We start from the raw sequence: 56,531 nt of genomic DNA on the forward strand, positions 1-56,531 counted from the left end.
CGACAAGCAGGCATTTTTTGTGGAAGTAGGTGCCGTCAATAAAGAGCTGGTCGTAGACGCGGTACGGGTCCGGTTTGCACGGGACGATGATGAACCAAAAGTAGGTGAACCAGCGGATGAGTGTGCGCCTGGAGACGTTGTGCGCAGCAGCGACAGCGTCGAGGGGACGCTGGTTGGTGATCCAGTCAATGAAGATGGCAAACCGATATGCGCTGGTCTTGGCTGTGTTGGGATTGGTGAAGGTGTGCCCGCAGTCTGTGCAGCGCCATCGCTGTTTTCCGCTGGATGTGGTGCCCATTTTTGTGGCGGTGTGTTCGCATGCCGGGCATAGGGGCCTGTTGTGTTTTCTCTTTCTGTGTTGAGTTGGCATGCAGCTGGTTTAACAGTCTGCTGTCATAGCACATCCAACGCCTGAAGTGGTGGACCTTCCGGTCTACGGCAGGGAATCCCGATTCAACGAGCACTGTCCCGCCGTAGGCCCAGGCAGGACCTGGAATCCATATCCAAAAAAGCACACATTTTGTCGCTTAACCCGACGGATTGCCCGAAGTCCTCTGCACGAATTGACTTCCGGCCTGATGCCGCTGTACCAACCTGTCCTGATAGACGGGCGCCTCGTTTGCCAGAAGATGGGCAAGGTTCCCTCTCCCCCTTGCTTTTTGGGAGTCCTCGGCCAGCTACGGGATCGTGCCTGGCCGGTCCTCGGTCGAGTTGTTGTCCGGAGTTGGTGTGCAGCAGTCGGGTTCCCCGCTTTGCCCGGGGCCCTCGCCTGTGGGCGGCGTTCCCTGTCTGATGCGCAGTCTCCTGCGCCGGTTGAGGGCGGCCAATGCCGATGCGAGCACCACGGCTGCGGCGAGGGCTGCGATCAGGGTGCTGTTGTCGCTGATCCAGGCGCTGGCGGCGGCTGACCATACGGCGAGGCTGTTGGCCTGCGCGGTTCCGCCGGTGGCGGCGGGATACCAATACCAGCTGAGGTAGGCGCCGGTTATGGTGAGGATGAAGGCGGCGATGCGGTTGCTGTGCTTGGCCAGGCCGGTGATTCTTCGCCCGAGGGCGGCCCCGGCGATGGCCGTGCCTGCCGAAACGAGCATCAGGACAGTGGCCGAGCCTGCGGCGTAGGCGGCGAAGACCGCGAGCAGCCCGGCGTAGCTGGCGACGGCCTGGGCTTGGGCGATCACGGCCAGGAGCACCCCGAGGGTGCAGCCGAGGGATGCTGCGGCGTATCCGACCCCGAAGGCCACCATGCGCCCGGTTTTGTGACCTGCCCCTGCAGCTTCTTGTGTGCGGGGTTTCGTGGCCCAGGCCGGCAGACGGAGCCGTGGTGTGAGTCCGGTGAGCATGGCCAGGCCCAGCAGGAGAAGGATCACCCCGGTGGCCATTCCCAGCCAGGGCGCTGCGCTGATCAGGGTCCTGGCGCCCGCGCTGACGATCAGCCCGAAGGCTGCCAGGGTCCCGGCGAAGCCGAAGCTGAGCGCGAGCCCGGCCCGGAGCCCGTGGGCCAGACGCAGCGCGAGCGGGCGCGTCCGGGCGTCCCCGATGGTCTGGGCTATCCAGGCGGGCAGGAGGGCGAAACCGCAGGGATTGACCGGGGCAATCATTCCAGCGGCGAAGGCCAGGGCAAGCAGGGCTGTCATTGGGCGCCGGCCTTGGTGAGTTCTTCTTGGATCTTTTCCGCAGACGGGTCGGTGGCCCGGAAGGTAACGTCACCCTTCGCGTCGACCACCACCAGGGTGCTTATGGAGGTGACCTTGTACCGGGTGGTCAGTGTGGCCCCGGTGTCGATGACGGCAGGGAGCTCAGGGGCCTTGATGTAATCGCGGAATCCGTTGATGGTCTCCTTCGGTTCTCGGGGGTCCACGTCCACCAGGAGGTAGTCGGCCGAGCTTCCCAGGGCCGTGGAGGCCTTGTTCAGGGAATCGGCCCCTTCCACACACTCACCGCATCCGACAGAGAAGAAGAACAGTGCTGCGGGCTTACCGTCCGGGATGGTCCGGGTAGTGCCGTCAATGTCGGAGACCGTAACAGCAACGGCACCGGCCGCGTCGGGCGACGAACCGCCTGGCGCGGCCGACGGGCCGCTCGGTGAGCTGGCGCAGGCGGTTGTCAGTGCCATGACCGCTGTCAGAAACAGGGCGGAGGCGAGGTGCCTGGGCCGGGGAACGGACAGAGAACGGCGGGATCTCGGGTATGTCATGGTGTCTAGTGGTTCCTTCCAGAAATGGGTATGGGGACTCAGGCGGTGCCGTGGTCGGTGCGGTGGTGCTCGGGGGGTGCGGGAGGGCAGCAGTCGTCGGTCCTGCGGCGTTTTCGCTGCCTGGTGACGGCGATGATCCCGGCCAGGAGCACCGTGGCGGCCGCGAGTAACACGAGGGGATTTGAGAAGAATCCGGCGATCGCGCCGAGGGCTCCGGCGGCGATGAGGATGGGTCCTGCGCAGCACAGGATCATGGCCGCTGCTATGCCGATTCCTGCGGCCAGTGTGTGGTATCGCCCGGGGCGACCGGTCTGCCGGACGGGTTGATGGCCGGTGTCTGGCTGTTCTGGGTGCTGGGTCATGTCATGTCCTTTTAAAGCTCAGCAGCAGGAGTCCTGCGCCGCGGGGGCCCGCGTGGCGGCCGCGGCGAGGAGGGCGGCGGCCATGGCGGCACCGGCCCGGTGTGCCGCCTCGATGTCCAGGACTTCGCCGTCGGGATGGGAATCCAACCACGGCTGGGCGTCCTCGCGGGAGGCGAAGTAGTGGACCTGGTTGCAGAACGATGACCGCACCGGCCCCGTGCCCGGGTGGCTGATGATGGACACGACGGCGGTGGCCGGCTGCAAGGAGGTCACCGTGCCGTCCGCGCCCGTCATCACCCGGATGAGGGTCCCGCTACCCGGGGAGGTCGACTCAATGGTTGCGGCCTTCCCGATCAGGGCCGGGAAGAAGAGAGTGTCCAGGGCGCACCAGGTGTAGAGCTGTTCCCCGGCCAGGGTGAAGCGATGCGGGGTGGGCCGCATCGTCAGGGCCAGGCCGATGATGCGGCCCTCGTCGTCGTACTCGGTGTCCGGGACGGCGGCCAGTCCCTGCCGGACCGTGTCTTCGCTCCGGCCACTGGCGGTGGCCAGTTCGGCGACCGTGACGGGCTCGCCCTCGGCCAGGAGCCGCAGCAGCGGCACGAACAATTCCGGGTCTATTCCGGAGCGCGCGGGGGACAACAGATAGGTGAGGGCCTGGTCGGTGGCGGTCATGGCATTCCTTTGCTTCGGTAGTGGGGGCTGCAGCTCAGGCGCAACAGGAGAGCTTGGAGACGTCGGTGTTGAAGGCCTTGGCGGCGATCCTGATGCCCTCGGCCATCGTCAGGTAGGGGCACCAGGCGGCGGCGACCTGCGCGGTGGTCATGCCCGCTTCGAGGATGTAGACGCCGGCGGCGGCGATTTCCCCGGCGTCCTTGGCCACCGCGGAGAGGCCCAGGATCCGTCCGGTGTCGCGGTCCGCGACAACCTTGATGAAGCCGCGGGTGTCGCGGTTGACCACGGCTCGCGGCACGTACTCCAGGGGGAGGACCCGGCACTCGCAGCTGATCCCGGCGGCGACAGCTTCCTTTTCCGTCATCCCGACCGCCCCGATGGCGGGACTGGTGAAGGTGACCCGGGGCAGGTGCCGGTAGTCGACCTCGGCCAGGGCATCGGTGAACGCATTGTCCACGGCCAGGGCGCCGTGGGCCGCTGCGACGTAAACGAACTCCCGATGGCCGGTCGCGTCCCCGGCGGCCCAAACCCGCGGGTTGGACGTGGCCAGGCGGGAATCGACCACGATCTCGCCGGATGCGCCGGTCTTCACCCCGACGGCGTCAAGGTCCAGTCCCTCGGTCACCGGGCGGCGGCCCAGTGCCACGAGGATGTGGGAAGCGCGGAACACCTCCTCGCCCCCGGCCACGTTTGCCGTCACCGAGACCCCGTCCGGGCCGGAGGCCACGGAGTCGGCCATGGCCCGCCGGACCACCCGGATCCCCTCGTCGGCGAACACCCCCGCTAACGCCTTGGATGCCTCCGGTTCCTCCTGCGAGGCCAACCGGGAACGGACCAGCATGGTCACCCGGGAGCCCAGCCGGGAGAAAAGCTGTGCCATCTCCAGGGCAACATAGCCTCCGCCCAGGATCAGCATTGATTCGGGCACCTCGTCCAGTTCCATCGCCGTCGTCGAGGTCAGGTACCCGGCCTCGGCCAGTCCGGGAACGGGGGGCACGTAGGGTGCGGAGCCAGTGGCCACGAGGTAGTGCACGGCCTCGATCGTTCTCACTGCACCATCCGGGGAGATCACCCGGAGCAGCGGTGCGTCCTGGGTTCCGGTGAACGACGCGTCCCCCGAGATCATCGTCCACCCGTAGTCCGCGGCCAGATCGACGTACTTCTCCGTGCGCATGCTTTCAACCAGCGCGGCCTTGCCCTGAATCAGGGCCGGCATGTCCACCGGGCCCGCCGAGGCCGCCACCCCAGGGAAGCGGGCCGAATCCAACGCCACATGGCGGGCCTCCGCGGCAGCCAGGAGCGCCTTCGACGGGACGCAGCCCGTGTTCACGCATGTCCCGCCCACGGTGCCGCGCTCCACCATCACGACGTGCTTGCCCAGCTCGGTGGCCCGGATCGCGGCCGCAAACGCTCCGCCGCCGGAACCAATAATCGCCAGATCGAACTTTTCGTTTGTCATTCCAGATGTCTCTTCCCTGTGGTTCAAAAGTTCCTATGGAACCATTGTGAACCTTCCAGTACAATGGAAGGTCAAGTCAAGTGTGGTGGCCATTGGAAGGGAATCGGCGAACATGAGGATCGGACAGCTTGCGGAAGCAACCGGAACCACGACCAAGACCCTGCGGTTCTACGAGGAGTCGGGGCTGCTCCCTCCGGCCGAGCGATTGGCCTCCGGCTATCGGGACTACGCCGAGGATGCCGTGGGTCGGGTCGGGTTCATCCACCGGGGCCAGGCCGCCGGGCTGACCCTCGCCCAGATCCGCCAGATCCTCGACATCCGCGACGGCGGCCAGGCGCCCTGCGAGCACGTGCGCGACCTGCTTGACGTGCGCCTCGCTGAGATCGAGCAGCAGATCGCGCAGCTCTCCGTGCTGCGCGACACTATCGCGGACCTCAGACAGGACGCCGCACACCCGGACCCTGAAACGTGCAGCACCGATCAAGTGTGTAGGTACTTGTAATCCAATTGGGCACACCTCCTGGACCGCCAAAAGGCTCTCGCAAAAAGATACCGCCAGATTTACAAAATTGAGGAAGAGCTCATCAGCAAAATCGACAAATTGACTGACGTAGTAGTCATCCCTAACGCGTAAGACCTGCACGCTGCTTGTACAAATGATAGTTTCGTGATGACGCTGGGGTGGGTTCCTGCTCCGCAGGCGTCCGAAGGCCCTGGGTCGAGCAATCCCCCCTGCTCCCCGGGGTCTTCCGCTATCTGAGAACCTTGCTTCACCCGGGTTCTCTCATTCTTCACTGCCGGATGAAGACTGAATCAATCTACAAGGTGATGTAGGCAATGGGCGGCAATACTAACTTAGGCACAGCCAAGACTGCCAAGAAGGACGAGTTCTACACGCAGTGGAATGACATTGAAAACGAGATGCAAGCCTATCTCGAATACGACCCCGACGTATTCAGAGGTAAGACAGTTCTGCTGCCGTGTGACGACCCGGGGCAAGTAACTTCACCAAGTACTTTGCACTGAACTCTGAGAAGTTCGGCTTGAAGAAGCTGGTCTCTACGTCTTATGTGCCAGCATCAAACCCAGCCGTGACTGAGAAGGGGCAGATGCTGCTGGACTTCGCACTTGGTGAGGACCAGGACGAGAAGTTCAACGAAGACGACACTTGGCTCCGGGGACGCATTTACGTCATGGAACAGGGCAAGGACCTTAACGATGACGGGCGCCTTAACAAAGAAGACCTCCAGTGGGATTATCTTGAAGGCGACGGCGATTTCCGTTCTGAAGAGGTCACGAAACTCCGCGATGAAGCCGACATCGTTATCACCAACCCACCGTTCTCCCTATTCCGCGAGTTCCTTGCGTGGCTGATTGATGGCGACGTCCAGTTCTCCGTTATCGGGAACATGAACGCAGTTACCTATAAAGAGGTATTCCCGCTTTTCAAAGACAACAAGGTTTGGTACGGCCCCTCAATCTCAAGTGGTGATCGCGAATTTCGTGTACCCGAAAGTTACCCGCTTACCGCTGCAGGTCAGCGTGTGGATGAACAGGGGAATAAATTCGTCCGTGTAAAGGGTGTTAGATGGTTTACCAACATTGAGCATGGACGCCGACATGAACAGCTCGTGCTCATGTCGATGGAGGACAACCTGATCTACGGTTCAAAGACGGTCCGAAACGTGAGGTATCCAAAGTACGACAATTACGACGCGATAGAAGTACCGGAGACCAAAGCAATCCCCAACGATTACAACGACATGATGGGTGTTCCCATCTCGTTCCTCGATAAGTACAGCCCAGACCAGTTTGAAATCCTTGGGATCACGCAGGCATGGGACGATCATTCGGGGTTGAAGCTCAAGAACTATCCAACCCAGATTCAGGTCAGCAAGAACGGCGTTAGATCTCGGGTGGGCAAGCTTAATGACGGTGCCGCCATACCGCATGACACAGAGCCTCAAGACGTGACGTACTACGAGGTCGACGGACAATTCTTTACTAAACCGTATTGCAGAGTTCTTATCCGCCACCGCAACCCCAATGTCAAGGAGTCTTAAGCCATGGAAGCAAAACTCAACCCCCGCAAGATCCGTGACATCGTTGACGGATTCCACTACAACGAACTCGAAGGCAAAGGTCTGTACGGTTTGGCTGGCGCCCTCACCATCCAGCCTGAGTACCAGCGCAACTACATCTACAACGACGGTAAGAAAGATGTTGCCGTCATTGACTCGCTGCTCAAGGGCTATCCGCTGGGGCTGATTTACTTCAACCAGCCCAAGCAGGACGAAGACAAGTTCGAGATCCTTGACGGCCAGCAGCGTATTACCTCTATCGGCCGTTTCTTCAAGGACTTGTTCGTCGTCAAAGATACCGACGGCAACGAACAGTACTTCTCGTCGCTGAGTGAGCACCAGCAAGAGCAGATCCTTGAGACTGAGCTGCTTATCTACGACTGCAATGGCACTGAGTCTGAGATCAAGGAGTGGTTCAAGACCATCAACATCGTTGGTGTGTCGCTGACAGCCCAAGAGCTGCGTAACGCCGTGTACTCTGGCCCATTCGTTGATGCTGCTAAGAAGGTCTTTTCCAACTCCGGCTCTGCGGTCATGTCGAAATGGTCGAACTTCGTAAAAGGCGACCCTGCTCGCCAGGAGGTGCTTGAGGTAGCCCTTGACTGGATCGCTCAGCGTGAAGGCACCACCATCGACAGCTACATGGCAAAGCACCGTGAAGACGATAACTGCAACGAACTACAGACTTACTTCACTGCAGTTATCGACTGGGCAGCAAGTGTGTTCAAAATGACAGACACGTCCATGCGAGGCATCGAATGGAACACTCTGTATGAGCAGTACGGCGGCCAGGGCTACAACGCGACTGAGATGACGGCTGCTGCAAAGGAGCTGCTGTCTGACCCGCAAATTCAGTCCAAGAAGGGTATCTACGAGTACCTGCTTGGCGGCAAGACAGACACCAAACTACTTAACGTACGTGTCTTCACTGAAGCGGTGAAGAAGCGCGTCTACAAGCGCCAGACTGATGCTGCAAAACAGAAGGGTGTCTCCAACTGCTCGTATTGCGCTATCGGTCACGATGAGAAGAAAGCAAAGATCTGGGCGCTTAAAGAAATGGACGCTGATCACGTCACTGCGTGGTCCAAGGGTGGATCGACCGAGGAGAGCAACTGTGAGCTGCTCTGCAAGTCGCACAACCGTGCCAAGGGCAACGCTTAAAGTCGGTGATTAACCATGCTCATCGGCTACGCCCGTGTCTCAACGTCCAAGCAGGGGCAGTCACTTGATACCCAGCGCGAGGCGCTCATCGACGCTGGCTGCGACCCGGACCACATCTACTCAGACACCATCTCCGGCACCAACTGGCAGCGACCTGGCCTCGACGATGCTCTCGCATACATGCGCCCCGACGACACGCTCGTTGTTACGCGCCTCGACAGGCTCGGCCGCAGCCTCGCAGATACCGTGAACACCATCGCCGACCTGGCTGCACGCAAAATCAACGTCAAGGTGTTGGAGCCAGCGCTGGACACGTCGAAGCCCACCGACAGAGTGGTTATCAACGTCATGGCCAGCTTGGCTGAGTGGGAGCGTGACCTGCTTGTTCAGCGCACCCGTGAAGGCGTGGCTCACGCCCGTGCGCAGGGCAGGGTAGCCGGGCCGAAGCCCAAGCTCAGCGACGAACAGGCACAAGTCGCAAAAGAACTCATCGATGGTGGTAAGTCCGTGAGTGCAGTGGCGAGGACGTTCAACGTGTCCAGGCCAACGATTTACCGCGCTATTGAGCGTATCGAAGCAGACGCTTAAGCACAGGCTGCGCCGCTAGTGCTTGTGTCCTGCAAGCAAGCACCAGGTGAGCACTAGCGACGCACTGAGCACGCTGGGGTGCTGCCGGGCGGTGGTAACACCGCCCGGCAGAGCCGGGACCAAATACGGGACTGACCTTACACATCCCGTATTTGGCAAGGAGTGTTTCATGTCCAACTATTCGCAGACACTTACCTCTCACGGCGAGATTCTCGCAAACATCCCCGGCATCCTGGGCTTCTACCCGCAGGACTCGCTGGTGTTCGCGTTTTTCAAACAAGACAGCGACACGCACAGCCTGAGCCTCGGGCCACTTGCCCGGCTTGATCTCGACGGAGCGATCCAACAGCTCACCGAGGATCGTGAGAAGTTCGCAGCATGGACTGAGACGCTGGATCTCGACGCTGTTGCGGCGTACGTCATCACCGACGACATGGTTGAAGCAGATGCAGCGGCGCACTTCCTCTGTAGCGAGGATTCCCCGCTGCGCAGTGAGGTACTGGCGGTCATTCAAACGTCAGAAATCACCGCTGGTACTGCCTGGTGTGCGATGTACTTGCACCCAAACTCATGTGAGCCACAGGCGGGCAGAATCAGCAACATCCACGCCTCAGCAGCGCTACAGCAGTTGCTTGAGCAGACCGGCGATCTCCCAGCGCTCTCGCGTGAAGAGATTGAGAACAGGCTGAACAGCACCGAGCACGACATCGACGCCGCAGAGCATGAAGACATCATCGAAGACGCGCTGGCGTATGTTCCACCCATCTTCCGAGACGTACTGCAGCGTGAGTACGAGCAGGCAGCGGCGGGGATGACGCAGCCGAGTGCGCGTGCTATCCGATCTGCGCTGAAGTGCTTCACGACACCGCGCTTGCGTGATCCATTGCTTGCTGCGCTGCTTGAGGAGCCACAAGCAGGTCTCAAGTTCGCTGAGCAGGTGATGCGCGCTGTACCGGCTCACTGGCCTGGGATGAGGGCACAGCTTACGGCCACTGTCGCCGTGCTGGCCCAGGCAACCGGCCAGACGGGTCTGGCTGGCGTTGCCGCACACAGGGCCACCGAGATCAGCAGCAAAGAGACGTTCCCGTCGCTGGTGGCGAAGTTAATCGACATTGGCGAGGGCAGTCGTCTCGCAGAAGTGGTTCACGAGGGCGGTGCTCAGGCTCGCGTGCAGTTGTTCGAAAACTAGTACTTCACACCCCGTTGCAGCAGTTGCTGTAGCGGGGTTTTTCTTTTCTACCCACGCCGTGACCAGGGAAGAAGGAAATCTCCACCGAGCAGGGGAGAGGTCTCTAGACAGCAGAGCTGTCTCAAAGAACGGATTGAGAATCAATCCACGACACGGAGGCACGCCATGTACCACTACACCCACGAAGACCTAGAGCTGCTCTACCTCATGTCTGACGGCATGGATGGCGAAGACGCCGATCCGGGTGCCGCACAAGAGCTACGCGACCTGGAAGCAGCAGGGGCACATCTGCCCTGGGCAGTGCTGTAACAGCACTTACAGCAGCAGCAAAGCCGCTGCTCAAACACACAATTGAAAGACAATCACACACTCACTCATATAAGGAGAAATCACAATGTCCAACCCGTTTAACAATGGCACCATCGTTGGCAACGCAGCACGCGAGCCGAAGATCTTTGAGCACGCAAACGGCGGTGCGACGGTGAAGCTCAACGTCTACGCACGTAATACGTTCAAGAACAAGTCCACAGGCAAGGTGGAATCAGAGATTGTCGAACTCACTGGCTACGTGGCTGACGCCAAGAACCTCGGCGTCTTCGGATGCATCGGCGCTGGTGATCGCGTTGCAGTGAGCTACTCGCTGAAGACTGACAACTACACCGATAAGGACGGCAACAAGCACTATCCGCTGGTAGCGCGCATCGACACTGTGCAGCTGATCGACTCCAAGAAGGAGTCTGAGGCACGAGCAGCACGCCGCGAGAACAGCGCAGATAACGCTGCTGCTAATGACTCTGAAGAAGTGCCGTTCTAGTTGCAACAACACCCCGCAGGGAAACCTGCGGGGTTATTTTTTCAGCACAGACCACGCATAACGCCGTCGCCGTCCAGTACGGGAGCGCTGATACTCCTGCTCCAGACGCTCTGTCTCTACACAGTGCATTACATGAGCCATTACATGCGCTGTTTTACTGCACTGTGTACTAGCCATTCCATTACGCACTACGCTGGCGCACTTCAAGTTCATTGAAATCTTCTCAGACATTAGTGGTTCTCCTTCAAGTGAAGAATGCTTTAACTGGCCCCACCTTACCGGCATTCCTCTCAAACTTGGCCTCTGTTCGCTATGAGCGTTGGGGCACAGCGCCTAAGGCGCATACGGAAGCTGGGTTAACATTTACTCATGTCTGTTTCTGAGCTGTCCACCAGTACCCAGAACTATTTGAAAGCTATCTGGGGGCTAAAGGAATGGTCATCCGAGCCCGTTACCGCCACACTTATAGCGAAACAGCTGGGACTCAAGCTCTCCTCGGTCTCCGATGCAGTGCGCAAAATGTCGAAGCAAGGGCTCGTGTCACACACGCCCTATGGCTCTGTGGAGTTAACCGAACTTGGCAGGCAGTACGCATTGGTCATGGTGCGCCGCCACCGATTGCTTGAGTCTTTTTTGGTTCAAGCATTGGATTATACGTGGGACGAGGTCCATGATGAAGCCGAAAATCTTGAACACGCGGTGTCTGACATGCTCATAGAGCGCGTGGATAAGTTCCTCAATTACCCCACTAGGGATCCACACGGCGACCCTATCCCTACGGTTGATGGACAGGTCACTATCCCCAGTGCGCACCGTCTCACCGACAGCGGCGCACAACCGCAGGTGACCGTGGAACGCATTTCTGATTCCGACCCACAACTGCTGGCCTTCCTCAAAGAGCAAGGCATCGTCATTGGGGCTGTTCTTACCACGCGCGAAGGAACGCCCTTTTCAGAATCGCTCGAAGTACAGGTAGCCGACAGTACTCAGTGGGTAGTACTTGGGCGCCCAGCTACGGACGCAGTGTTTGTAGCACACCACAGCCTGTAGTCTTTCCCTTTCTCATTAATCCTGTCCCTACCTGCCCTTTTAAAAACTACGGTGCGGCGTAGTTTGCAACTACGGTAGTACGTAGTTAATCTTTTCGATCATCACCTATCCCACTTATGGCTAAGGCCAGGATGAGCAGGATTGTCATGTCAGACTCACCAGATTTGGTGTACTTTTCTAGCGTTTCTGAAAACACAAAAAGATTCGTCGAACGCTTAGATAGACCCGCAGTGCGCATTCCACTGCGGCCCAAGAAAACCGGAATGATCCAGGTTTCACACCCGTACGTACTCATCGTTCCAACCTACGGCGGTGGCTCGCTCAAACGCGCAGTCCCCAAACAGGTCATCGACTTCCTCAATGACCCAATCAACCGTTCCTTTATCCGGGGCGTGATTACCTCAGGCAATACCAACTTCGGAAGCGCTTACTGCGTCGCCGGCCGCATCATTTCCGCTAAGTGCCACGTTCCAGAGCTGTATCACTTCGAGCTACTCGGCACGCAGAAGGACGTTGCCGCTGTAAAGCAGGGCCTTCACAAGTTTTGGGAGCAGCAAAGCAACTAACAATTACACCCCATTGATTTCCCACAAAATGAAGACCACATCCGCAACACACAGATTGGAAACCACAATGCCGCCACTTAAGGCCACCCCCACACAGCCCATTGGCCCTACGCCCCGCACCGCTTCAGCAGACGATGCCGGCGGTGTCGGTAAGCGCAAGAGCTACCATGCACTCAACGCGCAGCTGAACCTATTCGACGATTCGGGAAGAATCCAGTTCGACAAGGACATTGAGGCAACACAAGACTTTTTAGCGCACCATGTCACTCCCCGCATGCATCAGTTTGAATCCACCAAGCAGCGCTTGGAGTGGTTGGTTGATAACGAATACTACGAGCGGGAATTCCTTGAGCTTTATGATGACGATTTTCTGTGCACTATGTACGACAGAGCCCACCGAGCCAAGCATCAGTTCCGCACTTTCCTCGGCGCATTTAAGTTCTTTACTTCATACGCACTGAAAACCTTTGATGGCTCGCGATTTCTGGAAGGCTACGAAGAACGCGTCGCCACCACAGCTTTGTACCTTGCACAGGGCGATGAAGAGCTTGCGGAGAAGCTGGTGGATGACATCATGACCGGACGCTTCCAGCCCGCCACCCCTACTTTTCTCAACGCAGGAAAAGCCCAGCGTGGCGAAATGGTCTCCTGCTTCCTCCTTCGCATCGAAGACAATTTGGAAAGCATTGGCCGCAGCGTGAACTCTGCACTGCAGCTTTCAAAACGCGGCGGTGGTGTGGCCTTGTTACTGAGCAATCTGCGCGAATCCGGAGCCCCAATCAAAAGGATTGAGAACCAAGCTTCCGGCGTAGTCCCAGTTATGAAAATTCTGGAAGATAGCTTCAGCTATGCCAACCAATTGGGCGCTCGACAGGGCGCTGGAGCCGTCTACCTACATGCGCACCATCCAGATATTCTTCGTTTCCTGGATACCAAGCGGGAAAATGCCGATGAGAAAGTCCGCATTAAGACTCTTTCGCTGGGAGTTGTTATTCCAGATATAACCTTCCAGCTGGCCAAAGAGAACAAGGATATGCATCTTTTTAGCCCGTATGACATCGCTCGCGAGTACGGCGTAGCCATGTCTGACATGTCTATCACCGAGTATTACGACGAGCTGGTTTCCAATCCGCGAATTTCTCATACGACTATCAAGGCCCGCGAGTTTTTCACCACGCTGGCTGAGCTTCAGTTTGAATCTGGATACCCCTACATACTCTTTGAGGATACGGTCAACCGCGCTAATCCCCTCAAAGGACATATCAATATGTCCAATCTGTGTAGTGAGATCCTCCAGGTCAACACGCCATCCACCTACGGCGCCTCAGGTAACTACACCGCCGTTGGCCAGGACATTTCCTGCAATCTAGGGTCGCTCAACATCGCTAAAGCTTTTGAATCACCGGACTTTGGGGAAACTGTTGAAACCGCGGTGCGCGCTCTCACGAAGGTCTCAGACCTAACAAATATCGAAGCTGTTCCTTCCATCGCTCACGGTAATGCATCCATGCATGCCATCGGGTTGGGCCAAATGAATCTCCACGGTTTCCTGGCTTCCAAGCGTATTCCTTATGGCTGCGCCGAAGCACTGGACTTTACAAATATCTATTTCCTGACCGTGACCTATCATGCGCTCCGTGCATCCCATGCGCTAGCGGTTGAGAAAGGTCAACGATTCACTGGCTTTGAAGAATCCACCTATGCCACTGGCGTCTACTTCGACAAGTACATCGACCAAGACTGGGCGCCGGCCACTGACCACGTAAAACAGCTATTCCATGAGGCTGGCGTGCAGATTCCTCAACGCGAGGATTGGCTACGGCTCAAGAACCAAGTGATGCAAGACGGCATCTACAACGCCTACTTGCAGGCAGTTCCACCCACTGGATCAATTTCCTACATCAATGACTCCACCGCGTCCATACACCCGATTGCCTCCAAGATTGAAATACGCAAGGAAGGCCGCTTGGGGCGCGTGTACTACCCCGCACCGGAAATGACCAACGACAACTTGGAGTATTTCGATGACTCCTACACCGTGGGGTACAAAAAAATCATCGACACCTACGCTATGGCCACCCAACACGTGGACCAAGGGCTTTCCCTGACTTTGTTCTTCACCGCTGACACCACTACGCGGGACATCAACAAGGCACAAATCTATGCCTGGAAAGCCGGAATCAAGACCTTGTACTACATCCGTTTACGCCAACCTGCACTCCAGGGAACCGAGGTCGAAGGCTGCGTTTCCTGTGCTCTGTAGGAACACGGTCCTTCCTTCATTCACAACCATCCATCAAGAAAGAAAGAAGCTATGTCTTCAACATCAAACACTGCTGAGCTAACCAGCATCTCAGTTACGCCGCCAAGTTACCGGCATGACCCTTCAGCCCGCATCCGCGCCATCAATTGGAATCGGGTGAGCGATGAGAAGGATCTTGAAGTGTGGAACCGCCTCACCGCCAACTTTTGGTTGCCAGAAAAGGTTCCACTTTCAAACGATCTCCCGGCGTGGCAGAGGATGACACCGGAGGAACGCAACCTCACCATGCGGGTGTTCACGGGACTCACCACCCTGGACACCGTCCAGGCCACTGTGGGCGAAATCTGTCAGATCCAAGATGCCCGCACCGAGCACGAGGAGGCCGTGTATACCAACATCGCCTTCATGCAATCAGTCCATGCCCGTTCTTACTCTTCAGTGTTTTCTACTTTGAGCAGTACGAAAGAAATTGATGAGGCATACCGCTGGGCGGTGAATAATGACCTTCTCCAGGCACGCGCCAAAAAAGTGCTCACTCATTATTTTGGACCCGATCCACTCAAGCGCAAAGTGTCATCGACGCTGCTTTCCTCGCTGCTTCTCTACGCGGGTTTCTATCTTCCCCTGCATTTTTCCGTCCACGCCACCCTGACAAATACGGCAGACATGATTCGCCTCATTCTGCGTGACAAGGCAGTGCACGGTTACTACTCAGGCTACAAGTACCAGCGCGGACTGGAAACGTCTGCTCCACAACGGCAACAGGAGATGCATGATTTCACTATTTCCTTGCTCGAAGAGCTTTATGCCCTAGAGCTGGATTATTCCGGCGAGCTATATGAGCCGTTGGGGCTCATGGATGATGTAGCTGTATTCGTTCGCTATAACGCCAATAAGGCGCTCATGAATTTGGGCTACCCGGACTACTTCCCACCTGAAGAAACGGAAGTGAACCCGGAAATCCTCGCTGCCCTAGCACCTGGAGCAGATGAAAACCATGACTTCTTCTCCGGCTCCGGTTCCTCCTATGTCATTGGCACCGCTGAAGAAACGAGTGATGATGACTGGGATTTCTAAACCGTTTCCACGACCAGACCAAGGAAGCTGGCTTGAGACCATCGCGCTGTTTGAAGCCATCCGCGAAGGAAACCAACCAGCAGCCATGCGGCTTTTGGATACGTCCGCCGCACGGGAGGCCGTCCTCGGGGGACTGTTAGGACTCATCGAACTGTACTTCCGCCATGAAGAAGACAAAGTGGATAGCTTTCTTACTGCCGCCCACGCCGCCGGGCCACCGCCTGCCTTTGGCTGCAAGCCTTTTCTCCCTTGATCGCACGTACCTACGCCCAACTAAGAAGAAAGGACTTCCTATGACCACCCCACGCATTAGTGTTATCGTCGGCAGCCTGCGCCGCGGCTCATTTGCGCGCAAGATTGCACACGAAGTGCTCACAATGATCCCTGAAAACTACCAGGCAGACATCGTTGAAATCCGTGACTTGCCGCTCTATGACTTCGACTACGATGACCCCTCGGTCACGGACAAGCCCATTCCAGCTGAGTACACCACTTTCCGCGACACCATCAAGAACTCGAGCGGCGTCCTCTTTGTTACCCCGGAAAATAACCGTACTATCCCTGCCTGTCTCAAGAATGCAGTGGACATCGGTTCCAAGCCCAACTCGGATGTGGCTTGGAAGAACCTTCCCGCAGGTATCATCAGTCACTCTGTAGGCCGCATGGGCGGCTACAGTTCACAGAAGAACCTCCGGCTCGCCCTGTCCTACTTCGATATGCCGCTTCCTGGTCAGCCCGAGGTATTCCTTGGCCAATCCCCCACCCTCTTCGAAGACTCCGGCCATCTCAATGAAGGCACCGCAGGCTTTGTCAAAGACTACGTTATACGCTTCCTGCAGTTGGTCGACATGACATTAACAGCCAAGCACAGCTAGCGACGGCGACTAACCCTAGCCACCGCCCTCTACGAAGTACTTGAAGGCTTCTAAAGGGCCTTCTCAAAGACACAAACCCCGGATTCACACTCATCCTTGAGTTACCTGAATCTGAACCCAGGACGCTTCAAAAAACACCGCTCTAATTCTTCGATTTTCGCTGAAATAGAGCGGTTTTAGCGCTGTCGCTGGACACTGACCCTGGCGACATCCTGTTAGGGGCTTAAGGGACATTTTGTGTGTTTTTACGGTGTGTCGCGATAAGGGACATTTTGTGTGTGTTTAGCTGCGTCCAGCCCACCCTTTTCTCACGCCTAAGCTGGGGTTCCACTGATGATCAATGCCGGTTTCGAATTCTTTCGGTCCGTCGACCTCTTCCCGTTGACTTCTTCCGGTCGACCTACTCCGGTTTACCAACGCAGGTCAGCGCAAAATCGGCAAAATAGCCCCAAAACCATCCAAATCGCGCTGACCTGGGTTGGTCGATGCAATGAGGTCGACCGGAACCCCCGATACCTCTATGTGACCAGAATTGTGCACGTCAAGGGCTTTGCTCGTCCCCCTGGCTATATGCGACCGCCCAACGCACAGGCGGCTGGTTCTAGTTCCTTAGAGTCCTTGATCTCGCTGGGGTTCCTGTGCTGCCCGCAGACTCCATACCACACACCAGACGTCATTCGGTGTTGATTTCTCAAAACGGGCAAATGGAACTGTTTTGAAAACCATATCTGGTTGTTGGCCGAGGCCATCCCGGGAAACCAGATAGACATATACACACAAAATGTCGCTTACGCCCACACTCGATCTTCGAGCAATAGCGTTGGGAACCGAGACGCGGTCTCCAGCGTCTAAATATAGACAAGCATTCGCAGATGGAGTATTGCCATGATGAAAACAACCACGATTAATGAACACATTGTGTCAATGAGCAGGGCTTTTAACGGTGTGTCGCCACGGGCATGGAGCCTGATTAAGCACCGAACCAAAGAATTGCTCGTATCACATATCGCCGAGTGCGCGGCAACATGGGGAGGAGATGACAGCAAGGCGGATGCAAGCGGGTGGCAGGTCTTTGGCATTGACCAAGCAGTGCGGCTTTTGGGGCCGGAAACCCTTGGAGCGCAGTTTCAGCGATTGAACGCGTTGACAGAAGACCTTTCTAGGTACTTGTTGGCCAAGTATTACCAGGTTCCTGCGGGTGTCGACGACGAAGTGACGGATGAACAGATTGATGCTGTCAACGCTCTCCTGGGCACGGGCGATGTTAGGAGCGTTGTAGGCGAAGTCGTTGAGGAGGCGGTTCGTCGTATCCATCTTATTGAGGCAAAACACGCGTTCGAGCAATTTGAAGCAGGGCAGTCATGAGCGCACACGATATTGAGCGCACCGTGTATTCCGTGCTGCGCGGGACGTATTGCCTCAATGTTGGCTTCGACGCGCGCTCGCGGCGAGGACGCAACCCGTTCCAAGCTTGACCGGTCAAACCGAACCGGTGTGCCAGAACGAGTTGCGGTATCGACAACCCCGCTTAACTGTCCCAGTCCACCGCCCAGGGATCCTCTTCTTCCTGCTGCTCCATCAGCGCGTTGATCGGCTCCGTCAGATGTTGGTCGATTACCGTCCAGGCGGCTTCGTTCTGATCCTGCAGGAAGATTCGTTTCATCTCGTCGCTGCTGTCCGGAAGGCTCTGGATGTCCTTCGCCCATCCCGCTAATCGCTGCGCTCTCCGAGTCTGCGACAACAGATCGACCTGTTGGTTCAGCTGCCGCCAAAGTTCCTCGACAGCCTGCGGGCTGTGGTCTTTGCCCAACGTTTTCAGTGCTTCCTCCACGGTAGTCTTCATCACTGCGTCGTTCGTTTCTGCTGGTGCGATCCCTGGATTGTGCCAGCGCATCATTCCTACCAGCCTCGTTGCGTTCCCTCCCGTCGCTTCCAAGGCTTTAATCACGAGCTGTCCTACTTGGTACTGCAAAAACTGGAACATTATTCGGTACAGGGATTGATCCTTGTCCTGTTGAATGCCCGGTGTCGAGCGCAGTACGTCGATCGCTTTGCGCTCCAATTCTGTGTGCTCCTGGTTGAGTTGGGACACCATCTTGTACGCGGTCGGCTCGTTCGCGTTCTCCGGATCGGTTATCTTCAGGTACTCCACGAGCAGAAAGATCGAGTCGCTGTCGCGATCGACCATCGGAACGTCCCAATCCGATCCTCCCAGGATGTCTGGTACTGGTCGCTTCGGGTAACCGTGAAATTGAATCTGTGGTGTGGTCATCGTTACTCCCTTCTACTTTTTGGGTAATGCTATGCAGGCATGCCGACATGACGGCATGGAGTTATGCTGACGGGACGGCATATTGGCATTCTGTGTTTGAGTCAGCGCTGGTCAGAGGGGTATCTCAGCGTGTTTTCTATCGCAAAGATTTGCGACTTTTCTTTATATGGCCAGTGATTGCTTCGGCGGAGGTTTTCCGAAGAGGCTGTTATACCTGGAAGATCGTCCCGGGCCGCGTCCAAAGCGATCAGCTACCTCGCCAGATAGGGGAGCAGCCCACACGGTAGGGTGGCCACCATGATTCACTCCACGTCCGAGTCCCCGGCTGCGCACGCTTCAGCGCGTGCGGGTCACGATCCAATGATCCGGGTGCGTGATGCGCACCTGCACAACCTGAAACACATCGACGTCGACCTGCCGCGGGATACCCTCGTGGCGGTCACCGGTGTGTCGGGTTCGGGCAAGTCCAGCTTGGCGTTCGGCACCATCCATGGGGAGGCGCAGCGCCGCTACCTGGAGTCCGTCTCGCCGTTTGCGCGGCGTCTGATCGGTGGTGCGGTCAATCCGCGCGTCGGCTCGGTCGCGGGTTTGCCGCCGACAGTGGCGCTGCAGCAGTCCACCACCCTGGGTGGAGCGCGTTCCTCCGTGGGCACGATCTCGAATATGTCGAATAGTATTCGGCTGCTCTTTTCCCGCTCTGGCAGCTACCCGGATGGCATGCGTGAGCGGCTGGAATACGGCAGGCTCGACTCTGACGCTTTCTCGCCCAACACCACCGCGGGCATGTGCCCTGAGTGCCAGGGCACCGGTACCGTGCACCGGCCGACGGAAGCGTCGATGGTGCCGGATCCCAGCCTGTCTATCTGGGACGGCGCGATTGCCGCGTGGCCGGGGGCGTGGTTGGGGAAGAACTTCCGGGACATCCTGGGCACCCTCGGCTACCCGCTGGACGTCCCGTGGCGGGATATTCCGCAGGAGGACCGCGACTGGATCCTGTTTACGGACGAGCAGCCGGTGGTCACCGTCCACCCGGTGCGGGATGAGAACGCTGTGCATGGTTCCTATAAAGGTAAGTGGCGTTCGGTTGCCACGTACCTCACGGACACCCTGGCGGAGACGGAGTCGGATAAGAACCGTCGTCGGGTGCTTTCTTTCATGCATTCATCGACGTGCCCGACGTGCCAGGGCCGCGGGTTCCAGCCGGATACCTTGCAGGTCACCTACGCCGGTTACGCCATCGATGAGTTCAACGCCTTGGCGTTGAAGGACGTGCTGGCTGTCCTGGAGGATCGCCTGGAGCGCCTGGAGGGCATCGCGGAGCAGGAGTGGAACGAGCACGACGAGGCCGAAGAGCTGCTGCTGGATCAGGTGCTGCCCACGGTGCGCGCGGCGAATGAGCTGGGGCTGGGCCACTTAAGCCTCTCTCGTTCGGCACGGAGCTTGTCTGCCGGCGAGCACCAGCGCCTGCGGTTAGCATCCCAGTTGAACTCGAGCTTATTCGGCACGACCTATGTGCTGGATGAGCCCTCGGCGGGCTTGCACGTGGTGGAGCGCAAGGCTGTCTCTGAGTTGCTGCAGCGCTTCATCGACGCCGGTAATTCGGTGCTGCTGGTGGAGCACGACATGTCCCTAGTGGCCGGGTGCGATTGGATTGTGGACATCGGCCCCCGCGCAGGGGAGCGCGGCGGGGAGCTGGTGTTCTCCGGCCCGACTAGCCAGTTCCGCGCGAACGCCGATGAGCTGGGCTCGCCCACGGCGATCGCCCTGAATGCGGACTTCCCCGAGTTGACGGACACTCCGGCCGACACCGGTGCATCCATCAGCCTGCGCGGTGTGCACGCACGCGCCTTCGACGGCGCCGACGTGGACTTCCCGCTGGGAGCGCTCACCGCCGTCACGGGAGTATCTGGTTCGGGCAAGTCCACCCTGGTCATCGGGGTGCTGGCGGATGTGGTGTCCCGCTCGGCAAAGCAGGTGGTCGGCGCCGACGAGGCATCGGACGGGGATGCGGATGCTGAGCTCACGGCAGGATCCGATCCCTCTGAGGATTTCAGGGTGGACAACGTAGAGGGCGTCGATAAGATCCGCCGGTTGGTGCACATCACTCAGAAGCCGATTGGGCGCACGGTGCGTTCCACCGTGGCGACCTACACGGGGCTTTTCGATCACGTCCGCAGGCTCTTCGCCGCGACCCCAGAGGCCAAGCGGCGGGGGATGTCGGTGTCGGACTTTTCCTATAACACGACGAAGGGCCGCTGCCCGGAGTGCGATGGTGCGGGCAGCATCGAGGTCGAGCTGGTGTTCCTGCCGGGCACGTACACCACCTGCCCGGCCTGCCACGGCAAGCGCTACAAGCCGGAGATCCTTGAGGTGCAGTGGAACGGCCGCAGCATCGCGGACATTTTGGCGCTGACCGTGGACGAGGCACTGGAGGTCTTCGCCGAGGAGCCGAAGGTGCTGCGCTCTGTCGAGTTCCTGCACGCGCTCGGCCTGGGCTACCTGCGGCTGGGGCAGGGGTCCCCGGAGCTTTCGGGCGGGGAGGCGCAGCGCATCAAGCTGGCCTCCGAGATGCAGCGCGGCTCTAGCCGCAAGCACAGCCTGTACCTCCTGGACGAGCCGACGACGGGGCTGCACCCGGCGGATGTTGATCTGTTGCTCGCCCAGCTGCGCCACCTTGTCGACGACGGCGCCACAGTGGTCGTCGTCGAGCACGATCTGCGGGTGGTCGCGCAAGCCGACCACATTATCGACGTCGGCCCCGGCGCCGGAGACGAGGGTGGCCAGATCTTGGCCACCGGGACGCCGGCGAAAGTCGCCCAGCAGGGCGTGGACCCGGATTCACGTTCGGTGACAGCGCAGGTGCTGGCCGAACGGGCTGGGTTGCACTGAGGCTGAGCATTGAGCGTCTGCGATCTCGTATACAACGCGGTGATGCTTGACGCGCATACGCTTCTGGGTTTGCTTATCGAGTTTGCGTAGTTCCTTCGCAGCAGAAGATTTGAAGGTGATGCGATAAGGGGCGTTTGACATAGCGGAGCTTTACGCGAAGCCGAGTTCCTTTTTGAGGTCCTCAAACGAGATTTCCGCGCTCTCTTGCCGAGCGATTTCGGCGGCGCGGATGTCTTCCAGGTCCTCGAGAGCTTCCACAGCGCGAGCAAAGAAAGCAGGAGAGACGACAACTGCGCGAGCACGGCTGCTTCGGCTGGTGATAACGACAGGTGTGCGCTGCGCTTCCTCTAATAGCTGGCTCTGCGTTTTGCGGAACTCGCTGGATGTCACTGATTTTATTTCCATAACGTAAATGTACATCTTGTACATATCGGTTGGCAGCGATATTTCACTGGTCGTTCCGATTCGGGCTTGTGGGCAAAAAAGGCACTGTAGCGTGATTGATCTGCAAGGCTTTGCTCGAGTCGAGGTGTTTAAGGAGTGCGATGCAGGTCGCGCATTTTCACCCAGCCCGGCCGATTTTCGACGACCAGCGTCGCACTCCTTAAACACCTCGACCGGAACGGGTTGCAGTTTGCTCGAGTTTCCTCGTCAGTGTGTATCGCGTGGCAGCGTGTCGTAGGGCGACGTCTGAAGTCAGACATTCGCGTCGCGAACACGCCAACCTGGACCACGTTTGCCTGCTGGGCGCGCGGATTCGGTAAGGCGCGTGTTAGCATCTGGTGACGCGCGGGCGTATACCCTGCAGAATTTCTCACTTTGGATTTATGAAAATGGCAAAAGTCCCAGAGCATCAATTCGATTTAAAGGCCGCTGCAAACTATTTGGCGGACATCCTCAATAAGGATGTGTTGAGTGAAAGCAATTCTAGGGTTGAAGGTGTCGTGGACTTGCCGAAGTTTCATGGGGCTGCCGCTTGGATTGATACATTTTTATATCTCGTTTTGGAAGTAGAAACGTCGACCGGGAAAACCTTCGTGGGGTTTGAAACCCTCTTTCAGCCCGAGGGAACGTTCCGAGAATATTCGGTCGAGTATGAGAATGTCCATGATTTGTGGGCGTACGAAATTGCTGGCGATTTGTTTCTTCAAACACTCAGTTTTGAGGATCCGGATCGTATCACTTGGATGAGAGTTGATACGAAACGTTTCGTTCCCACAACGTGGAGCGATTTGCTGGGTTTTGCGTATGGGCTGAATCGAATATGGGTGCGTGATTAAAGTGGTACCAGTACCGGCATGAAACCTACAAGGAGCAGCCTCATGAGCACCGACGTGCACGCCAGCTATTTCCTTGCTGATTCCTACGGGCCGCGCCTGAAGAAGATTGACGAAGAGTCGCGCGCCCTGCTTACCGAATACCAGACTTTACAGCCGCCTCTCGTCTCGCCGGATATGGATGTCACGAATCTCCGTGGGGCCGCTTTCCCGCGGAGCTCAGTGGAGAGGATCCGCGATTCGGACCTCGGCGAAGAGGAGCGTCAGAACGCAATCACATACCTGTTGGGGTGCTGGTATATCGATCAGGTTGATGGCGTTTGGGACTTCGTTCCCATGCTCGTGGACAAGCCAGCCCTCTACCTCTCGTTTGGCCTCGGGGTCCGGACGGAGAACGGCTCGATGCTCATTGTCGCAGAGTCTGCACGAGAGATTATGGAAGGCGGGGATCTCGCTTTTACGGAGGCGCTCTATACATCCAGCGTGAAAGTCGAACATCGACTTGCGGAAGAGGGGTCACGTTCGGAGGAAACTAGCACCTAGATTTGCGGCTAAAAGGCGTTGTAGCTCGATTTATCTGCAGAGTTTTGCTCGTGTCGAGGTGCTTAAGGAGTGCGATGCAGGTCGCGCATTTTCGCGCAGCCCGTCCGTTTTTCGACGACCAGCGTCGCACTCCTTAAGTACCTCGACCGGAACGGGCTGGTGCTTGCTCGAGTTTCCTCGTCAGCGTTTTCGCGTGGCAACGAGTCGTAGGGGACGTCTGCAACCCGACGTGATCGGGAGACCCCTCAAGCGACACCACGACCGATAGGGAGCTAGACCCCGTCCAGGTGACACAGGGAACCGAAGATTGGACATAATGAAAGTCGTGGCGTTACCCCCAAAAAATTAGGAGAGAAACATGATCCTTGTGGTGCTCGGTGCTGTGGTCGCGCTGTTCAGCGCTTTATTCATCATGATAATTGGGTTCCTAATCCAATTCTTCCTAGACCCCTTTTCAGTGAAGCGAAAAGTGCTTTCTCCATACAGGTTCTTAGTGGTGATGGTTGTAATAGCACCTGTTTATCTCGTATATGACGTGCGAAATGTCGCGATGTGTAGGGTCATGTCTAACTATGAGGGCAGCGGGAACTTTAGCTATGCGTTCAGCGCGTACTTAATTACCGCAGTCATCATCAGTGTCCTTTGGCGCATCATTGGGTACTACTTCAGCGAAGAGCGGGAGTAGGGCGGCAAAAACGGCTTGGGCAGACCAGTTTCAGTACTAATTTTGATGAGCGGAGGACGCTGAGGCTTCGTGCCTCATGCTATGGGCGGATCCCGTGCTGGAATTCCTGGCCAGGTACCCCTTTACACGCATTCGAGCGGTTGAAATCTTGGCACAGACATAAGCGTATCGACGATTGCCCACGCACGTGTCGGACGCTTGCAGCACGCTACCGGAATGAGTTCTGTGGCAACTGCTTCGAACCTTGGCCTGGCCGCGCTACGCTCTGGTCAAACGGGCTGGGTTGGTCGTCTAAGTGTAAGGCGGGCGGCGGTGAAACAGCGGGGAAGAAGCCCCGTTTTTACCCCCCGTTAAGCATATAACTAGCGAAACTCTTACTTTCTCGCGGGCGAGCACCTAAGACTAGGCTTGCCTCGCCAAGGGCGGCCTTAGCTTTGTGGGCTAGTGCGCATTGGCGGGCCAGGTTACACACGAGAAAGTTCTACATATGTTCATCGCCGCTTTCCTTGTCGGTCTCCGCGAAGGATTGGAAGCATCCCTTATTGTCGGGATGTTGTTCGCTGCGATCCAACGCCGCACCAGCTCAAACATCGGAGAGGGCCACCTGAACACCGCCGCCCGCACCGTGTGGGTGGGAGTGGTCTTGGCAGCAGCAATCTGCACTGCGCTCGGCGCTCTGTTTACGTTCGGGCGTTACGGGTTGTCGTTCCGCGCTCAAGAAGCCATCGGTGGTTTCATGTCCCTGATTGCGGTAGCCATGATCACCGGAATGGTTCTCTCGTTAAGCAATCAGGGTGGCAAACTGCGCACCATGCTTGAGGACAAAACAGGCGTTGCGCTGACGAAAGGCAAGCAGGCGATGTTTTGGCTCGCGTTTGTCGCCGTCGCCCGTGAAGGCATCGAGCTCACACTCCTGCTGTGGGGGTGGATGACCACGCCCAGTGCTGTCATTGGTGCATTCGCCGGCATCGGCGTCGCCATCGTGATGGGCTGGTTGATCTACCGGGGTGCTCTTCGACTGGATTTGGGCGCGTTCTTCACGTGGTCGAGTGCGTTGCTTATCGTCGTCGCGGCGGGCATCCTCGCGTACGCCGTTCATGATTTGCAGGAGGCACAGTTCCTCCCTGGCCCGTTTTCCGGCGCGCCGATTGCTCCGACGCATCCGCGTACAGGCGAGGTGCTCACAGGTTTCGCCTCGTACCCATTCTGGATGGCGTCGTTCCCATTCGGTTGGGCGTTCAACCTGGACGAGTTTATTGATCCCGCAGGCATCGTCGCCACGTTGCTGCAAGCGTTTACCGGGTTTATGCCTCAAATGTCGTGGCTGCAGGTCATTGCTTGGGGCGCTTACCTTGCCATCATTGGCCCGATCTTTGTAGGACACGTGCGAGGGAAGAAGCGTATCGACGCCAAGAAACTGAATAACGAAACTTCTTCAGCACACACCGAGAACACACGAAAGGTCTCATAATGAAACGCTGTCCTGTCTTTGTCGCCACCCTTGCTCTCGCGCTCCCGCTCGCGGGATGCGTGGAAAACAGTGCCGGTGACACTATCGAAGTGCAGGCGAAAGAGGACGCCTGCACGGTCGCCGTAGACTCGGTGGAATCCGGCACCAGCACCTTCTCCATCACTAACTCCGGTGAGCGTGTCACTGAGTTCTACCTGCTGGCAGAGGACGGACTGCGCGTCATCGCCGAACGCGAGAACATCACCCCTGGCAGCACCGCAGACCTCACCGTCCAGCTTGAACCGGGTTCCTACTTCACCGCCTGCAAGCCAGGCTTGCGCGGACCGAACATCGGCCAGGCTGAATTCACTGTGACTGGTGAACCAATTCAGTACGACGAGTCCGATGAGGTGCGCTTCAACGAGGCTCGCGACAACTACGTCAACTTTGTGAAGAACGAAGTCGCAGAGCTGCTGCCAAAGGTCGAGGAGTTCGCCGCAGCATACGCCGCAGGCGACGATGCCAAGGCCAAGGATCTTTACGCCACCACCCGTGTCCACTACGAGCGCATCGAGCCGATCGCTGAGGCGCTCGGTGTTCTCGACGCTCGCATTGACTACCGCGAAGTGGACTACATTGCCGAGGCGGACCAGCTCAAGGAAGATGACCCGACCTTCACCGAATGGCTCGGGTTCCACCGTATGGAAAAGGACCTGTGGCCACCAGCTGCCGACACCAAGAACGCCGACGGCGCACCTGCCCGCGAAGGCTGGGAGCCGTCCTCCCCGGAGAAGCGCCGCGAGATCGCTGACACCCTCGTCGCTGACGTCGAGGCGCTGCACGACACCGTGCAGGCCGACGACTTCGCCGCGGAGAACGACATCACTGTGGACACCGTCTCCAACGGTGCGATGGGGCTGCTCGAAGAGGTAGCCACCACCAAGGTCACTGGTGAGGAAAACTGGTGGTCGCACAAGGATCTCTATGACTTCCAGGCCAACATCCAGGGCTCGCGCATCGCGTTCGACATGGTCAAGGGCATCGCCGCAGAGCGCGGTGAGGAAGGTGCCAAGTTGGTCAGCGAGATCGAGTCGCGCTTCGACGACATCCAAGCGCTTCTCGATCAGTACGGCAGCCTGGAGACCGGGTACGTCGACTACGACGAGGTCGACGCTGGCCAGCAGGCGAAGCTGACCCGTGCGCTGGATGCGCTGCGTGAGCCGCTGTCGAACCTGACTGGTACCGTGCTGGGACTCAACGTTGATACGGAGGCGGAGTCCTAACATGACTGGGTTTGACCGACGCACGTTTTTAACATTCGGCGGCCTGGGTGCTGCCGGTGCCGTCGCCGCTGCTTGTTCGCGGGATGAATCTCGTGAGGATGCGAGCGATAACGCCGACGGCACGAACAACCAGCTGATCATCGACTTCGCTGGCGAGCACCAAGCTGGGATTGTCAGCCCGATGCAAAACAGCCTCCACTTCGCGGCGTTCGACATGGACAAGAAGGCCTCCCGCGAGGACCTCATCGACCTCCTGCAGCGCTGGACGAATGCTGCACGGCGATTGACGCTCGGTGGTGAGGTGAGCGCGAAAGGCGCATTCGGTGGCGGTGAGGATTTCCCACCTGACGATTCTGGCGAAGCGTTTGATTTGGGACCTTCCGCTTTGACCATCACGATTGGCTTCGGCCGAAGCCTATTTCGTGACCAGTTTGGTTTAGCTGACAAGCTGCCAGATGAGTTCACCGCGATGCCGCCTATGACGAACGACTTCCTGAACCGTGAGCAGTCCGACGGCGACATCTGCATCCAGGCATGCGCGAACGACCCCCAGGTTGCCACCCACGCCATACGCAATCTGACGCGTCTGGCCGTGCCAGATGCAGTGCTGCGTTGGACACAGATTGGCTTTGGTAAGGCCGCCGTGACCACCCGTGAAGAACCGACTCCACGCAACCTCTTCGGGCAGAAAGACGGCACTAGGAACATCCGAGCAGAGGACACCGAAGCGTTGGATGAGCACGTGTGGATTCCGGCGGACTCTTCGCAGCCTTGGGCTGCGGGTGGGTCGTACCTGACAGCGCGGCGTATCGCCATGAACATTGAGGTGTGGGACACGCTTCAGTTGAAGGAGCAGGAGCGCGTCACGGGGCGTGACAAGGTCGAAGGTGCGCCGCTCACTGGCACTGATGAGTTCGACGAACCGGATTTTGCCGCCACCAATGAACGCGGCCGCCCTGTTATCGACCATGCCTCCCACGTGTTCAACGTGCACCCCGACCAGAACGATGGCATCCGCATCCTGCGCCGAGCGTTCAACTACGTTGATGGGTCGAACGAGCAGGGGCGCCTCGACGCAGGCCTGTTCTTCATTGCGTTTACACGCACCGTTGATCGGTTCGCCAAGGTACACCAGTCGATGTCGCGTGACGAGATGCTCCAGGAATATCTCAAGACCACCAAAACCGGTACATACCTCATCCCGCCAGGTGTAGGTGATACTGGCTTTGTTGGCGAGGGCATGTTCGCCTAGCACCACGCTGGAGCGCGGGACCGGGATCTTCTCGGCCCGCGCTTCTTTTCGACGATCGCCCGCTCGCATGTCGGACGCCTCCGTTAAGCTACCTGTATGAGTTCTGTGACAACTGCTCCGCGCCTTGATCGCGCCACCATGCGCCGCAACCTCGACGGCTTCAAACACCGTTGGAACGAACGCCTCGACGGGTGGCGCTCGCTCGACGAGGGCGCACTGGAACGCAAGTACGCGCAGTCGTATTGGGCGGAACTCCTCGCATGCTTCGGCATCACCGCCTCCCGCATGGACCTGTTCGAACAGGACGCGAAGCGAGCGTCGAGTGGGCAGCGCGGCTACATTGACCTCTTCTGGCCGGGCGTGGTTATCGGTGAGGCGAAGAAACCGGGCGTCGACCTGCAAGTAGCGATCGACCAAGCCCGCGACTACCTCCTCGGTGGCACCGTCAACGACGCCGAACAACCCCGCTACATCATCGCCACCGACTTCTACCGCATCCGACTCATGCGCCTCGGCGACCCAGAGACTCGATTCAACATCGAGTTCCCGCTCGAAGAAATCACGGACCACGTCGACGAACTCAAATTCCTGGCGGGCTACGAGGACAAGCTCACGCACGTTGAGCAGACCCAGGCTTCGATCGCGGCGTCGAAAATCATGGCGAACCTGTTTACCGCGATGGTCGGTGACGACGTCGACGAAGAAGTTGGCGACGCAGCCCCCACCTACATGCAAGACGAGGAGCTCGCGGTGCAGGAAACCTCCATGTTCCTCACGCGCCTGTTGTTCCTGCTGTTCGGTGATGATGCAGGGCTGTGGGAACAGGACCTGTTTTATCGTTTCATTCTTGAGCACACCAACAGTGAGAACCTCGGCACGCAGCTTGCCGGTCTGTTCGAGGTCCTCAACACTCCGGAGGAGCGCCGCCGACGCGTCCCTGACTCCATGGCCGCGTTCCCGTACGTCAATGGCGCGTTGTTTGAAACCATGATGCCGACGTAGTTCTTCACCCCGGAGATGCGCGACGCGATCCTGGTCGCCTGCCGTTTCCAGTGGACCAACATCTCCCCGGCAATTTTCGGCTCACTCTTCCAGCTTGTGAAGTCGAAGGAGGCGCGTCGCGACGACGGTGAGCACTACACGTCCGAGAAGAACATCTTGAAGACGCTCGGCCCGCTATTTCTCGACGAGCTCCGCGAAGAAGCCGACCGTCTCATCAACTCGAAGTCGACCAGTGTGAAGAAGCTTCGCGAGTTCCGCGACAGCCTGGCCACGCACGTATTCATGGACCCCGCATGTGGCTCCGGAAACTTTCTCATCGTCGCCTACCGCGAACTACGCAAGATCGAAACCGACGTCATCGTTGCGATCCGCGAACGCGAAGGCAACACCGCGATGTCACTGGATATCACGTGGGAACAGAAGCTTTCCATCGGACAGTTCTACGGCATCGAGCTGAACTGGTGGCCAGCCCGCATCGCCGAGACCGCAATGTTCCTCGTAGACCACCAGGCGAACCGTGAACTCGCCGACCGAGTAGGACTCGCACCGGAGCGCCTACCGATCAGCATCACCGCGCACATCACGCACGGTAACGCGCTCGCGGTGGACTGGCGCAACGTCCTACCAGAAACCACCGGGCAAACCTACGTGTTCGGCAATCCACCATTCATCGGGCAGTACACGAAGACCAAAGAACAAACTGCCGACATGAAACACGTGTGGGGCAAAGACTACGACGGCTACCTGGACTACGTCACCGGCTGGCACGCCCAAGCCAAAACACTACTCGCCGAACGTCAAGGTGAGTTCGCATACGTCACTACCAACTCGATCACCCAAGGCCAACCAGTCCCAGCACTATTCGGACCGTTGATTTGGGAAGGGTGGCGGATCAAGTTCGCACACCGCACATTCGCATGGGACTCCGAAGCTCCAGGTAAGGCGGCTGTGCACTGTGTCATTGTTGGATTCACTCGCGATCGCGGAGCGAAACAGCGGTTGTGGGACTATCCGGACACGCAAGGCGAAGGCGTAGAGCAACGAATTGACCGGGGAATCAACGCCTATCTGATCGATGGGCCAAACGTGCTCGTCTCTAAGCGAAGCAAACCCCTTTCTACAGAGATAGTGCCTGCGGTGTTTGGATCAAAACCTGTAGATAGTGGCAATCTCATCGTCGAAGTAAATGAGCTAGAAACTATCGAAGCGGACGCTATCGCGAAGAAATACTTGCGTCCTTTTAAAGGGTCACGCGAATTGGTCCGCGGAATCGACCGTTGGTGTCTCTGGATGGCAGACGACGACTTTAACCCGTCTGACGTAACGCGTTCGAAGCAGTTACGCGCTCGAGTAGAAGCAGTTAAGGCATTTCGCCAGAAGAGTAAGAAAGCGGCTACACGCCAGCTTGCCGCGGTTCCATATAGGTTCGCGGAAGTCCGTAAACCTACCGGTGAATACCTTTGCGTACCGTCAGTTGTGAGTGAAACGCGCCCTTTCTTTACAGCGCAGCAAGTCTCGGGCGACGTTGTTGCGAGCAACCTTGCGTTCATGGTTGATGATCCCACCGGTTTCGCGTTTGCGCTCATTTCGTCGTCGATGTTCATTACGTGGCAACGCACCGTCGGCGGGCGCTTAGAGTCTCGCCTGCGGTTTGCAAACACGCTGACCTGGAACACGTTCCCCGTCCCCGAGCTAAACGAGAAAACTCGCCAGCGGATCATCGACGCGGGCAAGAAAGTGCTGGCCGCCCGTGAGTTGCACCCGGAGCGTTCGCTGGCGGAACACTACAACCCGCTCGCGATGGACCCGGCGCTGCTCAAGGCGCACGACGCGTTGGATAAGGAAGTCGACAAGGCATTTGGGGCACCTCGCAAACTTGCGAACGAGCGTCAACGCCAAGAGTTGCTCTTCGCTAACTACGGGAAGATGACCAAATAAGCGACAGGACGAGGAAGGAGCAATCGAAAAATGCGAACGGTCCAACCGACCTTGTTCGAGCGGTAGTCTATTTCCTTTGTCGAACATAGTCGTGCCAAGCAAACGACTACGGTCGGTGTGCTCCTGGAATGGAGAATCGCGAATGCTGCAACGTTAAGTAACGCTCGGGCCAGGTCGGTTTTGCCGACGGATGATTTCGTATCAGGGCACCTCAGACAGCTCACTCTGACCTCGTCCCGAGAATTGCTAGGGCAAAAAATTGCTCTAAAGCTTTGGAGATGTATATACTCCGAGCCAAGAGATACCCTCTCCAAGCCTATGCGTTGCAAGCTCAAATGCGAGAGGGGCTTTTGCATAACAAATCAAATGGGGGCGCGACCTGATTTTCAATCGCAAAGAATTGGCTTAAGGGACATTTTGTGTGTGACTAACCGCGTTCAGCCGCCCTTTTCTCACGCTTACACTGGGGTTTCGAAGCGGACCTCCGACAGCAGTAGCTTTGTATTTGTTGGAAGAGGCCCTGTAGAGTGGGCACCGATAGATCCCTGGTTAAGCCTCTTTCCCATGAGGGAAATGCACAAATGACCGGGGCCTTTCATTATCTGTGGCGGCATGCTTCGATGCCGAAGGATTGGCTGGGCCACGAGCAGCGGATCGGACTGATTGGCCAGCGGTCATGCACATCGATGACAGCGCAGCTGCAGGTGTTTAGAATTCTGAAATGGTAGCGGCGTGGTGGGCTTAAGGGACATTTTGTGTGTAAACACGGCGTGTCGCGATAAGGGACATTTTGTGTGTGTTTAGCTCCGTCCAGCTCACCCTTTTCTCACTCCTAAGCTGGGGTTCCACTGATGGTCAATGCCGGTATCGAATTCTTTCGGCCCGTCGGCCTACTCCCGTCGACCTACTCCGGTTTACCAACGCAGGTCAGCGCAAAATCGGCAAAATAGCCCCAAAACCATCCAAATCGCGCTGACCTGGGTTGGTCGACGCAATGAGGTCGACCGGAACACCCGATACCTCGATGCGACCAGAATCGTGCACGTCAAGGGCTTTGCTCGTCCCCCTGGCTATTTGCGACCACCCAACGCACAGGCGGCTGGTTCTAGCCCCCCTAGAGCCCTCGGTCTCGCTGGGGTCCCTGCGCTACCCGCAGACTCCATACCACACACCAGACGTCATTTGGTGTTGGTTTCTCGAAACGGGCGAATGGAACTGTTTTGAAAACCATATCTGGTTGTTGTCCGAGGTCATCCCAGGAAACCAGATAGATTTATACACACAAAATGTCCCTTAAGCCGCGTGGTGAGTATCCGGTAGCGGATCACCCAGGCGCCATGTGGCCGTTATTCGCAAAGTTGCGAACGAGCGTCAGCGCCAGGAGCTGCTCTTCGCTAACTACGCGAAGATAGCCAGTGAACAAGCAGGGGACAACACCTAGCTGTCCCAGTCCACCGCCCAAGGGTCTTCCTCTTCCTGCTGGTCCATGAGTGCGTTGATGGGCTCTGTCAGGTGCTGGTCAATCACGGTCCAGGCGGCCTCGCGCTGGTCCTGTAGGAAGATCTGTTTCATCGCCTCGCTGCTGCGCGGGATGTCGGCGATGTCCTTCGCCCACCCGGCCAGGCGTAGTACCTTCTTCGTTTTCGCGAACAGGTCCGCCTCCTCGTTGAGCTCCAACCAGAGTTCCTCGACGGCCTGCGGGCTGTGGTCCCTCCCGAGCGTCTTTAGTGCTTCCTCCACGGTGGTTTTCATGACGGCGTCGACAACCCAGGCGCATTCTATAGATGGGTGGTGGTAGCGCATCATCCCGACCACCTTGTACGGGTTCTCGTCCGTGGCCTCCAGGGCTTTGGCCACGAGCTGCCCGGCTTGGTACTGGCGGAACTGGAACATCACCCGGTAAAACGCCTGGTCCTTCTCCTCCTGGATGCCTGGTGTCTCGCGAAGCCGGTCAAATACTCCCTTTTCCATTGCGCGGTGTTCGTCCTTAAGCTCGCGGAGCATTGTGTAGGCCGTCGGCTCGTTCGCGTTCTCCGGGTCGGTGATTTTCAGGTACTCCACGAGGAAAAAGATAGAGTCGCTATCTCGGTCGGTCATCGGGAGGTCCCAGTCGGAGCCGCCGAAAATATCGGGGACGGGGCGTTTCGGGTAGCCGTGGAACCGCGCTGTGGGCGTTGTCATGATTGGACTCCTTCGGTGTTGTTGGTGTTGCTGCAATGTACCGAACGAGTTCGACACGTCGGTGGGCAAGCTCGCTCACAGTCGCAGATACGTTCGAGTTCAGAATCGCTCCCGGACGCCACAAACAACGCATATCCTTGCTCCTACTGAAATCATCGGCCCGATACGGAGGAGGTCCGCCCGTGTTCGTAGACGTGCTCACCTGGGCAACGGTGATGGCGATTCCGGGGCCGGACATTGTGGCGATCGGCACGCAGACGTCACGCTACGGGCAGCGGGCGGGGTTTTGGACTGCGCTCGGGGCGATGCTTGGAGTGGCAACGTGGTCGATACTCGCGCTGCTCGGGATTGAGGCGATCCTGCACGTCGTGCCCGCGCTGTCGGTGGTACTGCCGCTGGCGGGGTCAGTGGCGCTGATGCTGCTCGGCGCGTTTGGTCTGTGGGGGAGCGTGAGGCGGGCGAAGGGGGCGTCGAAAAGTACTGAAGAGCAAGAAGTGGCGAGCGTGGCTGCGCGCACGGCGGGTGCCTCGGTGCGGCTGGGATACGTCACCAACATCTCGAACCCGAAGGCGCTGGTGTTCTTCACCTCCTTCTTCACCCCGTTGATGAGCCGCTACGATGGGCTGGCGGAAAAGCTCAGCATGCTGGGGCTGCTGCTGGGGGTGACGCTGCTGGTGTTTAGTGCGATGTCCGTGCTGATTCAGGTGGCGGCGCGGACGCAGCTGCGCAACATCCCGGGCCTGCAGTACCTGCCGGGGATCATTTTCCTGGGCATCGGGCTGTTCTACTTCGTGGAAACGCTGGCGAATTAGCGCAGAAAATGTGACTTATGTCGCAAAAATTTGGTGGATTTTTTCCTGCGACGCTTTTGCAATGAGGGAAAACTAACAGGGGTCCAGTCAATATAGTGCTCGCCACGGAAGGGGCGCCACGAAGAAAGGATTCACATGTCTATCGATCAGCAGATCTCTGACTATTACGGCAAATTGCAGATGAGGAACGCGGGGGAGCCGGAGTTCCACCAGGCGCTCGCGGAAGTGCTTGACTCCCTCAAGATCGTCCTCAATAAGGATCCTCACTACGCTGACTACGGACTCATCGAGCGTCTTTGCGAGCCAGAGCGCCAGCTTGTGTTCCGCGTCCCATGGGTCGATGACAACGGGCAAATCCAGGTCAACCGCGGCTTCCGCGTACAGTTCAACTCCGCGCTCGGTCCATACAAGGGCGGGCTGCGGTTCCACCCGAGCGTGAACCTGGGCATTATCAAGTTCCTGGGCTTCGAGCAGATCTTCAAGAACTCCCTGACCGGCCTGCCAATCGGCGGCGCGAAGGGTGGCTCCGACTTCGATCCGAAGGGCAAGTCCGACGCCGAGATCATGCGCTTCTGCCAGTCCTTCATGACGGAGCTGCACACCCACATCGGCGAATACCGCGACGTGCCAGCCGGTGACATCGGCGTTGGCGCCCGCGAGATCGGCTACCTCTTTGGCCAGTACCGCCGCCTGGAAAACAGCCACGAGTCCGGCGTGATCACCGGCAAGGGCCTGAAGTGGGGCGGCTCCCTCGTTCGCACCGAGGCAACCGGCTACGGCCTGGTCTACCTCGCCTCCGAGATGATGCAGACGCATGGCGAGACCTTCGAGGGCTCCAAGGTTATCGTGTCCGGCTCCGGCAACGTGGCTATCTACGCTGCTGAGAAGGTGCAGCAGCTCGGTGGCGTGGTGGTTGCCATGTCGGACTCCTCCGGCTACGTCACCACCCCGAACGGTGTGGACATCGAACTGCTCAAGGACGTCAAGGAAGTGCGCCGTGGGCGTATCTCCACCTACGCGGCTGAGGCCGGGGAGGGCGTCGAGTACCACCGGGACGGCAACGTGTGGGAGGTCCAGGCGGATGTTGCCCTGCCGTGCGCCACCCAGAACGAGCTCGATGGTGACGACGCCAAACTCCTCGTGGACAACGGTGTGCGCTACGTCGCCGAGGGCGCAAACATGCCGTGCACCCCTGCGGCTGCCCACTACTTCCAGCAGAAGGGGATCGCGTTCGCGCCGGGCAAGGCGGCCAACGCCGGTGGCGTGGCCACCTCCGCGCTGGAGATGCAGCAGAACGCCTCGCGGGACTCCTGGTCCTTCGAGTACACCGACCAGCGCCTGCACGAAATCATGTCGAACATCTTCAAGACGGTCGATTCGACCGCCAAGGAGTACGACATGGAGGGCGACTACGTTGCCGGCGCGAACATCGCGGGCTTCAAGAAGGTCGCTGACGCGATGCTGGCGCAGGGCGTCATCTAACCTGCATGATTATGTCCTAGTGGCATAAAATACGCGTTCACTGCCCACTGCCGATTCCGTTTCGGTAGTGGGCAGACGTGTTTCCGAGGGTAGGAAGAAAGAAGTTTTCCTGAATAACATACACCGGGCCGCATAGCTGTTACACTGCCGTGTATGTCAGAGCAAAAAGTGTTGAAAGTAGCAGTCGCGGGCGCTACCGGGTACGCCGGCGGCGAGATCCTCCGCCTGCTGCTCGGCCACCCGGCATACCTCGCGGGCGAGCTCGAGATCGGTGCGCTCACCGGAGCCTCCAACGCGGGCGCCTCGGTAGCGGAGCTCATGCCACACCTGCCCGAGCTCGCCGACCGCGTCATCGAACCCACCACGGTAGAGGTGCTCGCGGGCCACGACGTCGTCTTCCTCGGCTTGCCGCACGGGCACTCCGCGAAGATCGGCGCGACGCTGCCGCCAGAGGTCACGGTCATCGACTGTGCTGCGGACTTCCGCCTGCGCAGCGCCGATGCCTGGCAGCACTACTACGGCTCCGAGCACGCCGGGTCCTGGCCGTACGGCCTGCCGGAGCTGCCCGGCCACCGCGAGCAGATTGCGGCTGCCACGCGGATCGCGGTGCCAGGATGCTTCCCTACGGGCGCGACCCTCGTGGCATGGCCCGCGGTGGCATCCGGCCTGGTTGCACCGGACCTGACTATCGTCTCCGTCACCGGCGTGTCCGGCGCAGGCAAGAAGGCGAGCGTTGCCATGCTGGGCGCGGAAACGATGGGTTCGCTGAAGGCCTACAGCGCTGGCGGCACCCACCGGCACACCCCGGAGATCCAGCAGAACCTGCAGGAAGTAGCGCAGTCTCCGGTCGGCATCAGCTTCACGCCGGTGCTCGCGCCGCTGCCGCGCGGCATCCTCACCACCGTGGTGGCGCCGCTTACCCGGGGCGTGGACGCTGCGACTGCCCGCGCGGCCTACGAAGCCGCCTACGCGGGCGAAGCGTTCGTCACCCTGCTCCCGGCAGGGCAGCAGCCGCAGACGCAGCACGTGGTTGGCTCAAACATGTGCCACGTGCAAGTGGAAGTGGATGAGGCGGCCAAGAAGCTGGTAGTCACCAGCGCCATCGATAACCTCACCAAAGGCACCGGCGGCGGTGCCGTGCAGTGCATGAACCTCGCACTCGGGCTCGAAGAGACCGCGGGACTCTCGCGAGCCGGGGTGGCCCCGTAACCGCCAGCCCTATTCCACCTCCACTTCTTCTCGTACAGGACCGTAAAGGACATTTCATCATGAGCACTACTGGTGTTACCGCCCCCAAAGGATTCAGCGCCGCCGCAACCTCGGCCGGCATCAAGACATCCGGCAAGCCGGACATGGCCGTCGTGGTCAACGAAGGGCCCAAGCAAGCGGCCGCAGCCGTATTTACCCGCAACAAGGTGTTCGCAGCCCCGGTCAAGGTCAGCCGCGAGGTAATCAAAGGCGGCGCGCTCCAAGCCGTCGTGTTTAACTCCGGCAACGCCAACGCCTGCACCGGCGCGCAGGGCGTGGAAGACGCCAAGGCAATGCAGCAGCTGACCGCCGCAGGCATCGGGGCGGACGCCTCGCACATCGCGGTGTGCTCCACAGGCATCATCGGTGACGTGCTGCCGATGGACAAGGTAGAAAGCGGTATCGGGGTCGTCGTGAAGCAACTCGGCGACCATGGCGCGGACGCCGCCGTCGCAATCAAAACCACGGATACGGTCGCGAAAGAGGTCGTCGTCGAAGGCGACGGTTGGACGCTCGGCGGAATGGGCAAAGGCGCGGGCATGATGGCGCCCTCGCTTGCCACGATGCTCGTGTGCATCACCACCGACGCCGACGTGACAAGCCAGGCGCTGCAGACCGCGCTCGAGAGCGCCGTCGCCACCACCTTCAACACCCTCGATATCGACGGCTCCACCTCCACCAACGACACCGTCATCGCCATGGCCAGCGGCGCAAGCGGCGCCACGCCGACACAAGAGGAACTCGACGCCGCGATGCAGGACGCCTGCTCACAGCTCGCCGCCATGATGCAATCCGACGCCGAAGGCGTAACCAAACGCGTGGCCATCACCGTCGAAGGCGCAACCGACGACGCCCAAGCACTCAACGCAGCACGGGCCATCGGGCGCGACAACCTGGTCAAGACCGCAATGTTCGGCTCCGACCCGAACTGGGGCCGCGTACTCGCCGCCGTCGGCATGGCAGACGCCGAGATGGACGCCGAAAACATCTCAGTCACCTTCAACGGGCACACCGTGTGCGAGCAGTCCGCCGGCGCGCCGGGCGCGCGCGACGTGGACTTAAGCGGTGCGGACATCGAGGTCGTCGTCAACCTCGGCACCGGCGGGCAGGGCAGCGCCACCGTGCGCACCACCGACCTGTCGCACGCCTACGTCGAAATCAACTCCGCATACAGCAGCTAGGAGGCATCCGTGTTACCGAATCTCAGCAGCGAGCAGCGGGCAACCGTCCTGGCAGAGGCACTGCCATGGCTGCAGCACTACCGCGACAAAATCGTCGTGGTCAAGTACGGCGGCAACGCCATGATCGACGAGGACCTCAAGGCCGCATTCGCCGCCGACATGGTCTTCCTGCGCACCGTCGGCGCGAAGCCCGTCGTCGTCCACGGCGGTGGCCCACAGATCAGCGCGATGCTCTCCCGCCTCGGCCTCGACGGTGGCGAGTTTGTCGGTGGCTTCCGCGTCACCACACCCGAGATCCTGGACGTGGTGCGAATGGTGCTCTTCGGCCAGGTCGGGCGCGACCTGCTGGGCAAGATCAACTCCCACGGGCCGTACGCAGTGGGCACCTCCGGCGAGGACGCCGGGCTGTTCACCGCGAAGCGCCGTACCGTCGACGTCGACGGCGAAACCCGCGACATCGGGCTCGTCGGCACGATCACCGACGTGAACCCCGCCGCCGTCATGGACATCATCGAGGCCGGCCGCATCCCGGTGGTCTCCGGCATCGCGCCGGGAGAGAACGGCGAGGTGTACAACATCAACGCCGACGAGGCCGCGGGCGCGCTCGCCGCGGCGATCGGCGCGGAGCGCCTCGTGGTGCTCACCAACGTGGAGGGCCTCTACACAGACTGGCCGAATAGGGATTCGCTGCTGTCTAAGATCGAGGCCGGGGATCTCGAGCAGATGCTGCCAGCATTGGACTCGGGGATGATCCCCAAGATGGAGGCGTGCCTGACCGCGGTGCGGGGTGGGGTGAAAGCCGCCCACGTCATCGACGGGCGCGTCGCACACTCCGTCCTGCTTGAGCTGCTCACGATGGGCGGTGTGGGCACCATGGTTCTGCCAGATGATTACGACCGTTCCCAGTACCCGGACGGCACCATTTTTAGAAAGGATGACGCATGAAGGACTTCACGCAGCGTTGGGCGGGCGCGCTTTTAGATAACTACCCGGTTCCGCCAATCGAGCTCGTCGAAGGTTCCGGTTCCACCGTGACCGACGCGGATGGCAAGCAGTACATCGACATGCTGGCCGGCATCGCGGTCAACGCGCTCGGCCATGCGCATCCGGCAGTGGTCGAGGCGGTCACCAACCAGCTATCGACGCTCGGCCACGTCTCGAACCTGTTCGGCTCCGCACCCGTGGTCAAGGTCGCCGAGGCACTCCGCGAGCACGTCGCGGACGACACCGCCCGCGTCTACTTCGGCAACTCCGGCACCGAGGCCAACGAGGCCGCGTTCAAACTCGCGCGCCTGACCGGCCGCCGCCGCATCCTCGCAGCGCAGCACGGCTTCCACGGCCGCACCATGGGCGCGCTCGCCATGACCGGCCAGCCCGACAAGCAAAAGCCGTTCGAGCCCCTGCCCGCCGGCGTGGAGTTCTACCCCTACGGCGACATTGAGGCGCTCACCGCACTCGTGGAACAGAACCCTTCGGACACCGCGGCCATCATCATGGAGCCCATCCAGGGCGAGACCGGCATCATCCCAGCCCCGGAGGGTTTCCTCACCCAAGTGCGCGAGCTGTGCGATAAGCACGGCATCCTCTTCATCGCCGACGAGGTACAGACCGGCGTCGGCCGCACCGGCGACTTCTTCGCCTTCCAGCACGAGGGCGTGCTCCCGGACGTGATCACCATGGCCAAGGGCCTCGGCGGCGGCATGCCAATCGGCGCGACCATAGCCCGCGGCGAGGCAGCGAAGCTATTTACGCCGGGCAGCCACGGCACCACGTTCGGCGGCAACCCCGTCTCGTGCGCGGCGGCCACGGCAGTGCTGGCCACCATCGACGACGCTTTCCTCGAGGAGGTGCGTCGCAAAGGTCAGGTGCTTTACGACGCCGCCTCGAAGATCCCGGGTGTCAAGGCAGTTCGTGGGCGTGGGCTCATGCTCGGCGTGGTGCTGGAGCGGCCGGTGGCGAAGCGCGTCGTCAAGCTTGGCCTTGAGCACGGCGTGATCCTCAACGCGCCGGCGGATGACGTGATCCGCCTGACGCCGCCGCTGGTGATCAGCGACGAGGAGATCGCGCAGGCGGCTCAGCGCCTCGCGGCCGCGATTGCGGAGGCCTCAGAAGAGGTCTCACAATAAATTGACAGGCTTGACGTATCGCTTTCACATGTGCTGTAATTTGGTTGTTCAATTTATTAATTGAACATTTGCTAGTTGGGTGGAGCCATCCACCCTTGCGCCTTCACATTCCTTGCTCGGAATCGGTGCAACCAAACCACAGTGAAAGTCGATAATCATGGCCTTCTCCGCGAAGAAATCCCTCCCAGCTGTAGTGCTCTGTGCCGCGATGATGTGGACAGTGACTGGATGCAGCAGCCCTGCGGACAACGAGCCTGCCTCGGAAACGAGCCAGACTGCCGCAGACGCCTCGCATGCAGTGACCATCACGGACATCACCGGGAACACGATTCAGCTGGAGAAGCCACTCGAGCACGCAGCCATTCAGCTTTCTGGTTCTGGCGGGCCGCTTTTGACGATGGCGGCCCTTGACCGGGACAACTACACGTCTAAGATCGCTGCGATGGATAAGGGCCTCGAGTCCAACCGACAGGACCTGTGGGACCTTTTGCTTGAGGCGAACCCGGAGCTTGCTGATATCCCGAAGATTGGTGATGCGACGAAGGATCAGGTCTCCGCCGAACAACTTTTGACGATGGGTGTCGACGGAGTCATTGCTCCGGTTCGCCAGAAAGCAAAGATGGATGTCATCGCTGAACAGACTGGCATCCCGGTAATCTACATCGATTACCACAGCCAAAAGCTGGAAAACCATATTCAGTCCACCAAGATCATCGCTGAAGCCACTGGGCTGACGAAGAATGTCGACGAGATCACGAAGTTCTACGAGGACGTCGTCGGCGACATCGAGGAGCGCGCTTCGAAGCTGGACCACACCACGTCGGTCTACTTTGAGACGACCTCGAACGGCCCGACCGAATTCGGCAACACCTACGGCGCCGGCATCATGTGGGGCGCCATCCTGGACGCCGTCGGCGCGGACAACATCGCGACGCACTTCATGGCTGCGGACGACGCCGAGGCGCTCTCCGCGGAACAGGTCCTGGTCAGCAACCCGGACAAGATCGTGCTCTCAGGATCCCTGTGGGCGAACCAGCCGGACTCGGTCAAGATGGGCTTCTCCGTCTCCAATGAGGAGGCGCTGGCCTCGATGGAGCCGTTCCGCCAGCGCGAAGGCTGGGACAAGCTCAAGGCGATCCAGAACAACGAGCTCTACGCCATCGGGCACCCGATGACCCGCGAAATGCTCGACTTCTACTCCTACGCGCAGCTGGCGAAGCTTTTCCACCCGGAGGAGTTTGCGGACCTGGATCCAGAGGCGCTGATCAAGGAGTACTTCGATAAGTACATGCCGATCCCATACGAGGGAACCTGGTTCATCAAGTATGAGTAAGGCACCAACAAAAAGCCTCCCGAAAGGACTTCTGGTCGCATTTGCCATTTTGGCGGTCGTCGTCCTTTTCGTGGTGGATCTTTGCGTCGGCCCCGCCGACATCAAGCTCTCAAACTTCTCCGCCGTGCTAGACCCTGACTCGGTTGAGCACATTGCGTTCTTCCGCATGCGCATGCCAGCTGCCCTCATGGCAGTAGGGGTGGGGATGAGCCTGGGGTTGGCGGGCGCCGTGATGCAGACAATCCTGAATAACCCGCTTGCTAGCCCGTTCACGCTTGGCGTGTCCTCGGCAGCGAGCCTTGGCGCAGCCATCGTCTTTGTGATGGCGCTGCCGATGGTGTTCGTTACCGGCGGTGCGCTGCTGCTCGCGCTGGTCTCCGTGCTGGTTATCTTCGCGGTGGGCAAGTACATCGAGATGAGCAACTCATCACTCGTGCTTGCGGGCATCGCGCTGAACTTCCTCTTCGACGCCTTCCTGTCCCTGATCCAGTACCGCGCGTCAGAAGAGAGCCTGTCGTACATCGTCTTCTGGACGATGGGCGGGCTCACCCGCGCCTCGTATCCGCAGGCGTGGATCCTGCTCTCGACGTTCGTCGTTGTCTTCGCGGTGCTGCTGCGCAACGCGTGGAACCTGACCGCGCTGAAGTTCGGTGAAGCACGAGCGGAAGCGCTCGGCGTCAAAGTCGGGCGCGTGAAGATCCTCTCCCTCGTCTTGGCCTCGATTCTGACCGCGCTCGCGGTGAGTTTCTGCGGAAAGATCGGGTTCATCGGGCTGGCCGCGCCGCACTTGGCACGCCGCCTCGTTTCCGAAGACCAGCGTTTCTACCTGACAAGCTCCGCGATCCTCGGCGCGATGATCCTGCTGGTGTCCTCTATACTCTCGAAGCTGATCGTCCCTGGGGTTGTGGTGCCAATCGGCATCATCAGCTCCATCATCGGCATTCCGTTCCTGGTCTACGCGCTTACCAGCCAGCGCCGTCAAAGGGCGGTGTAGCGGCATGATTCGCGTCAAGAACTTCTCGTTCGATTATGGCGAGCGCCAGATCATCAACAACATCAGCTTCCAAGCCAAACCCGGCGAGGTCACCGTACTGATGGGGCGCAACGGTGCTGGCAAGACCACGCTGATGACGTCGATTGTCCGCTCACACAACCAAGGGCGCGGCAAGAAGATCTCCGGCGAGATTACAACCACCGGTAACATTTCTTACCTGAACCAGCACACGGAAGGCGACCTACCGTTCACCGTGTTTGAAACGGTGATGATCGGCAAAGTTGCCAAGCTGGGCATCCGCACCACGCAGGAAGACATCGACGACGTCAACGAGGTGCTCGACATGCTTGAGTTGCAGCCCTTGCGCGACGTCGCCATCCGCAACCTGTCCGGTGGCCAACGCCAAAAAGTCTTCATCGGGCAGGCCATGGTCAAACGGCCAGACATCCTGCTTTTCGATGAGCCCACGTCCGCACTCGACATCGAAAACCAGTACAGAATCCTGCACCAAATCAAGGCGCTCACGGTTGAACGAAACATCACAACGGTAGTAAGCCTGCACCAAATCGACCTGATTGAGCGCTTCGCGGACCACATCATCGTGCTCCACGAAGGCAAGATCTATGCCGAAGGCTCACCCGCCGAAGTGTTTACGAAGCAAACGTTCCGCGACGTCTACTCCGTCGAGGCGATTCTGGCGGGAGTCAAGGACCGGATCCTCTTCGGGTTCGACCTGTTAGACCACCCGAAGATCCCGCCCGAGCACTCACCAACCTCCATCCATTAGTCCCGGTGGCGGGTAAGCTTCAGCGCCCGCTGCTGGTCCAGCACCTCGAAGTAGGGCAGCGGGTCGATGTCTAGCGCCTCCACGTAGTCCGTCAACATGTCACGCACTACGCTGTGCAGGTTCTCGACGTCCCACGGCTTAGCGATGTAGTAGTCCAGGTTCGCCTCGTTCACCGCGTGCACGGTGTCCTTGAGCTGCGCCTGCCCGGTTACCAGCACCTTCCGGGTCGCCGCGGTGCGTGGGTCTTGCATCATCTGCACAAGGAACTCCACGCCGGTGGTCCCGGGCATGCGGTGATCACACAGCGCGAGCGCGAGGAGGTCGCCGTCGTCGCTGAGCTCGTCGATCACTTCCCATGCCTCGTTGGCGCTGGAGGCAACCTCCAGGCGGACGGTGTCCGCGAAGGGGAGGAGGTCGCGCTCAAGGGCGGCGCGCACTTCGGCTTCATCTTCAAGAATCAGAATGGTGAGGTTCATGGTGTCTCCTTGGTCCGTTGATACGTAGGCGAACGCTGGCTTGGGTGCCCCGAGGGGAGGACTCCAGCGCGATAGTTCCGTGGTGCTTATTGATGATGCTGCGGCACACACTCAGACCGATCCCCATCCCGAAGCGCACCTGGCCGTTCTTCGTGGTGAAGCGGGGTTCGAAGAGCCGCTCGAGGCGCTCGCCGGGGATGCCGGGGCCGTCGTCGATAACGTCGACTTCGACCCAGCCCGGCTCGGGCGTACTCGTGCGGATCGTGATTGTGCCGCCAACGCCTGTGTCCTGCATCGCTTCGGCGGCGTTGGTCAGCAGGTTCGTCCACACCTGGGCCAGCTGGCCCGGCATGCACGTGATGTTGGGCAGCTCCGCGTAATCGCGGATGACCTCGACGTGGTCGAGCCGGTGCGAGATGAGGCGCAGCGTGTCGTCAATACCTTCGTGGACATTGACATCGGTGACGGGGTCGCCGTCAGGGCGCGCGTACGAGCGCAGCGAGGCCACGAGTTCCGTGATGCGGGTCGCCGCGGTGGAGAGGTTGCGCACCCCAGTGCCGATCGCCGCAGCGCGCTCGATGGTTTCGAAGTCGAGCCTGCGGGAGCGGGCCACCTGCTTAGCAAAGGCGGCGTCGTGCAGCCCGGCGAGCACCCAGCGCTGCGCAAGCGCGCGGTCGCCGATGATCTCGGTGAGCTCACGCCGCAGCCTGCGCGCCTCCTTCGTACTCACCGAGGGCGCCAGTTTCGCCTGCTCAAACGCCTTGAGCACGCCCTCGCGCCACTTCCGGTTCGGGCTCGCCGCAAGCAGCTTATCGACGTCCTCTCCGAGATGCGCCGCCGTGCGCTCAATCGCGGCCATCGGGTTGTTCAGCTCGTGGGCGACCCCCGCCGCCAGCTCGCCGAGCGAGGCGAACCGGGCCTGGCTCATCAACTCGCGGCGGGCCTCCTCCAGGTTGCGAAGCGCGGTGCTCAGCCGCGCCCGCTCCTGCTCCAGCTCCGCGGTCATCTCGTGCTGGTGCACCTGGATGTCCTCGGAGCGGCGCAGGCGCCGGTCGTAGGAACGCACCAGCAGCACGGCGAGCATGCGGTCCAGGCCAGGTGCGATGTCGAGCAGGTAGTTGAGTTGGTCCATCGGCAGCTGCACCGCCGTGACCTCCGTCGTGGTTCGCGCGGTGAAGAACCCGATGCGCGTGCCCGCTAGCGCCAACAGGCCAATTACCTGGCCCGTCGATCCGCGGTGCATCGTAATATCCCCGGCGTCCGTGCTGCGCTGCAGCACCACCTCGCCCGAGATGGTCAAGATGACTTCCTCGACCTCTTTGCCCTCCGTGGTCAGGTTCACCCCGGGAGGGAAGACCAGGCGCGGCTGGCGCCCGAGGTGCCGGTCGGCGGCGTCAATAATGTGCTTGATGATCTCCTCGTCGCTGAGCTCCACGTCCAGCGCCGGCGCCGCCGGCTGGTCGTACTTCGACGCCAGCTCGGGGTTGTCGTGGTAGCGCGACGCCCAATAGCGGGTGAGCTGCTGCTGCAGGTTCCGTGCCAGGGCCTCGTCGTGGATCTCCGGCGTGTACACCAGCATGTCCAGCCTGCCCAGCTCGCTGAGCCGGTCCAGGCCCGACACCGAAGGAGCGGTGGTCAAAACAATGATGCGGGTGTGCTCGTAGTGGGCGTCGTCAAGAAAAGCGACGAGTGGGTGGTCCTTGGTCAGCCCATGCTCGTGCACCGTGACAGTAATGAGCGCGAGGTCGTCTGTGCGCGGCAAGTCCGTCAGCGACGGGTAGGTGAGCACCGTGTGCGTGTCGCCGAACGCGTCGCGCACGATGCTCTGGACGGTGCGCGACGCCTCCGACGCACCGATGACCGCGATTGTTGAGTGTGGAATCATCTACAGCAACCCCAGCAGCGTCCATACTGACGGCATCACGAAGATCAGCAGCAGCGTTGCCACCGTACCCACCACCAGGCCGACCTGCGCCATCTGTGGGATGGTGATCTCCTTCGTGGCGTACGCAATCGCGTTCGGCGGGGTGGAGATCGGCAGCGCCATACCCAGCGAGCAGGCGATTGCCACAATCACCGCGATGAGCATCGGGCTCGGCTCGGACAGCGTGATCGCCAGCGAGACCGCCAGTGGCACCAGCAGGTTCGCCGCCGCCGAGTGGGAAATGACGTTCGCCATGGCAAACCCGATCAGGCCCAGTAGCGCCAGGATCATCATCGGGCCGAGCACCTTCCAGTTCACGGAGCCGACCAACCAGTCATCGAGCCCCGTCGCACCCACGCCCGTGCCCAGCGCAATACCGCCGGAGACCAGCCACAACACAGGCCAGTCCAGCGCCTGGACGTCCTTGCCCTTCATCACTTTCAGGCTCAGCAGCGCGACGACGGGGAAGAAACCGACAATATTCGAGGAGATCCCGTGAAGTGGCTCGCTCATCCACAGCGCAATCGTCAGCCCCGCGACGGCGTAAAACAGCTTCGCGTTCGACGACGTATCCCAGGACGCATCCATTGCAATCGAGATCCGCGTCTCCGAAGGGATGAACGCGACGCACAGGAACAGCCACGCAAACACCAGCACAACCAGCATGAACGGGACGGCAAGCAGCATCCACTGCACGAAGGACACCTTGATGCCGTATTCTGCCAGCGCACCAATCGCGATCGCGTTCGGCGGCGTACCTACCGGAGTACCGATGCCGCCCACGTTCGCCGCTAGCGGAATCGACAGCGCCACACCCGCGCGCACCTTACCCGGCGGCAGCGTGCGCAGAATCGGGATGACCACCGCGAACATCGTGGCCGTCGTCGCCGTATTCGACATAAACATGCTCAGCAGCGCGGTAATCAGCATGAGCCCCAGCACCGTCAGCCGCGCCTTGTCCGGGAACGGCCGAAGCATGATCGCCGCCAGGTTCTTGTCCAGCCCGAACTTCTCCGCGCCATGCGCAATCATGAACCCGCCCAAGAACAGGATGATCACCGGGTTCGCCAGCGCCGCAAAGTAGTCGGACGCCGGCAGCACCGTCTCCTTCAGTGCCTCGACGCCACCCGTCGGGTCAACGATGGCGCCCTTCGAAAGCAGGATGACCTCGAGGAAGATCACTAGCACCGCGGTCGCGGTCAGCGGGATCGGCTCGAGGATCCAGAAGACAATCGCCAACAGGAAAATAGAAAGCATCCGCTGGCCGGGCGCCTCGAGGCCAGGGATGTTGAAAAAGAAGGGGAGCGCGAAGAGCACGGCGCCAAGAATGAGGCCCGCCCACTGCTTTTTCGAAAGGGAGGGGGTGCGCTGCTGGAGCGCCGGTGGTGGAATCGTTCCATGCTGTACAGCCATACCTCTGTATCTTAATCGTATGACCAGCGAATTTCGGTGGTTAGAATAAGCAGAATGAAACACTCAAAGCTTTTCGTCGCAGCACTCGCCGCCGCCTGCGTATCGACGGCCACTTCGTGCACCACCCAGCCCCTCCCATTCGAGCAAACACCCGCCGCACCGGCTTCGCAGGAAGCAGAGGCCGAGCCCGATGCCGATCCAGGCGAGATGGACGAGCCCGCCTTCGAAGACGCCATCATTGCCATCTGGTCAAAGACGGACGAGATGCGTGGCATCGGCGTTCCCGAGTCCGAAATCGAAGACCTGCAGGCCCGCACCGACAAGCGCGACGAGTCCATGGGGCAGCGCGCCATGTTCTACGTCACCGAGGCGGACAAGCTCAGCGAACAGTACGCGTCCGTAACCGAAGACGGGTCTTAAGCCCAGAGCGGGCCTGTGCGCGTGTGGTACCCCGCGGGCTCCACGTGCACGATGGTTTCCGATTCGCCGATGGCTTCGGTGATGCCGTCCTCGATGGCGTCAGCGTGTTCGTGGGAGTACGCCACTGTCCAGCCGCCGGGTACCTGCACCACGAGGCTGATGAGCCGATCCCGCCCAAACGCAGCCGTGCGCACAGACGTGAACTCGACGTCGTGCTCGGCGACGTAGCTATTAAGGAAGCCGTGCAGCTTCTCCAGCTCATCTTGCGGTAGCGCTTCCGAGAGCAGCCCAAGAATGGCGCCTTTGAGCAGGCGGTAGCCAGTGAACAGGACGTTGAAGCCGACGCACAGCGCGATGATCGGGTCGAGCAGCTGCCAGCCCGTAATCCAGACAGCCGCGATGCCGATGATCACGCCGACCGTGGTCCACACGTCAGTAAGCAGGTGGTGGCCGTCGGCATCCAGCGTTGAAGAGCGGTACTTTTTCCCAGCGCGCACCAAAGCGACACCGACTGCGAGGTTCAACACGGTCGCAGCAACAGAGAACGCCAGACCGATGCCGATCTGCTCAACCGGCTGTGGATGCAGGATGCGTTGTACCGACGTATAGATAATGGCCACCGATGCAACCAAGATGAGGGAGCCTTCCACCTGTGCGGAAAAGTACTCTGCTTTGGCGTGGCCGAAGTTGTGGTTCTCATCCGCGGGCTTAGCGGAAAGCTTCAGTGCCCACAGGCCGACGAGGGCAGCAACCAGGTTGATCACGGACTCGATGGCGTCTGAGAGGAAACCGACTGATCCCGTAATGCCGGCCGCTGCCATCTTCAAAGCAATGGTGATGACGGACGCTGTGATGGAGAGCCACATAAACCGTTCGAGGAGCCGCTGCTCTTGTTTACGTTCGGCATTGATTTCGGACAAAGGCATGTCTGCTTTCCGCCTCCCTATATCTGACCTGCAATATGGTAACAGTGCGGTCGGGGAGGGGGTATGGGACCAGGCGAACCGGGAAAGGTTGAAAGTTGGACCTTAAAAAGCTCCCAGGAAACTTTTGAATGTTGATTTATAAAATAATGAAAAAACAACAGTATGTAATTCAATCGAACCATCGAATCTCGGATATTCAATAAAGGGGTAGAGGGTTTCTATTTTTGGCCCAATTTTCGGGACATTTTTGGGAAATCTGCAGCTGACAGTACATTTGTACTGTTTAAACACACCCCAATACGGGGGTAGTCGAAATGTATAAAATATGAATGGGGCTTTTATAAAGTCGCTCGGAGGGGGATTATATATGCAATAGTTTGAAAGTTATGCAAATAGTGCCTTAGGGAATTCTGAAATGTGTTTCGGAATGTATTGTGTTTGGCATGTCAAATACTTCTAGCGCCACTACGGCAGCGGACATCAAGGGTCCGCCAATCAAACCAGTGAGCCACGGCAAGGCGGTTTTGTTCCTTGCGCTTGGTACAGCATTCCTTGCCGGCACCCCGCTGTGGGTAAAGGCGACAAACATGGATCCAGCGACGCAGGCCTTCCTGCGCGTCGTGATCGGTTGCCTCGTGTTGATCCCGTTCGGTGTTATGGAAATTCGCAAGAAGGCGTCGCTGAGCAAGAAGGGCATCATGCTCTCCATTGCCTCCGGCCTCTTCCTGGGCGTGGACTTTACCTGCTGGAACTACTCCATTTTCTACGTAGGCGCCGGCATTGCCGCAATTCTGCTGAACCTGCAGGTCATCATCGTGCCGATGCTTACGGCAGTCTTTGATAAGTACAAGATTCCGCCGGTCTTCCTGATCCTTGTCCCGATCATGGCCGTCGGTGTGATGCTGACCGGTGGCGTCTTCGAGGCCTCTGAGGCATCTGGTGGACCGGAGTCCATCTACGGCATTAAGACTGCAACCCTGGGTACCATCTTCGGCCTGACCTCGGGCGTGTGCTACTCGTTCTACCTGTACCTCTCCCGTAAGGCTGGTACCTCCGCACGTAAGGACCTGTACGTCCAACCGATGATGTACACGATGATGGCGCAGGCAGTCCCGCCAACAATCGTGGCATTCTTCATCTCCCCGCGTAAGGGATTCGACTTCGTGAACGGTGTTCTGATCGACGGCCAGCTCCCGCTGGTTGATCCTGAGCACACCGTCGGTGACGCGCTGACCACTTGGAACTGGTTCAACCTGATCTGCTTGGCTATCCTCGGCCAGGCGCTGGCATGGACCTTCGTCCAGTACGGCACGGTTTGGCTCGACCCGACCCTGTCCGCAGGTATCCTGCTGCTCTCGCCGGTGACCTCCGTCATCATTGCAGCTCCGCTGTTCGGCGAGATCCCATCGGTACTCCAGATCATCGGTATCTTCCTGATTCTGGGTACAGTGGCATACCAGAACGGACTGTTCTCAATGTTTACAAAATCGAAGATGAAAACCGACCATGAGAATCCGGACCACTCACTCGATGAACAACTCATCAGAGAGGGATTAGCGCCCGGACACTCACCGGAAGAAGCCTCGGATAACCCGAAGAAGCATCACCATCACCACTAATTCGGAGTAGGTTCGGGGCGAACCGAAAAAATTTCACACAATGAGTGAAAACTGAACCCCGTCTGTTCCAGAAGGCACAGACGGGGCGTCGGCAAATAATCGAATATCAATCGTCAACGAGCAAGGAGAAGAAATGAAGCTGACCCAACGCGAACAGGAAAAGCTGCTCATCGTGGTTGCTGCTGATGTGGCACGTCGCCGCAAGGAACGCGGCGTGAAGCTGAACTACCCAGAGTCGGTAGCCCTCATCACGGATTACCTCATGGAAGGCGCCCGCGATGGCAAGACGGTAGCGCAGCTGATGTCCGAGGGCATCCAGGTGCTTACCCGTGACGATGTCATGGAAGGCGTTCCAGAGATGATCTCTGACGTTCAGGTTGAGGCAACCTTCCCTGACGGCACCAAGCTTGTCACTGTCCACAACCCAATCCGATAAAAGGAGACTATCCATGATTCCAGGCGAGTACTTCATCACTGAAGGCAAGGTCATCCTGAACGAAGGCAGCGAGCCAATCACGCTTGAGGTGAAGAACACCGGCGACCGCCCGATCCAGGTCGGTTCCCACTTCCACTTCGCAGAGGCAAACAGCGCCCTCGAGTTCGACCGTGAAGCTGCGATGGGCAAGCGCCTCGACATCCCGTCGGGCACCGCAGCCCGTCTCGAGCCAGGCGATTCCCGCACTGTTGAGCTGATCGACTTCGGCGGCAAGCGCGAAGTTCACGGCTTCAACGGCAAGGTCAACGGCCCAGTCAAGTAAACGGATTACGAAACCTTTAAGGAAGGGAACAAAATGGCATTTGAGATGGATAGGCGTCAGTACGCCGAGCTTTACGGCCCACACACCGGTGACGGCGTCCGCCTCGCGGACACCTCGCTGATCGCACGCGTTGAGAAGAACCTGCTGAAGCCAGGCGAAGAAGTCAACTTCGGTGGCGGCAAGGTTATCCGTGACGGCATGGGGCAGAACTCCCGTGTTACCGGCGAAGAACTGATTCCGGACCTCGTCATTACCGGCCCGATCATTATCGACTACACCGGTATCTACGTTGCTGACATCGGCATCAAGGACGGCAAGATCCTCAAGATCGGCCGTGCAGGTAACCCAGATATCCAGGACGGCATCGACATCGTTGTCGGCGTCGCAACCGAGGTCATCGGCGGCGAGGGCAAGATCGTCACCGCTGGTGCAGTGGATACCCACATTCACTTCATTTCCCCAGAGCAGGTCCTGGCTGCGCTGGACAACGGCACCACCACGCTCATCGGTGGCGGCGTTGGCCCGGTTGATTCCACCAACGCAACCACCGTCTCCGCTGGTGCGACCAACATCAAGCACATGATCGAGGCTTCGGTTGACTTCCCGGTCAACGTTGGATTCCTGGGCAAGGGCCACGCGTCCGCGCTCAACCCGCTGCGTGAGCAGATCAAGGCCGGCGCTATCGGCCTGAAGATTCACGAGGACTGGGGCGCAACCGCGAACACCATCGACAACGCGCTCAAGGTCGCGGACGAGATGGACGTCCAGATCGCGATCCACACCGACACCCTCAACGAGGGTGGCTTCGTGGACAACACCATCAAGGCAATTGACGGCCGCGTCATCCACACCTTCCACACCGAGGGTGCTGGCGGCGGTCACGCGCCGGACATCATTGAGCTGGCTGGCCACTCCAACGTGCTGCCAGCGTCGACCAACCCGACGCTGCCGTACACCCACAACACGCTGGAAGAGCACCTTGACATGATCATGGTCTGCCACCACCTGAACCCGGACCTTCCGGAGGACGTGGCGTTCGCAGACTCCCGTATCCGCAAGGAGACCATCGCGGCGGAGGACGTCCTGCACGACATGGGCATCCTCTCCATCACCTCCTCTGACTCCCAGGCAATGGGCCGCGTCGGCGAGGTTGTGCTGCGCACCTGGCAGGTTGCTGACCGCATGAAGCAGCAGCGTGGTCCGCTCGAGGGCGACTCCGAGGGCAACGACAACGAGCGCATCAAGCGTTACGTGTCCAAGTACACCATCAACCCAGCTATCGCTCACGGTATCGCGCACGCAGTCGGTTCCGTTGAAGAGGGCAAGATTGCTGACCTGGTGGTCTGGGAGCCAGCACACTTCGGCGTCAAGCCGTTGCTCGTGCTCAAGTCCGGCTACGTTGCACGCGCCGAGATGGGTGACTCCAATGCATCCATCCCGACGCCACAGCCACGCACGATGCGTTACTCCTACGCAGCGTACGGCGATGCAGTCCGTCGCACCAGCGTCACCTTCCTGCCGACGGCCGCATTCGAGGCCGGCGTGCCGGATCAGCTGAACACGAACCGCAGGTTTGTTGAGGCGAAGGGCATCCGCAACCTCTCCAAGGCAGACATGAAGTACAACTCCGAGACGCCTGACATCAAGGTCGATCCGGAGACCTACGTGCTGACCGTCAACGGTGAGGAAATCCACTCCGAGCCAGCTGAAGAACTGGCTATGGCACAGCGCTACTTCCTGTTCTAAGGTGGACGTGTAGCAGAAGCGAGCGGGGGCAGCAGACGCTGCCTACGCTCGCTTTTTCTCTTTCTGCGACAAAAACTATTGAAAGGTACTTATCGCAACATGATCGTTACTGAGATTCTCGGCAACGTGAATACAACCGAGGGTATTGATGCGTCGAACTGCGACTACGTCGTGTTCGACAACGAATCCCGCGTCAAGCGCATTCAGCGCCTGACCACCGAGCAAGGCACCGAGCTCGGCATCCGTCTCGACAACGACTTCCGCGAGTTCGTCGACGGTGACATTCTTGCCCGCGAGGGGGACAAGCTGATCGTCGCGAAAATCGCGGCTTCCGATGTCCTGGTGATCGAACCTGCAACGATCCGCGAGGCGCTCGAGGTTGCGCACGCGCTCGGTAACCGCCACCTCCAGGCACAGTTCTTCGCCGCAGGCGAGAATGCATTCGACAAGGACGTTATGGTTGTGCGGTACGACCACACCGTCGAGCACCATATCCAGCACACCGGTGTGTCCTACCACCGCGGTGAATACGTGATGCCAAAGGCGTTCCGTCATGCAGAGCACACCCACTAATCGCAGCCAGCTCGTCGTCTGGCACCTCACCGACTCCGCCCTGCCAACTGGTGGCTTTGCGCACTCCGCGGGCATGGAAACGTACCTGCAGCGTGACGTCATCCGCGACGCCGACACGTTCGCGACGTGGCTGCGCGGCTACCTGTACCAGGCCACGTTTAATGACGCCCTGGCGGCCAGGTTCGCCATCGAGCTGCAGCAGTCTGGCCTGTCGGAGGCGGAGCGCGTCGAAAAGCTCGCTGAGCTCGATGCCCTGGTGCATGCGACGCAGACGCCGAAGGAGCTGCGCGCCGCGATGCAGTCGATGGGTCGGCGCATGTCGAAGGTTGCCAAGATTGTCGACGCCAACGATGCGCTCGTCACCGAGTACGACCGCGGGCTTGCGGCCCGTGAGTACAAGGGCAACCCCGGCATCGCGTTCGGGCTGGTGCTCGGCGCCGCTGGCGTGGAGGAGTACACCGCTGTCGAGGCGTACCTCATGCAGCTTGCGACTTCGATGGTGCAGAACGCGATCCGCGCGATCCCGCTCGGCCAGGACGCGGGCCAGCGTCTGCTGGTTGGCGTGTATGACTGGGTGTCGCGCTACGCCGCGGTGACCATGGAGCACACGATCCACGACTTGGGTGTGGCGGCACCGGATATGGAAATTGCGCAGATGGAACACGAGTTCCTGCACTCGCGAATGTTTATGTCTTAAAACTTGGAAGGAAGATAGAAGTATGTCAGTAATCAAGATTGGCGTCGGTGGCCCTGTCGGCTCCGGTAAGACGCAGCTCATTGAGCGTATTACGCGCGCCCTGGAGGGAGAGATCTCCATGGCCGCGATTACCAACGACATTTACACCACCGAGGATGCCCGCATCCTGGCTCGCGACGGCGTGCTGCCAGAGGACCGCATCATTGGTGTTGAGACCGGTGGCTGCCCGCACACCGCTATTCGCGAAGACACCTCGATGAACGAGGCCGCCTACGAGGAGCTGCTGAACCGCCACCCGGACCTGGAGCTGGTGTTCATGGAGTCCGGCGGCGACAACCTGTCCGCGACGTTCTCCCCGGAGCTCGTTGACTTCTCGATTTACATCATCGACGTTGCGCAGGGCGAGAAGATTCCGCGCAAGGCAGGCCAGGGCATGATCAAGTCCGACCTGTTCGTGATTAACAAGACGGACCTCGCTCCGTACGTTGGCGCGGACCTGCAGGTCATGGCCGACGACTCGAAGAAGTTCCGCGGTGACAAGCCGTTCGTGCTGACCAACCTCAAGACCGACGAGGGCCTTGACCAGGTCATCGAGTGGATTCGTCGAGATGTGCTTATGCAAGATCTCGACACCAAGGCGTAGCTTGATGTGGGGCGAGTCAAGCGCGGTCTTCACCCACGAACCGCCGCATGAGGAAACTGGTGTACTGGAGCTTGGTATCGGCATTGGCGGTACCAAGTCCGTAGCGAAACGGCAGTACCACGAGGGTGCGTTCAAGATCATCCGCCCGCACTACCTGGATGATTCCGGGCAGGTCTACTACACCATCGCGAACCCCGGTGGGGGATACGTTGGTGGGGACGTGTACCGGATGGAAGTCGAAGTAGAGCCGGACGCGTCCGTGCTTTTGACTGACCAGTCCGCGGCGAAGGTGTACCGCACCCCGGACGACTACGTTGTACAGAACGTGGAGTTCACCCTGCACGGCAACGCCGTGATGGAGTACATCCCGGATCAGTTGATCCTGTACCGGGAGGCGGACTTCCGCCAGCAAATTACCGTCAACATGGACGCGGAGTCGCAGCTGTTCATGTCGGACATCGTCACGCCGGGCTGGTCCCCGGACGGCCGTATGTTCTTGTATGAGCAGGCGCACCTGCGCAACGTTGTGCGCGTCGACGGCAAGCTCGCCGTCGTGGACAACGTGCGCATTGAGCCGACGAAGGAACTCTTCAACGACGTGAAGGAGTCCTTCCTGGGGCAGCACACCCACTTCGCAACGGCGATCTGCATCGACCCGAACATGACGCCGGAGCTGCTGGAGAAGGTCCGGGATGCAGTGCGCAACTCCCTGGAGGGCAAGGGCACTGCGAGCGCTTCGGTCACAGAGACCGAAGTGCCAGGCTTCGTGCTGCGCGGGGTTGCTGACTGGACGGAGGACCTGATGCGCATCATCAAGGCTGCGGCGAACGTCGTTCGCGCCGAGACGCGCGGCCAGGGGCCGATCGACCTGCGCCAGTACTAGTTACTTGCTATCGGCCGAATCCGGGCCATGTCCATGTTCGTGGGCATGGCCCGCACCTATCCAGTGCAACAGCTCGTGGATGTCATTGTCCGCGATGGCGTAATAGATGCTGCGGCCGTCTCGTTTCGAGGACACCGTGCCGTTGTTCTCCATCGCGCGTAGCGCGGCGGACGCGGTTGCGATACGAAGCTCGGTGACCTCCGCGAGCTCGGTCACGGTCAGCTTGTGCTGGCCGGCGTGGTGAATCGCAGCAAGCAGCGTCAACCGGGTTTGATCCCCGAGGATCTTGAAAATCCCGGTCCAATGGGGGAAATCTACTGACTGAGCCACTACTGAAACCTTTCTGGAATCCTAAAATTCACTACACCGGATGGGAAATATGCAGCACCGGGATGTCCTGGCTATCTCGGTCTAGGTTACCGCTCACACCGAAAACATTCTCAAGGACCGCCGGAGTAAGCACATCGTCTGGCGCACCGTTGCCCTTGAGCTGCTTATCGTGCAGCAGTAGGAGGCGGTCACAGTAGCGAGCGGCGAGCGCCAGGTCATGAATCGCCAGCACGATCACCGTGTTGTGCTCACGGGACAGGTGGCGAAGCATGTTCATCAGCTTGTACTGGTGATGCAGGTCGAGGTGGTTTGTCGGCTCGTCCAGCAGCATCACCTTTGAACGCTGCGCCATCGCGCGCGCAACCATGGCGCGTTGGATCTGGCCGCCGGAGAGCTCCGACATCTTCTGGTCCACGATGCCCTCGAGGTCCGCGTGACGCAGGGCGTGAAGGATAATCTCCTCGTCCTCCGGCTGGGCTTGCGCGAACGATCCGCGGCCGGCGCTGCGGCCCAGCTGGATCACCTCGCGCACGGTCAGCGGGATCTTGTCGCCAGAGTGCTGCGCAACGTAGGACAGTACGTGGACGCGCTCGGTGCGAGGGTAGTCGCGGAGCGGTTTGCCGTCGAAGAGCACATCGCCAGTGAATGGGTGCACCCCGGCGATGGATTTGAGCAACGTCGACTTGCCGCAGCCGTTCGGGCCCACGAGCCCAATGACCGACGGGGCGTCGAGCTCAAACGAGATGCCGCTCAGGATGGTCGTGCCGGGGAAGCCCGTTTCGAGGTTCTTGACTTCTAACATCAGTGCTTCCTCCGCAGGATCAAGAAGAACGCAGGGACGCCGATGAGCGCGGTGATCACGCCGACAGGCAGTTCCTGCGGGGCGAACAGGGCGCGGGCGATGGCGTCGGCCACCACAAGCGTAATCGCGCCGACCACCGCGGAAATCGGGATCAGGCTCGCGTGCCGCGGGCCCGAAATCATGCGCACCGCGTGCGGAACAATCAGGCCCACAAATCCAATTGCGCCGACGGATG

55 protein-coding genes and 2 pseudogenes (1 of these 57 running past the window's edge) are annotated in these 56,531 nt (G+C 59.5%); 41 read left to right on the forward strand and 16 right to left on the reverse strand.

Going from position 1 to position 56,531, the window contains the following annotated elements; translation table 11 throughout:
- The 6 genes from JMN37_RS06955 to merA form a co-directional block, all read right to left on the reverse strand.
- A partial coding sequence (locus JMN37_RS06955) for an IS1/IS1595 family N-terminal zinc-binding domain-containing protein (RefSeq protein ID WP_440271438.1) occupies window positions 1-298 on the reverse strand: 298 nt, incomplete at its 3' end.
- 379 nt (window positions 299-677) lie between these two features.
- Window positions 678-1,634 carry a cytochrome c biogenesis CcdA family protein gene (locus JMN37_RS06960; protein ID WP_071572892.1) on the reverse strand — a complete coding sequence of 319 codons (957 nt, stop codon included), beginning with the start codon at window positions 1,632-1,634 and terminating at the stop codon, window positions 678-680.
- Window positions 1,631-2,194, reverse strand: coding sequence for a TlpA family protein disulfide reductase (locus tag JMN37_RS06965; protein WP_070762601.1), 564 nt, complete (start codon window positions 2,192-2,194; stop codon window positions 1,631-1,633). The genes JMN37_RS06960 and JMN37_RS06965 overlap by 4 nt, the downstream gene beginning before the upstream one ends.
- 38 nt (window positions 2,195-2,232) lie before the next feature.
- Window positions 2,233-2,556 (reverse strand): mercuric ion transporter MerT, encoded by a 324-nt coding sequence (merT, locus tag JMN37_RS06970; protein WP_502202927.1) that lies wholly within the window; start codon window positions 2,554-2,556, stop codon window positions 2,233-2,235.
- A gap of 18 nt (window positions 2,557-2,574) precedes the next feature.
- The gene (gene merB, locus JMN37_RS06975) at window positions 2,575-3,228 is read right to left on the reverse strand and encodes an organomercurial lyase MerB (protein WP_252931458.1); all 654 of its coding nucleotides are present in this window, start codon (window positions 3,226-3,228) and stop codon (window positions 2,575-2,577) included.
- A gap of 34 nt (window positions 3,229-3,262) precedes the next feature.
- Window positions 3,263-4,687, reverse strand: a complete 1,425-nt coding sequence (gene merA / locus JMN37_RS06980; RefSeq protein ID WP_252931459.1) for a mercury(II) reductase — start codon at window positions 4,685-4,687, stop codon at window positions 3,263-3,265.
- A 112-nt stretch (window positions 4,688-4,799) separates the two neighbouring features.
- Here merA and JMN37_RS06985 point away from each other — a divergent pair, with 112 nt between their 5' ends.
- From JMN37_RS06985 to JMN37_RS07060, 14 genes and pseudogenes are all read left to right on the forward strand, one after another.
- Window positions 4,800-5,189 carry a heavy metal-responsive transcriptional regulator gene (locus tag JMN37_RS06985; RefSeq protein ID WP_004601215.1) on the forward strand — a complete coding sequence of 130 codons (390 nt, stop codon included), beginning with the start codon at window positions 4,800-4,802 and terminating at the stop codon, window positions 5,187-5,189.
- Between the two features lie 335 nt (window positions 5,190-5,524).
- Window positions 5,525-6,750: pseudogene (locus JMN37_RS06990) on the forward strand (adenine-specific methyltransferase EcoRI family protein).
- A 3-nt stretch (window positions 6,751-6,753) separates the two neighbouring features.
- Window positions 6,754-7,929 (forward strand): HNH endonuclease family protein, encoded by a 1,176-nt coding sequence (locus JMN37_RS06995; protein ID WP_252931460.1) that lies wholly within the window; start codon window positions 6,754-6,756, stop codon window positions 7,927-7,929.
- A gap of 15 nt (window positions 7,930-7,944) precedes the next feature.
- Window positions 7,945-8,517 carry a recombinase family protein gene (locus JMN37_RS07000; protein WP_252931461.1) on the forward strand — a complete coding sequence of 191 codons (573 nt, stop codon included), beginning with the start codon at window positions 7,945-7,947 and terminating at the stop codon, window positions 8,515-8,517.
- A gap of 169 nt (window positions 8,518-8,686) precedes the next feature.
- On the forward strand, window positions 8,687-9,706 hold the full coding sequence (locus JMN37_RS07005; RefSeq protein WP_070362919.1) for a DUF4192 family protein: 1,020 nt from the start codon (window positions 8,687-8,689) through the stop codon (window positions 9,704-9,706).
- Window positions 9,707-9,871: 165 nt separating this feature from the next.
- A complete protein-coding gene (locus JMN37_RS07010; RefSeq protein ID WP_165482993.1) occupies window positions 9,872-10,015 on the forward strand; it encodes a hypothetical protein in 144 nt (47 codons plus the stop codon).
- Window positions 10,016-10,100: 85 nt separating this feature from the next.
- Window positions 10,101-10,520: a single-stranded DNA-binding protein gene (locus tag JMN37_RS07015; RefSeq protein WP_070362918.1), complete on the forward strand. Its 420-nt coding sequence runs from the start codon at window positions 10,101-10,103 to the stop codon at window positions 10,518-10,520.
- Between the two features lie 369 nt (window positions 10,521-10,889).
- Window positions 10,890-11,570, forward strand: a complete 681-nt coding sequence (locus JMN37_RS11380; protein ID WP_022862719.1) for a metal-dependent transcriptional regulator — start codon at window positions 10,890-10,892, stop codon at window positions 11,568-11,570.
- 146 nt (window positions 11,571-11,716) lie between these two features.
- Window positions 11,717-12,136, forward strand: coding sequence for a class Ib ribonucleoside-diphosphate reductase assembly flavoprotein NrdI (gene nrdI, locus JMN37_RS07035; RefSeq protein ID WP_033399510.1), 420 nt, complete (start codon window positions 11,717-11,719; stop codon window positions 12,134-12,136).
- Between the two features lie 67 nt (window positions 12,137-12,203).
- Complete coding sequence (nrdE, locus tag JMN37_RS07040) at window positions 12,204-14,399, forward strand: class 1b ribonucleoside-diphosphate reductase subunit alpha (RefSeq protein WP_252931462.1); 2,196 nt, start codon at window positions 12,204-12,206, stop codon at window positions 14,397-14,399.
- 51 nt (window positions 14,400-14,450) lie between these two features.
- Window positions 14,451-15,476, forward strand: a complete 1,026-nt coding sequence (nrdF, locus tag JMN37_RS07045; RefSeq protein WP_034666259.1) for a class 1b ribonucleoside-diphosphate reductase subunit beta — start codon at window positions 14,451-14,453, stop codon at window positions 15,474-15,476.
- Window positions 15,457-15,729, forward strand: a complete 273-nt coding sequence (locus tag JMN37_RS07050; protein ID WP_252931463.1) for a hypothetical protein — start codon at window positions 15,457-15,459, stop codon at window positions 15,727-15,729. Before nrdF ends, JMN37_RS07050 begins: the two co-directional genes overlap by 20 nt.
- Window positions 15,730-15,769: 40 nt before the next feature.
- Window positions 15,770-16,351, forward strand: coding sequence for an NADPH-dependent FMN reductase (locus tag JMN37_RS07055; RefSeq protein WP_022862715.1), 582 nt, complete (start codon window positions 15,770-15,772; stop codon window positions 16,349-16,351).
- Window positions 16,352-17,236: 885 nt separating this feature from the next.
- Window positions 17,237-17,716: a hypothetical protein gene (locus tag JMN37_RS07060; RefSeq protein WP_071572895.1), complete on the forward strand. Its 480-nt coding sequence runs from the start codon at window positions 17,237-17,239 to the stop codon at window positions 17,714-17,716.
- 163 nt (window positions 17,717-17,879) lie between these two features.
- Here the strand turns inward: JMN37_RS07060 and JMN37_RS07065 are convergent, their stop codons facing one another.
- On the reverse strand, window positions 17,880-18,623 hold the full coding sequence (locus JMN37_RS07065) for a hypothetical protein (RefSeq protein WP_252931464.1): 744 nt from the start codon (window positions 18,621-18,623) through the stop codon (window positions 17,880-17,882).
- Window positions 18,624-18,920: 297 nt separating this feature from the next.
- Between JMN37_RS07065 and JMN37_RS07070 the strand changes: the two genes are divergently transcribed.
- On the forward strand, window positions 18,921-21,512 hold the full coding sequence (locus JMN37_RS07070; protein WP_252931465.1) for an excinuclease ABC subunit UvrA: 2,592 nt from the start codon (window positions 18,921-18,923) through the stop codon (window positions 21,510-21,512).
- 150 nt (window positions 21,513-21,662) lie between these two features.
- On the opposite strand, the gene JMN37_RS07075 is transcribed toward JMN37_RS07070, so the two are convergent.
- The gene (locus tag JMN37_RS07075; protein ID WP_252931466.1) at window positions 21,663-21,917 is read right to left on the reverse strand and encodes a type II toxin-antitoxin system prevent-host-death family antitoxin; all 255 of its coding nucleotides are present in this window, start codon (window positions 21,915-21,917) and stop codon (window positions 21,663-21,665) included.
- Window positions 21,918-22,052: 135 nt separating this feature from the next.
- Between JMN37_RS07075 and JMN37_RS11450 the strand changes: the two genes are divergently transcribed.
- The 8 genes and pseudogenes from JMN37_RS11450 to JMN37_RS07110 all read left to right on the forward strand — a co-directional run bounded on the left by JMN37_RS11450 (window position 22,053) and on the right by JMN37_RS07110 (window position 30,942).
- Complete coding sequence (locus JMN37_RS11450) at window positions 22,053-22,298, forward strand: type IIL restriction-modification enzyme MmeI (protein ID WP_369822199.1); 246 nt, start codon at window positions 22,053-22,055, stop codon at window positions 22,296-22,298.
- A 41-nt stretch (window positions 22,299-22,339) separates the two neighbouring features.
- The gene (locus tag JMN37_RS07080) at window positions 22,340-22,792 is read left to right on the forward strand and encodes a hypothetical protein (RefSeq protein ID WP_071572946.1); all 453 of its coding nucleotides are present in this window, start codon (window positions 22,340-22,342) and stop codon (window positions 22,790-22,792) included.
- 42 nt (window positions 22,793-22,834) lie between these two features.
- Window positions 22,835-23,332 carry a hypothetical protein gene (locus JMN37_RS07085; RefSeq protein ID WP_252931467.1) on the forward strand — a complete coding sequence of 166 codons (498 nt, stop codon included), beginning with the start codon at window positions 22,835-22,837 and terminating at the stop codon, window positions 23,330-23,332.
- Between the two features lie 358 nt (window positions 23,333-23,690).
- Window positions 23,691-24,017, forward strand: a complete 327-nt coding sequence (locus JMN37_RS07090) for a hypothetical protein (protein WP_071572899.1) — start codon at window positions 23,691-23,693, stop codon at window positions 24,015-24,017.
- Window positions 24,018-24,504: 487 nt separating this feature from the next.
- On the forward strand, window positions 24,505-25,488 hold the full coding sequence (locus JMN37_RS07095; RefSeq protein ID WP_071572900.1) for an FTR1 family iron permease: 984 nt from the start codon (window positions 24,505-24,507) through the stop codon (window positions 25,486-25,488).
- Complete coding sequence (efeO, locus tag JMN37_RS07100; protein WP_071572901.1) at window positions 25,488-26,750, forward strand: iron uptake system protein EfeO; 1,263 nt, start codon at window positions 25,488-25,490, stop codon at window positions 26,748-26,750. The genes JMN37_RS07095 and efeO overlap by 1 nt, the downstream gene beginning before the upstream one ends.
- A gap of 1 nt (window position 26,751) precedes the next feature.
- Window positions 26,752-28,002 (forward strand): iron uptake transporter deferrochelatase/peroxidase subunit, encoded by a 1,251-nt coding sequence (gene efeB, locus JMN37_RS07105; RefSeq protein ID WP_071572902.1) that lies wholly within the window; start codon window positions 26,752-26,754, stop codon window positions 28,000-28,002.
- Window positions 28,003-28,098: 96 nt separating this feature from the next.
- A pseudogene (locus JMN37_RS07110) lies at window positions 28,099-30,942 on the forward strand (DNA methyltransferase).
- A 1,437-nt stretch (window positions 30,943-32,379) separates the two neighbouring features.
- Here JMN37_RS07110 and JMN37_RS07115 read toward each other — a convergent pair.
- The gene (locus JMN37_RS07115) at window positions 32,380-33,123 is read right to left on the reverse strand and encodes a hypothetical protein (RefSeq protein ID WP_071572904.1); all 744 of its coding nucleotides are present in this window, start codon (window positions 33,121-33,123) and stop codon (window positions 32,380-32,382) included.
- Window positions 33,124-33,305: 182 nt separating this feature from the next.
- On the opposite strand from JMN37_RS07115, the gene JMN37_RS07120 reads away from it, so the two are divergent.
- The 9 genes from JMN37_RS07120 (at window position 33,306) to JMN37_RS07160 (ending at window position 43,086) form a co-directional block, all read left to right on the forward strand.
- Window positions 33,306-33,935, forward strand: a complete 630-nt coding sequence (locus tag JMN37_RS07120) for a LysE family translocator (protein ID WP_071572905.1) — start codon at window positions 33,306-33,308, stop codon at window positions 33,933-33,935.
- 135 nt (window positions 33,936-34,070) lie between these two features.
- Window positions 34,071-35,417 (forward strand): NADP-specific glutamate dehydrogenase, encoded by a 1,347-nt coding sequence (gene gdhA / locus JMN37_RS07125; RefSeq protein WP_071572906.1) that lies wholly within the window; start codon window positions 34,071-34,073, stop codon window positions 35,415-35,417.
- 153 nt (window positions 35,418-35,570) lie between these two features.
- Entirely contained in the window at window positions 35,571-36,626 is a 1,056-nt protein-coding gene (gene argC / locus JMN37_RS07130) for an N-acetyl-gamma-glutamyl-phosphate reductase (protein ID WP_252931468.1), read from the forward strand.
- A gap of 59 nt (window positions 36,627-36,685) precedes the next feature.
- Entirely contained in the window at window positions 36,686-37,846 is a 1,161-nt protein-coding gene (argJ, locus tag JMN37_RS07135) for a bifunctional glutamate N-acetyltransferase/amino-acid acetyltransferase ArgJ (RefSeq protein ID WP_252931469.1), read from the forward strand.
- 9 nt (window positions 37,847-37,855) lie between these two features.
- Complete coding sequence (argB, locus tag JMN37_RS07140; RefSeq protein WP_252931470.1) at window positions 37,856-38,791, forward strand: acetylglutamate kinase; 936 nt, start codon at window positions 37,856-37,858, stop codon at window positions 38,789-38,791.
- Window positions 38,788-39,972 (forward strand): acetylornithine transaminase, encoded by a 1,185-nt coding sequence (locus tag JMN37_RS07145; protein WP_252931471.1) that lies wholly within the window; start codon window positions 38,788-38,790, stop codon window positions 39,970-39,972. The genes argB and JMN37_RS07145 overlap by 4 nt, the downstream gene beginning before the upstream one ends.
- 157 nt (window positions 39,973-40,129) lie before the next feature.
- Window positions 40,130-41,305, forward strand: coding sequence for an ABC transporter substrate-binding protein (locus JMN37_RS07150; RefSeq protein ID WP_252931472.1), 1,176 nt, complete (start codon window positions 40,130-40,132; stop codon window positions 41,303-41,305).
- Complete coding sequence (locus tag JMN37_RS07155) at window positions 41,298-42,299, forward strand: FecCD family ABC transporter permease (protein ID WP_083433192.1); 1,002 nt, start codon at window positions 41,298-41,300, stop codon at window positions 42,297-42,299. Before JMN37_RS07150 ends, JMN37_RS07155 begins: the two co-directional genes overlap by 8 nt.
- Before the next feature lie 4 nt (window positions 42,300-42,303).
- Complete coding sequence (locus JMN37_RS07160) at window positions 42,304-43,086, forward strand: ABC transporter ATP-binding protein (protein ID WP_070476951.1); 783 nt, start codon at window positions 42,304-42,306, stop codon at window positions 43,084-43,086.
- Here the strand turns inward: JMN37_RS07160 and JMN37_RS07165 are convergent.
- The 3 genes from JMN37_RS07165 to JMN37_RS07175 are packed head-to-tail and all read right to left on the reverse strand — an operon-like array spanning window position 43,083 to window position 46,899.
- Window positions 43,083-43,562, reverse strand: a complete 480-nt coding sequence (locus tag JMN37_RS07165) for a response regulator (RefSeq protein WP_252931473.1) — start codon at window positions 43,560-43,562, stop codon at window positions 43,083-43,085. The genes JMN37_RS07160 and JMN37_RS07165 overlap by 4 nt on opposite strands.
- Window positions 43,537-45,447: an ATP-binding protein gene (locus tag JMN37_RS07170; protein WP_252931474.1), complete on the reverse strand. Its 1,911-nt coding sequence runs from the start codon at window positions 45,445-45,447 to the stop codon at window positions 43,537-43,539. Before JMN37_RS07170 ends, JMN37_RS07165 begins: the two co-directional genes overlap by 26 nt.
- Window positions 45,448-46,899 (reverse strand): SLC13 family permease, encoded by a 1,452-nt coding sequence (locus JMN37_RS07175; RefSeq protein ID WP_252931475.1) that lies wholly within the window; start codon window positions 46,897-46,899, stop codon window positions 45,448-45,450. It abuts the gene before it with no gap.
- A gap of 54 nt (window positions 46,900-46,953) precedes the next feature.
- Between JMN37_RS07175 and JMN37_RS07180 the strand changes: the two genes are divergently transcribed.
- Window positions 46,954-47,319, forward strand: a complete 366-nt coding sequence (locus JMN37_RS07180; protein WP_252931476.1) for a hypothetical protein — start codon at window positions 46,954-46,956, stop codon at window positions 47,317-47,319.
- Here the strand turns inward: JMN37_RS07180 and JMN37_RS07185 are convergent.
- Window positions 47,316-48,245: a cation diffusion facilitator family transporter gene (locus JMN37_RS07185; RefSeq protein ID WP_252931477.1), complete on the reverse strand. Its 930-nt coding sequence runs from the start codon at window positions 48,243-48,245 to the stop codon at window positions 47,316-47,318. The genes JMN37_RS07180 and JMN37_RS07185 overlap by 4 nt on opposite strands.
- A 443-nt stretch (window positions 48,246-48,688) precedes the next feature.
- On the opposite strand from JMN37_RS07185, the gene JMN37_RS07190 reads away from it, so the two are divergent.
- From JMN37_RS07190 to JMN37_RS07225, 8 genes are all read left to right on the forward strand, one after another.
- A complete protein-coding gene (locus tag JMN37_RS07190; protein ID WP_070477000.1) occupies window positions 48,689-49,864 on the forward strand; it encodes a DMT family transporter in 1,176 nt (391 codons plus the stop codon).
- Between the two features lie 133 nt (window positions 49,865-49,997).
- Window positions 49,998-50,300: an urease subunit gamma gene (locus JMN37_RS07195; RefSeq protein ID WP_070362895.1), complete on the forward strand. Its 303-nt coding sequence runs from the start codon at window positions 49,998-50,000 to the stop codon at window positions 50,298-50,300.
- Between the two features lie 13 nt (window positions 50,301-50,313).
- Complete coding sequence (locus JMN37_RS07200; RefSeq protein ID WP_252931478.1) at window positions 50,314-50,622, forward strand: urease subunit beta; 309 nt, start codon at window positions 50,314-50,316, stop codon at window positions 50,620-50,622.
- A 33-nt stretch (window positions 50,623-50,655) separates the two neighbouring features.
- Complete coding sequence (ureC, locus tag JMN37_RS07205) at window positions 50,656-52,368, forward strand: urease subunit alpha (RefSeq protein WP_252931479.1); 1,713 nt, start codon at window positions 50,656-50,658, stop codon at window positions 52,366-52,368.
- Window positions 52,369-52,467: 99 nt separating this feature from the next.
- Window positions 52,468-52,941, forward strand: a complete 474-nt coding sequence (locus JMN37_RS07210; protein ID WP_070362892.1) for an urease accessory protein UreE — start codon at window positions 52,468-52,470, stop codon at window positions 52,939-52,941.
- Entirely contained in the window at window positions 52,922-53,638 is a 717-nt protein-coding gene (locus tag JMN37_RS07215) for an urease accessory protein UreF (RefSeq protein WP_070975987.1), read from the forward strand. Before JMN37_RS07210 ends, JMN37_RS07215 begins: the two co-directional genes overlap by 20 nt.
- Window positions 53,639-53,660: 22 nt before the next feature.
- A complete protein-coding gene (gene ureG, locus JMN37_RS07220; RefSeq protein WP_070362890.1) occupies window positions 53,661-54,281 on the forward strand; it encodes an urease accessory protein UreG in 621 nt (206 codons plus the stop codon).
- Window positions 54,282-54,285: 4 nt separating this feature from the next.
- Complete coding sequence (locus tag JMN37_RS07225) at window positions 54,286-55,164, forward strand: urease accessory protein UreD (RefSeq protein WP_252931480.1); 879 nt, start codon at window positions 54,286-54,288, stop codon at window positions 55,162-55,164.
- On the opposite strand, the gene JMN37_RS07230 is transcribed toward JMN37_RS07225, so the two are convergent.
- The 3 genes in view from JMN37_RS07230 to JMN37_RS07240 are tightly spaced (at most 31 nt apart) and all read right to left on the reverse strand, a layout consistent with a single transcriptional unit that may run on beyond the window.
- Complete coding sequence (locus JMN37_RS07230; protein WP_070362888.1) at window positions 55,165-55,494, reverse strand: ArsR/SmtB family transcription factor; 330 nt, start codon at window positions 55,492-55,494, stop codon at window positions 55,165-55,167.
- Window positions 55,495-55,525: 31 nt separating this feature from the next.
- The gene (locus JMN37_RS07235) at window positions 55,526-56,296 is read right to left on the reverse strand and encodes an ABC transporter ATP-binding protein (protein ID WP_252931481.1); all 771 of its coding nucleotides are present in this window, start codon (window positions 56,294-56,296) and stop codon (window positions 55,526-55,528) included.
- Window positions 56,296-56,531: the 3' portion of a FecCD family ABC transporter permease gene (locus tag JMN37_RS07240; protein WP_070362886.1), read on the reverse strand. It continues 748 nt past the right edge of the window; the window shows 236 of its 984 coding nt (coding positions 749-984); the start codon falls outside the window, past its right edge — the gene reads right to left on this strand; its stop codon occupies window positions 56,296-56,298. The genes JMN37_RS07235 and JMN37_RS07240 overlap by 1 nt, the downstream gene beginning before the upstream one ends.

This window comes from Corynebacterium lipophilum (assembly GCF_024102595.1).
Classification (GTDB): domain Bacteria; phylum Actinomycetota; class Actinomycetes; order Mycobacteriales; family Mycobacteriaceae; genus Corynebacterium; species Corynebacterium pseudogenitalium.

Excerpts from the sequence above, each read along its gene's own strand:
- JMN37_RS06960 (WP_071572892.1), bottom strand. The coding sequence starts at position 1,634 with ATGACAGCCCTGCTTGCCCTGGCCTTCGCCGCTGGAATGATTGCCCCG.
- JMN37_RS06965 (WP_070762601.1), bottom strand. The coding sequence starts at position 2,194 with ATGACATACCCGAGATCCCGCCGTTCTCTGTCCGTTCCCCGGCCCAGG.
- merT (WP_502202927.1), bottom strand. The coding sequence starts at position 2,556 with ATGACCCAGCACCCAGAACAGCCAGACACCGGCCATCAACCCGTCCGG.
- merB (WP_252931458.1), bottom strand. The coding sequence starts at position 3,228 with ATGACCGCCACCGACCAGGCCCTCACCTATCTGTTGTCCCCCGCGCGC.
- merA (WP_252931459.1), bottom strand. The coding sequence starts at position 4,687 with ATGACAAACGAAAAGTTCGATCTGGCGATTATTGGTTCCGGCGGCGGA.
- JMN37_RS06985 (WP_004601215.1), top strand. The coding sequence starts at position 4,800 with ATGAGGATCGGACAGCTTGCGGAAGCAACCGGAACCACGACCAAGACC.
- JMN37_RS06995 (WP_252931460.1), top strand. The coding sequence starts at position 6,754 with ATGGAAGCAAAACTCAACCCCCGCAAGATCCGTGACATCGTTGACGGA.
- JMN37_RS07000 (WP_252931461.1), top strand. The coding sequence starts at position 7,945 with ATGCTCATCGGCTACGCCCGTGTCTCAACGTCCAAGCAGGGGCAGTCA.
- JMN37_RS07005 (WP_070362919.1), top strand. The coding sequence starts at position 8,687 with ATGTCCAACTATTCGCAGACACTTACCTCTCACGGCGAGATTCTCGCA.
- JMN37_RS07010 (WP_165482993.1), top strand. The coding sequence starts at position 9,872 with ATGTACCACTACACCCACGAAGACCTAGAGCTGCTCTACCTCATGTCT.
- JMN37_RS07015 (WP_070362918.1), top strand. The coding sequence starts at position 10,101 with ATGTCCAACCCGTTTAACAATGGCACCATCGTTGGCAACGCAGCACGC.
- JMN37_RS11380 (WP_022862719.1), top strand. The coding sequence starts at position 10,890 with ATGTCTGTTTCTGAGCTGTCCACCAGTACCCAGAACTATTTGAAAGCT.
- nrdI (WP_033399510.1), top strand. The coding sequence starts at position 11,717 with ATGTCAGACTCACCAGATTTGGTGTACTTTTCTAGCGTTTCTGAAAAC.
- nrdE (WP_252931462.1), top strand. The coding sequence starts at position 12,204 with ATGCCGCCACTTAAGGCCACCCCCACACAGCCCATTGGCCCTACGCCC.
- nrdF (WP_034666259.1), top strand. The coding sequence starts at position 14,451 with ATGTCTTCAACATCAAACACTGCTGAGCTAACCAGCATCTCAGTTACG.
- JMN37_RS07050 (WP_252931463.1), top strand. The coding sequence starts at position 15,457 with ATGATGACTGGGATTTCTAAACCGTTTCCACGACCAGACCAAGGAAGC.
- JMN37_RS07055 (WP_022862715.1), top strand. The coding sequence starts at position 15,770 with ATGACCACCCCACGCATTAGTGTTATCGTCGGCAGCCTGCGCCGCGGC.
- JMN37_RS07060 (WP_071572895.1), top strand. The coding sequence starts at position 17,237 with ATGATGAAAACAACCACGATTAATGAACACATTGTGTCAATGAGCAGG.
- JMN37_RS07065 (WP_252931464.1), bottom strand. The coding sequence starts at position 18,623 with ATGACCACACCACAGATTCAATTTCACGGTTACCCGAAGCGACCAGTA.
- JMN37_RS07070 (WP_252931465.1), top strand. The coding sequence starts at position 18,921 with ATGATTCACTCCACGTCCGAGTCCCCGGCTGCGCACGCTTCAGCGCGT.
- JMN37_RS07075 (WP_252931466.1), bottom strand. The coding sequence starts at position 21,917 with ATGGAAATAAAATCAGTGACATCCAGCGAGTTCCGCAAAACGCAGAGC.
- JMN37_RS07080 (WP_071572946.1), top strand. The coding sequence starts at position 22,340 with ATGAAAATGGCAAAAGTCCCAGAGCATCAATTCGATTTAAAGGCCGCT.
- JMN37_RS07085 (WP_252931467.1), top strand. The coding sequence starts at position 22,835 with ATGAGCACCGACGTGCACGCCAGCTATTTCCTTGCTGATTCCTACGGG.
- JMN37_RS07090 (WP_071572899.1), top strand. The coding sequence starts at position 23,691 with ATGATCCTTGTGGTGCTCGGTGCTGTGGTCGCGCTGTTCAGCGCTTTA.
- JMN37_RS07095 (WP_071572900.1), top strand. The coding sequence starts at position 24,505 with ATGTTCATCGCCGCTTTCCTTGTCGGTCTCCGCGAAGGATTGGAAGCA.
- efeO (WP_071572901.1), top strand. The coding sequence starts at position 25,488 with ATGAAACGCTGTCCTGTCTTTGTCGCCACCCTTGCTCTCGCGCTCCCG.
- efeB (WP_071572902.1), top strand. The coding sequence starts at position 26,752 with ATGACTGGGTTTGACCGACGCACGTTTTTAACATTCGGCGGCCTGGGT.
- JMN37_RS07115 (WP_071572904.1), bottom strand. The coding sequence starts at position 33,123 with ATGACAACGCCCACAGCGCGGTTCCACGGCTACCCGAAACGCCCCGTC.
- gdhA (WP_071572906.1), top strand. The coding sequence starts at position 34,071 with ATGTCTATCGATCAGCAGATCTCTGACTATTACGGCAAATTGCAGATG.
- argC (WP_252931468.1), top strand. The coding sequence starts at position 35,571 with ATGTCAGAGCAAAAAGTGTTGAAAGTAGCAGTCGCGGGCGCTACCGGG.
- argJ (WP_252931469.1), top strand. The coding sequence starts at position 36,686 with ATGAGCACTACTGGTGTTACCGCCCCCAAAGGATTCAGCGCCGCCGCA.
- JMN37_RS07145 (WP_252931471.1), top strand. The coding sequence starts at position 38,788 with ATGAAGGACTTCACGCAGCGTTGGGCGGGCGCGCTTTTAGATAACTAC.
- JMN37_RS07150 (WP_252931472.1), top strand. The coding sequence starts at position 40,130 with ATGGCCTTCTCCGCGAAGAAATCCCTCCCAGCTGTAGTGCTCTGTGCC.
- JMN37_RS07155 (WP_083433192.1), top strand. The coding sequence starts at position 41,298 with ATGAGTAAGGCACCAACAAAAAGCCTCCCGAAAGGACTTCTGGTCGCA.
- JMN37_RS07160 (WP_070476951.1), top strand. The coding sequence starts at position 42,304 with ATGATTCGCGTCAAGAACTTCTCGTTCGATTATGGCGAGCGCCAGATC.
- JMN37_RS07165 (WP_252931473.1), bottom strand. The coding sequence starts at position 43,562 with ATGAACCTCACCATTCTGATTCTTGAAGATGAAGCCGAAGTGCGCGCC.
- JMN37_RS07170 (WP_252931474.1), bottom strand. The coding sequence starts at position 45,447 with ATGATTCCACACTCAACAATCGCGGTCATCGGTGCGTCGGAGGCGTCG.
- JMN37_RS07175 (WP_252931475.1), bottom strand. The coding sequence starts at position 46,899 with ATGGCTGTACAGCATGGAACGATTCCACCACCGGCGCTCCAGCAGCGC.
- JMN37_RS07180 (WP_252931476.1), top strand. The coding sequence starts at position 46,954 with ATGAAACACTCAAAGCTTTTCGTCGCAGCACTCGCCGCCGCCTGCGTA.
- JMN37_RS07185 (WP_252931477.1), bottom strand. The coding sequence starts at position 48,245 with ATGCCTTTGTCCGAAATCAATGCCGAACGTAAACAAGAGCAGCGGCTC.
- JMN37_RS07190 (WP_070477000.1), top strand. The coding sequence starts at position 48,689 with ATGTCAAATACTTCTAGCGCCACTACGGCAGCGGACATCAAGGGTCCG.
- JMN37_RS07195 (WP_070362895.1), top strand. The coding sequence starts at position 49,998 with ATGAAGCTGACCCAACGCGAACAGGAAAAGCTGCTCATCGTGGTTGCT.
- JMN37_RS07200 (WP_252931478.1), top strand. The coding sequence starts at position 50,314 with ATGATTCCAGGCGAGTACTTCATCACTGAAGGCAAGGTCATCCTGAAC.
- ureC (WP_252931479.1), top strand. The coding sequence starts at position 50,656 with ATGGCATTTGAGATGGATAGGCGTCAGTACGCCGAGCTTTACGGCCCA.
- JMN37_RS07210 (WP_070362892.1), top strand. The coding sequence starts at position 52,468 with ATGATCGTTACTGAGATTCTCGGCAACGTGAATACAACCGAGGGTATT.
- JMN37_RS07215 (WP_070975987.1), top strand. The coding sequence starts at position 52,922 with ATGCAGAGCACACCCACTAATCGCAGCCAGCTCGTCGTCTGGCACCTC.
- ureG (WP_070362890.1), top strand. The coding sequence starts at position 53,661 with ATGTCAGTAATCAAGATTGGCGTCGGTGGCCCTGTCGGCTCCGGTAAG.
- JMN37_RS07225 (WP_252931480.1), top strand. The coding sequence starts at position 54,286 with ATGTGGGGCGAGTCAAGCGCGGTCTTCACCCACGAACCGCCGCATGAG.
- JMN37_RS07235 (WP_252931481.1), bottom strand. The coding sequence starts at position 56,296 with ATGTTAGAAGTCAAGAACCTCGAAACGGGCTTCCCCGGCACGACCATC.